We start from the raw sequence: 55,116 nt of genomic DNA, 5'->3' as shown, positions 1-55,116 counted from the left end.
GCCGCCAAGCGCGATTTGGGCATGCAGCGCTCCATTGACAAGATGGGGGATTATGCTCTTCGAATTGTATGACCATCAATGATATTGTGCACGGAAGCCGACTCAAGGGATCGCCGCAGGTCGTTGCGGCGGCAAGTTCCGGGTTCGTCGCGCCGCATAGAAGGAGCCGATATGAAAATCGTCGTAACAGGATCGAGCGGCCTGCTGGGCCGGCACGTCGCCGGGGCGCTGGTGGGAGCCGGGCACGAGGTGCTGGGCATCGACATGGCCCCGCCCAGCAAGGGCGGCTGGCAGCATGTCACGGCAGACCTCACCGACCTCGGCGCCACGATGCAGCTCATCGGCGCTTGCGAGGCGGTGGTGCACATCGCCGCCATCCCCCGACCGACCGGGCGCGCCCCGGCCGAAGTGTTCCGCACCAATCTCGCTGCCGCCTATAATGTGGTGGAGGCCGCGGTGAAGGCCGGCGCCTCGCGCTTCGTCTATGCCTCCTCCTTCAGCGTGCTTGGCTATCCCTTTGGCGAAAATTTCCGCGCCCCGCACTACCTGCCAATCGACCAGAACCATCCCATCGGCGCGCAGGATGCGTATGGCCTGTCTAAATGGCTGGGCGAGGAGGTGGTGGAAGCGGCCGTGCGCCGCGGCGCCTTCTCGGCGGTCAGCCTGCGCATGCCCTGGATCCAGACACCCGAGACCTTCTTCAACGAAGTGGGGCCGCGCCGCGCGCTGGCCGATTCCGCCCGCGACCTGTGGAGCTATCTCGACGCTCGCGATGCCGCCGATGCCTTCCTCAAGGCGCTTTCCTGGGAGGGCGAGGGGCATCTGCGCACCTTCCTCAGCGCCGCCGACAGTTACTCCGAAGAAGAAACCGCGGTGCTGGCCGAGCGCGCATTTTCGGGCGTGCCATTTGCCCAGGCGATCCCCGGCCATGGCTCGGTGTTCGACATCGCCCATGCGCGCGAAACGCTCGGCTTCGAGCCGCGCCATTCCTGGCGCTCGTACAAGAATTCCTGAAGGAGACGAACATGAATCGCTTTGAAAACAAGGTCGTCGTCGTCACCGGCGGCGCAGGCGCCATCGGCGGCGCGGCCGTGCGCCGCTTTCTCGAAGAGGGGGCGCGGGTGGCAGTTGTCGATCGCGACGGCGCCAAGGCCGACGCATTCGCCGCCGAACTGGGCGAGCGCACGCTGGCCGTTGCCGCAGATGTTTCCGACGAGGCCGAGGTCAAGCGCGCGATCGACAAGGTTGTCTCCACCTTCGGCCGCCTCGATGTCATGTTCAACAATGCCGGCATTTCCGGGCAAGTAGCGCCGGTGCACCAGCTTGCCGTGGAAGACTGGGACGCCATCGTGCGCATCAACCTGCGCAGCGTCTTCCTGGTCATGAAGGCTTCGCTCAACGCCATGATCGATGCCAGGATCGAGGGTTCCATCGTCAATATGGGTTCCTCGATGGCGGGCTGGGACGTGCTTTCCGGCGGCGCCGGCTATGCCTCGACCAAGCATGGCGTCGTCGGCCTGACGCGCGTGGCAGCCCTCGACGCCGCGCCCTATGGCATCCGCGTCAATGCGATCTGTCCCGGCGTGATCGAGACGACGCTCGGCGTGCCGGCGGCGGATCGCCAGGCCTATCAGGCCGGCATCCAGCGCTTTGCCAACCGCATTCCGCTGCGCCGCATCGGTCAGCCGGAGGATGTCGCGGCCGCGGTGGCATTCCTTGCCTCTGACGAGGCCCGGCACATCACCGGCGTCGACTGGCTGATCGACGGCGGTCAGACGCTGCAGAGCTGGGCCAACGCTCCCGAGGCGGAAGCCTATCCGCGCCAGCGCTAGTCGAAACGATCAATGCCCTCCGGGCGGCGCAACGCCGTCCCGGGGGATGCGCCTTGAGGACTCTTAGGGGCGCGCGTCCTTGGCCAGCCGCGCCACATGCCCGGCGATCGCCAGGCTCGAGGTCAGGCCGGGGCTTTCGATGCCGAACAGGTTGATGACGCCTGCCGCCCCATGCGCCTCCGGCCCCTGGATCACGAAATCCGCGTTCGGCTCTCCGGGGCCGGACAGTTTCGGGCGAATGCCGCTATAGGTCGGGCTCAGGCTGCCGTCGGCCAGGTCGGGCCAGTATTTTCTTATCTCGCCGTAAAAATGGTCGGCGCGGCGCGGGTCGACCCTGTAGTCCAGCCCCTCCACCCATTCGACATCCGGACCAAAACGGGCCGAGCCGTTGAGGTCGAGCGTCAGGTGCACGCCGAGGCCGCCTGGCTCCGGCACCGGGTAGATCAGGCGCGAAAATGCCGGCCGGCCCGTCACCGAAAAATAGTTGCCCTTGGCGTAGCGCAGCGGCGGCGCGAAGCGGCCGTCAAAACCCTCCAGCGAGCGGGCGATGGCGTTGGCCGAAAGTCCGGCGGCGTTGATGAAGCGCTTTGCCGCAATCTCGAATTCGCCGCCGGCGCTGTCGCGCGTCTGCAGCACGACGCGACCGGCTTCCAGCCGCCCCGAGACGACGCGGGTGTTGAGCGAGAGGAAACAGCCGTGCTCCTCGGCCTCGCCCAGCAGGGCCAGCATCAGCCCGTGGCTGTCAATGATGCCGGTCGAGGGCGACAGCAGCGCCGCGGTGCAGCGCAGCGACGGCTCCAGCGCCTTCGCCTCGGCGGCCGACAGCCGCACCAGATCGTCGACGCCGCAGGCACGCGCCCTGTCGACAATGGCGGCAAGCGTCGCCTCCTGGTTGGCGTGGGTCGCCACGATCAGCTTGCCGCAGCGGCGGTGGGGCACGTTGCGCTCTTGCGCGAAGCGGTAGAGTTTCTCGCGGCCCTCCACGCAAAACTTCGCCTTCAGCGACCCGGGCTGATAATAGAGCCCGGCATGGATCACCTCGGAATTGCGCGAACTGGTCTGCGTGCCGATGGCCTCCTCTGCCTCGATGACGATCGTCTCCAAGCCGAGCCTGGAGACCTCGCGGGCGATGGCCAGTCCGATGACACCGGCACCCGCGATGATGCAGTCGACCTGTTCCATCTCAGTCCGCAGCCCCGTTCTGCCGACGCATGATCACCTGCTCGATGATCATCTTTCCCGCGTCGCCAATGTCCTCGACGATGGCGCGCTCGGCCGCGTCCGGGTCCTTGGCGATGATGGCCTCGAGCACGTGGTAATGATGGTCGATCATGATGCGCCCGCCGGCCTGGTAGGCTTCGGCGATCAGCGGTCCCATCTGCAGCCATAGCCGGTTGAGTATGCCGCGCAGCACCACCATGTCGGCGATTTCGGCCAGCGCGAAATGGAAGACCTGGTTGAGCTCGAGGGCGCGGCTCCAGTCCTTCGCGGCGATGGCACGTTCGTTGCGCTCGATCAGATAGCGCAGCCGGGCGATGTCCTGCGGGCCGGCCTTGAGGGCGCTTTCGCGCGCGGCCAGCCCCTCCAGCTTGATCCTGATCTGCCGGATTTCCTTGTAGCGCTCCATGGTCAGGAGGGGCACGCGCACTTCGCGCGCCGATTTCTGCACCAGCGCCTCGTCCTGGATCAGCCGCAGGATCGCGTCGCGCACCGGGGTCACGCTGGTGCCGAGTGACTGGGCTATGTCCCGTATGGTCAGGCGGGCATCGGGGGCGAAGCGCCCCTTCATCAGCGCCTCCGACATGCGGGCATAGACGCTCTCGCCCAGATTCTCGTGTTCAAGGGTCTGGAAGTTGAAGTTTCCGCTCATCGTTCACGGCATCCCACACAACCGGCCGCGTATCGATAAAGTGCCGCATTGACAACATAATTTCCGAAATACATGATGCATCACACAGCAAATTTTTGGAATTTGCAAGGGTGATTCTCCGCCGCTGCTCGCCGGCGGAGCAGGACCCTCCAGTGCAAGGCCAAGAATGCCGCGCAGTCGCGGTGCTGAAACACAGGAAACCAGTATGGACGCCCAACCCAATTCCCCCGAAGCACGTGATATCCGCTATCACCTCCACGCCTACACCAATATGCGTCGGCACCAGGAAGTCGGCCCGCTCATCATCGAGAAGGGCGACGGCATCTATGTCGAGGACAACACCGGCAAGCGCTACATCGAGGCGATGGCCGGCTTGTGGAGCGTGGCTGTCGGCTTCTCGGAGCCCCGGCTGGTCGAGGCCGCAACGCGGCAGATGAAGCAGCTGCCCTTCTATCACAACTTCACCCACAAGTCGCATTCGGTCGTCATCGACTTGGCCGAGAAGCTGGTGATGATGGCGCCCGTGCCGATGAGCAAGGCCTTCTTCACCAACTCCGGGTCCGAGGCCAACGACACGGCCATGAAGATGATCTGGTATCGCTCCAATGCGCTCGGCCAGCCGCAGCGGAAGAAGATCATCAGCCGCAAGCGCGGCTATCACGGCGTCACCATCGCTTCGGCCAGCCTCACCGGCCTGCCGAACAACCAGCTCTCCTTCGACCTGCCGATCGCCAACGTCCTGCACACCTCCTGCCCGCACTACTGGCGCGAGGCTCTGCCGGGCGAGAGCGAGGACCAGTTCACGACGCGGCTTGCCGACGATCTCGAGAAGCTGATCCTGGCCGAGGGTCCGGAAACCGTCGCCGCCTTCATCGGCGAGCCGGTGATGGGCGCGGGCGGCGTCGTCGTGCCGCCGGCCGGCTATTGGGAAAAGATCCAGGCGGTTCTGGCCAAGTATGACATCCTGCTGGTGGCCGACGAGGTCATCTGCGGCTTCGGCCGCACCGGCGAGATGTTCGGCTCGCAGACCATGGGCATGCGGCCCGACATCATCGTCATGTCGAAGCAGCTGTCCTCGTCCTACCTGCCGATCTCGGCGCTGATGATCAACGATCGCGTGTTCGAGCCGATCGCCGACGAAAGCAACCGCATCGGCACCTTCGGCCACGGCTTCACCGCCGGCGGCCATCCGGTCGCGGCTGCAGTGGCGCTGGAGAACATCCGCCTCATCGAGGAGCGCGACCTGGTCGACAACGCCCGCGAGGTCGGTGCCTACATGCAGCAGCGCCTGCGCGAACTGGCTTCGCACGAGCTGGTCGGCGAAGTGCGCGGCGTCGGTCTCATCGCGGCGATCGAGACGGTGGCCGACAAGGCGACCAAGGCGCCGTGGGGCCAGGTCGGTGCGCTCGGCGCGCTGGTCAACGGTCAGCTGCAGCAGAACGGCGTGATCTCCCGCGCCATGGGCGACTCGATTGCCTTCTGCCCGCCGCTCATCATCACCAAGGCGCAGGTCGACGACATCATCGTCGCGCTCCGCACGTCGCTCGACGCGGCGCTGGCGCAGGTCAAGGCCTGATCCAAAGGCTCCAATGAAGAACCCGGCAAGAAGGAATTCTTGCCGGGTTCTTTCTTTTTGAGCGATTGGAAAGCTGTGCGGTTGGCTGCGGCCCTGCATGGCCAATCGGTTCTGAATAGCAGTCTCTACGGGCGCTCAGGCGAAAGGCGCGGTCAGGCCAGCGCCTGGCGGCGCGAACGCTGCCAGCGCCACAGGTCGCGGCCGAGGATGCCCAGCACGGTCAGCGAGATCAGGATCACCGAAATCGCCGCGATCGCCGGGTCGACATTGTCGCGCATGCCGTTCCACATCTGGCGCGGCAGGGTCACCACGTTGAAGCTGGTGATGAACAGCGTCACCGAGATCTCTTCCCACGACAGGATGAAGGCGAAGAACGCCGCCGAGATGATGCCGAACCTGGCGTTGGGCAGCACCACCAGGAAGATCGACTGCCACAGCGAGGCGCCAAGGCCGCGTGCGGCCATGTCGATGCGCTTGTCGATCTGGCTCAGCGAAACCATGAAGGTGACCAGCGCAAAGGGGGTCGCCACGATGACATGGGCGAGGATAACGCCGCCGATGCTGTCGAAGCCGATCCAGGGCGCGATGTCGATCAGGTTGGTCTCGAAGAAGTAGAGAATGATGGCCGAGACCACCGGCGGCATGACCATGGGCAGGAACACCAGCGCGGCCAGCGCCATGGTGAAGCGGTTGCGCTTATACCAGAGGCCGAGCCCGAACAGGACAGCCAGAACGGTGGAGATCGCCGCGCTCGCCACGGCTATGCCGAGGCTGAGCTTGATGCTGTCCAGCCACACCGGGTTGGTCAGCAGCGCCTCGTAGTGGCGCAGCGACCAGTTGCCCTTCGGCATGGAAAGATAGCGCGCCCCGGTGAAGGACACCGGCACGATGGCCAGCAGCGGCATCAGCAGGAAGATGATCGTCAGATAGACGATGGCTGCGCTGACCCAGCCCGGCTTGTCGGTACCGTTTGCGTTTGCGCTCATCGCCTTACCCCACCAGTTTGTCTATGCGCGAGACCTTGTGCAGCAGCGCGCCCAGCGCTGCCACGATCGCCAGCAGGATCACGCTGATTGCCGCCGCCAGGCCCCAGTTCACGGTCTGGAACAGTTGCAGATAGATGAATTCCGCCACCATCACGCTGCGGCCGCCAGACAGGATCGCCGGTGTGATGAAGAAGCCGAGCGCGAACACGAACACGATGATCGCCGCACCCAGCACGCCGGGCATGGTCATCGGCAGCGTCACCTTCCAGAAGATGCGCATGCGCCCGGCACCCAGGCCGCTTGCCGCCTGCAGAACGCGCGGATCGACCTGCCGCAGCGCCGAGGCCAGCGGGAAGACAGCGAACGGAATGAGGAAATGCGTCATGCCGATGATGCTGCCGAGCTCGTTGCGCACCAGCGCCAGCGGCTCCTTGATCAGGCCGACGCTCATCAGGCTTTCGTTGATGATGCCGTTGTTGCGCAGCAGGATGAGCCAGCCGAAGGCGCGGATCAGCACCGAGATCCAGAACGGGATCAGCACGCAATATTCGATCAGCCGTTGCCGCCGGGGCGGGCCAAACACCCAGTTATAGGCGATGGCGTAGGCCAGCGTCACCGAAACGGCGGTCACGATCACGCAGATGCGCAGCGTGCGGATGAGCACCGCCTGCACGGTCGGGTCGGTGAAGATGCGGATATATTGGCCGAAGCCCGGCTCCGGGTCGGTCACGCTCCACTTCGCCACCATCAGGAACGGCAGCACATAGGCAGCGACCAGAAAAAGCGGCAGGGGAGCCAGCAGGACGGCGTAACGCATCCAGGATCGGGACATGACCAAGGCTCTCCTGACGCTTTTGGATTTTTGGAGGAGCGGCGCTTGCCGCTCCTCCTTGCTGATTGGTTCTTACTTCGAAACCAGGGCCAGGAACTTTTCCAGGGCCGCGGAATAGTTGTCGGCGTACCATTCGGCGTTGAGCGCGACCTGCTTGGCAAGCGCTTCGGCCGAGGCGCAGTTCAGCGCCTTCTTGTCGTCGGCGATCAGCGCGTCGGTCTCGGGGTTGGCCGGGCCGTTGCCCATCTGCTCGAACAGGATGAGCTGGTTTTCCGGCTTCTGGGCCTCGGCGATGAACTTCATCGCGTTGTCCTTGCCGGCCGGGTTGCCCTTGATGACGATCCAGGTGCTCGAATTGACGAAGCCGCCGTCGAAGCCCCACTTGATCTGGCCGCCGGTGTCCTTTTCCAGCAGCATGGCGCGGGTGTTCCAGATGTAGCCCATCGAGGCTTCGCCTTCGAGCAGCAGCTGCTGGCTTTCGGCGCCCGAGCCCCAGAACGAGATGATGTGCGGCTTGAGCGCCTCGATCTTGGCCAGCGCGCGGTCGATGTCGAGCGGGTAGAGCTCTTCCGGCTTCACGCCGTCGGCCAGCAGCGCCGCCTCGAGCATGCCGTTCATCCACTTGTACATGGTGCGCTTGCCCGGGAACTTCTCGACGTCCCAGAAATCGGCCGGCGAGGTCGGGGCCGCGTCGCCGAACTTGGAGGCGTCATAGGCGAGCACGTAGGAGAAGAAGTAGCCCGGCGTGCCGTATTCGAAGTCGAAGCCCTTGCGCAGCTTGGCGCGGTCGACGACGTTGTAGTCGATCGCTTCCAGCGCGCCCTGCTTGCCGAAGTCGATGCTCAGGTTGGCGTCGGCGTCGACAACGTCCCAGATCACCTTCTTGCTGGTGATCTGCGCCTTGATGGCGCCTTCCGTCGGGCCGCTGCCGTCGATGCGAACCGGAATGCCGGTTTCCTTGGTGAAGCCGTCGCCGAAGGCGCGGGCAAAGATCTCGAGTGCGTCGCCGCCCCAGTTGGCCATCACCAGCTGGTCGGCGGCAAAGGCCATCTTGCTGCGCATGGCCAGCGGCACGCTCAGCAGCACCGCGGCGGCCTTCACGAAGCTGCGGCGGTCGATCTCGCCGGCCGCGGCGCGGCGGGTGAGGATTTCAAAGCAGTCGCGCTTGAAATGATCAGACATGATTTTCGTTTTCACTCCCAAAGAACGGTTCAGATATTCTTGTCGTCGCGCAGGATGAAGCCGCTCTCGATCGGCCAGCTCACCGTGGCCTCCTCCCCGAGCGCCAGCTCCGCGGCGGCGGAACGGTCGGGCACCGACAGCTGCAGGTGCTGGCCGGTGGGTAGCGCGATCTGCAGCGTCATGTCGGCGCCGTTATAGGTCTTGTCGGCAATCACGCCGGTCAGGCTGTTGTCGTCCGCGCCGGCGGTTCCGATGCGCAGATGTTCGGGCCGCACGGCCAGCAGCGCGTCGTTCGCGCCGGCGGCATCGGCCGCGGCCGGGGCCGAAAGCGTGGCTTCGCCAAGCCGCCCGGTCGCGCGGCCGTCGACGGCGCGGCAACCGGCAAGCGGCAAGAGGTTGATGCGGCCGAGGAACTCCGCCACGAAGCGGCTGGAGGGCTGCATGTAGATTGAGCGCGGCTCGGCCGCCTGCATGAGCCGGCCGTGATCGAAGATGGCGATGCGGTCGGACAGCGCCAGCGCCTCGCCCTGGTCGTGGGTGACGAAGACGAAGGTGGTGCCGGTCTCGCGGTGCACGCGCTTCATCTCGGCCTGCAGGCCTTCGCGCAGGTTCTTGTCCAGCGCCGAGAACGGCTCGTCGAGAAGCAGCACGCCCGGCTCGAACACCAGCGCCCGCGCCAGCGCCACGCGCTGCTGCTGGCCGCCGGAAAGCTGCCCGGGTTTCTTGTGGGCATGGGCCGAAAGGCCGACGCGCTCGATCATCTCGCCCACGCGGCGCTTGATGTCGGCGGTCGGCACCTTGCGCACCTTGAGCGGGAAGGCCACGTTCTCGACCACCGAAAGATGCGGAAACAGCGCATAGCCCTGGAAGACCATGCCGAAGTTGCGCTTGTCGGCGGGCCGGCCGGTGATGTCGACGCCGTCTTCCTCCAGGCGGCCTCGCGTCGGCTTCAGAAAACCGGCGAGCGCCATGAGAAACGTCGTCTTGCCCGAGCCCGAAGGGCCGAGCAGCGTCAGGAATTCGCCTGCGTCGATGGTCAAGTCTAGGCTGCGCAAGGCTTCGAAATTACCGAAGGACTTGCTGAGGCCGATTGCGTTGAGCTGAGAGGCGCGATGTCGTTGCGGGGCCAAACCCACTCCCCCTATCTATTTTCCGAAAACGATAGGGTGAAAACCGAATTCACCACAATGGAATAATTTACGCAGTTCAGGTGAAGATTATTCATGGTTCCTTGGGCGAAGCAGTTGGCGGCTCTCTGCCAGGCTCGCTTTCAGCCAGGTGCAGAAGGCGTTTACGATGGGCTGTTCGAGCTTGTGGCGCTCGCAGACCAGAAAGTAGGACTCCGGCGATTTGATGGTGCTGTCGAATGGTCTCACCAGGTCGCCGTCGGTCAGCGCCTTGCCGCAGACGATGTCGTCGCCCATCGCCACGCCCTGGCCGGCAATGGCCGCCGCCTGGGCCAGATAGATGTCGGAAAAGACGATGCTGTTTTCCGGCTCCGGCATCGGCAGGCCGTAGGCGCTGAACCATAGCGACCAGTCGTGGAAATCCGTCAGGTGCAGCAGCGTCAGCCGGGTCAGGTCCTCTGGCGTGTGAATGCTGTTGGCATTGAGCAGGGCCGGGCTGCAGATTGGCGTGAACTCCACCTGCGCCAATAGTTCCGACCAATGGTTCGGCCAGCTGCCGGAACCGAAGGCGATGAACACGTCCGAATCGGGGTCGCTCACATCGTCCAGGCGGCGCGGCGTCACCAGCTTCATGCGCACCAGCGGATAGAGGCTGTGGAACTCGCTCAAATGGTTGCACAGCCAGAAGGTGGCGAAGCCCGGCGTGCAGGAAATCGTCAGCCTTCCGTGCAACTGCACGTCGTCGGCGATCTCGGCGGCCTGCGCGATCATGCCCAGCGCGGTGCGCACCTCCTGCGCATAGCGGCGCCCGAACGGCGTCAGCTCGATGCCCTTGCCGTCGCGCTCGGTGAGCTCGAGGCCCAGCTCGCGTTCCAGGAAGCGCAACTGGTGGCTGATGGCGCTCGGCGTGCGGTGCAGCTCCTGCGCGGCCTGCCACAGGCTGCCGTGGCGGGCCACCGCATCGAAGGCCCTCAGCGCGCTCATGGAAGGCAGGTTTCTGGCCGGCCAGGTCATGTGGTGTCCCTCTGATGAAATTCTCTCAACTCAGGCGACAATATATATCACTTTCTGAAAATCCCATTCACCCCATACGATGATTTGCAGTGAGGTGGGCCGCGCCCGTCTCCGGAGGATCAATCGTGCCGGCGCCTTCGCCGGCTAAGCGTGCAAACCGCGCGAAAAAATGACGAGCAGCCGATGACCAGGAATATTGCCGAGGAAACCGCCACGCGCTGGGTCGACGAAAACGCGGCCGAGCTATCCAAGTGGACCAGCGAAATCTGGCACAAGGGCGAAACCGCCTGGCGCGAATACGAGTCCGCTGCCTGGTACGTCCAGCGCCTGCGCGCCGAAGGCTTTGAGGTCGAGGAAGGCTCCGGCGGCATGCCCACGGCCTTCGCGGCATCGTGGACGAACGGCGAGGGCGGCCCGGTCATCGCATCTTACGCCGAATATGACGCCGTGCCGGGCAACTGCCAGGCGGCCAGCACCGTCAAGGAACCGCGCGCAGGCTTGAACGAACATGCCGGCGGCCACACCGACCCGCATTCCGCGCTCGGCATGAGCGCCTTTGGCGGCCTGCTCGCCACCAAGGCGGCCATGCAGGCGAACAACATTCCAGGCACGCTGAAGTTCTTTGGCGAGCCGGCCGAGAAGGTGCGCGGCTCCAAGCCGATCCACGCGGCCAAGGGCTATTATGACGGCCTCGACGCCATGATCAGCTTCCACCCCTGCTACATGCTGCCGCTGTGCAACACGGTGAACTGGGACACGCATTGCGGCGCGGCTTACGCGATGGTCTATCGCTTCGTCTGTGACGAGCCGGAGACCTGGCTGAAGCGCGCCGACGGCCTGCCGATCCCGCAGGCGCACAGCGCCGTGCGCGCGCCGGGCGCCAACGATGCGCTGTTCTACATGTACAACGCCTCCAAGGCGCTGCGCGATTCCATGCTGCCGCATATGGGCGGCTGGTCGATCAGCGAGGCGATCCTGACGGCCGGTCAGGCCACGGCCGACAACCTGCCGGCGCGTCTGGCCGAAATCCAGTACATCATCCGCGTGCCGACCGTTGAGATGGCCGAGCAGGCGACGCTGATCCTCGACCGCAACGCCGAAGCCGCCGCCAAGCTTGCTCACTGCCGTGTCGAAAAGATCTGGGTGTCGAAGTCGCGCCCCGGCCTTGCCAACCACGTCATGGCCGAGCTGGTCTATGGCAAGCTCGCCGCCGTCGGCGCGCCGAAGTGGGGCGAGCGCGCCAAGGAGATCGCCCGCGAGATCCAGGCCAATGTCGGGCTCGAGCCGATGGCCGAGCCCTTCCTGCCGGACTGCGAAAAGCTGATCGAGCCGCAGGAGGCCGAGCGCATCCTGCGCCAGGATCTGCCGCCGTCGCAGATCAACTACACCTCGGACGACTACACCGACATGTGCTGGCACGCGCCCACCGCGCGCCTCTACATCGCCCGCCCGATGCTCACCGGCCCGGCCGGCTTTGCCTATCCGGACTGGGTGATGAACGCGCTGGGCGGCATTCCCGAGACCATCGACCCGATGGTGGTGTGCGCTTCTAAGACCATCGCCCATTCGATGCTCGAGCTGATGCAGAACGCCGAGCTGCGTGCGGCTGCCCGCAAGGAGTTCGAGGAGCGCACCGGCGGCGGCGTCGGCGGCACCAACTGGATCCCGCCGCTCGCCGACTACGAGGCGCCGATCGGCTTGCGCTGGCCCGAATATGTCACCACTGTGCGCGGCCGCGAATGGTGGATTCCGAGCGCCGGCTACTGAGGCCGGCGTCCAAGGTTCTTTTCTGATAGGTAGACTACCGACATGCGCGTTCTCTACGACCACCGCCCGAGCCATTCGGACCGCAGCGCCTACGCGGACCTCGTGCTCGTCAATGGCCGCATCTACACCGGCGACCCGGGCCTGCCCTGGTGCCAGGCGCTGGCGGTGGCGCGCGGGCGCATCGTCGCCCGCGGCGAGCGCGCGGATGTCGAGCACCTGATCGGTGCGACGACCAAGGTGATGGATCTCGGCGGTCGGTTCGCCATGCCGGGCCTCTACGACATGCACACCCATCCGGACCTCGCGCTGGCGCCGCGCTATGCCGAGGATCTCGACATCGGCATCGTCGACCCGACGCCGGACCAGGTGCGCGAGGCGATCCTGGCCTACGCCGCCAAGCACCCGGACCGCGAGTGGATCTACGGCCAGTATTTCGTCCGCTACACATTCCGGCAAGCTGGGCTCGTGCCTGGCAAGGAGTGGCTGGACACGGTGATGCCCGACCGACCGGTCGCGCTGCTCGACCGCATGTGGGGCACCATGATGGTCAACAGCGAGGCGCTTCGCCGCGCCGGCATCACCAATGAAACGCCCGACCCGGCCAATGGCTATCTCGAGCGCGATCCGGTCAGCGGCGAGCCGACGGGCCTGCTGATCGACGGCGCCTATGCGCTGATCCATGCAGCGATGCCGCCCACGCCGGTGCCGGTGCTGCGCGCGGCCTATCGCGACGGCGTGCACTACCAATCCGCGCGCGGCGTGGTGTCGACGAAATATGTTCACGTCTGCGAAAACCGGCTCAACGCGCTGCAATCGCTGGATCAGACAGGCGAACTCACGCTGCGCGTCGAGGCGGCCATCAGTTGGCAGGACGACATCTTCCCGGTGCGTCGCCGCTGGGAACTTCTGGCCGGCGAGCGCCACTACTACCGCTCCGCCCGGCTCAACGCCAACGCCGTAAAATTCCACTTCGACGGCACGGTCGAGCCGCGCTCGTCCTATCTCATCACGCCCTGGGACGGGAACAGCACCTGGAGCGGCAAGCTCAACCTGACGCCCGAGCATCTTGCCGACATGATCTGGGACATGGACCGGCAGGGCATCCGCGTCATTGCCCACTGCACCGGGGATGCTGCGTCCGACACCTTCCTCGATGCGGTCGAGGAAGCGCGCCGGCGTCCGGGCGGGCTCGGCGTGCGCCATCAATGCGCCCACTCGACCATCCTGCATGGCGGCAATCTCAAGCGCTTCCGCGATCTGAACGTCACTGCCGAATTCTCGCCGGTGTCGTGGTACCCGTCGAAATTCGTGTCCGGCGCCCGCTCGGGCTACGGCCCGGAGCGCCTGTCGCGCGCCTACAACATCAAGGGCGTGCTGGAAGCCGGCGGCGTCGCCGTCATCGGCACCGACTGGCCGGTCAGCCCGCTCGACCCGTGGATCGCGCTGGAAACCATGGTCACCCGCGCCAATCCGTGGGGCGAGGGCGAGGGCCGCTTCGGCGATCCGATCTCGCTATCCCAGGCCATCGACGTGATGACCAAGAATGGCGCCTGGTCGATGGGCATCGAGCACGAGGCGGGTTCGCTCGAGGTCGGCAAGTCGGCCGACATCATCGTGCTCGACCGCAACCTGTTCGAGGTCGAGCCGCAGGGCAACATCCACTCCACCAAGGTGGACCTCACCTTCATGCAGGGCCAGCTCGTGCACGACCGGCTGAACGAGAACTCCGAGGCCGTTTGGCTCGGGGAGGCGCCGCAGCTATGGTGATGAAGGGCGCCGCGCCCATCCCGGTCACCGTCATCGGCGGCTTTCTGGGCGCGGGCAAGACAACGCTCGTCAACCACATCCTGAGCGGCGACCATGGGCTCAAGGTCGCCGTGCTGGTCAACGATTTCGGCGCGATCAACATCGACGCCGCGCTGATCACCTCGACCGAGGGCGGCCTCTACAGCCTGTCCAACGGCTGCGTCTGCTGCGGCCTCAACCAGGGTTTTGTCGAGCAGCTGGAAGAGCTTCTGGCCGCCCGCGCCGACATCGACCACATCGTGATTGAGGCGAGCGGCGTGGCCGATCCCGCCCGCATCATGGACACGGTGCGCTATTCGCGCTTTGCCTCGCGCCTGCGCGCGGATGCCATCGTGGTTGTTGTCGACGCCGCCGGCTTCGACGACGCGATTGCCGCTGCGCCCGGCCTTGCCGAAGCGCAGGTCGGCTCGGCCGATCTTTTGATCCTCAACAAGACCGATCTGGTCGACCGCGAACAGCTCGATGCATGGCACACGCGCTGGACTTTTCCGGACACCCGCATCGTGGAAACCACGAATGCGCTTGTGCCTTTCGACATCCTCTTCGCCGGCGAAATTTTGTCGCGCGGGGTCGCCTCGACCTTCGCTGCTGAGCCCGTCCACGAACAGGCGGCGAGCGCGATCTGGCGAAGCGAAGGCGCAGTCGACCTGAAGCGCCTGCAGAAGGTTCTTGCCGGCCTGCCCACGGCGGTCTATCGCGCCAAGGGTTTTTTGCGCGGGAATGATGGCCGCTGCTTCGCCGTGCATCTGGTCGGCACCCGCCTTTCCTTCGAGCAACTGGCAAAAGCGCCGGAAGGCCTCGACGCGGACAATATCCTCGTGCTCATCGGCTTCGGTGAGCGCCCACCCTTTGAATCCATCCTGGCGCAGCTCGACGGCTGCGCCGAACTTGCTGCGCCTGCCGCGAAAGGAACTGCCTGAATGAAGACGGTTGGAACCTATCTGGTCGAACTTCTTGCCGCCTATGGCGTCGACACGGTGTTCGGCATTCCGGGCGTCCACACGGTAGAAATGTATCGCGGCCTGCCCGGCAGCGGCATCCGCCACATCACGCCGCGCCACGAGCAGGGCGCCGGCTTCATGGCCGACGGCTATGCCCGCGCCACCGGCAAGCCGGGCGTGTGCTTCATCATTTCCGGCCCCGGCCTCACCAACATCGCCACCGCCATGGCGCAGGCCTATGGCGACTCGGTGCCCATGCTGGTCATCACCAGCGTCAACGCGCCGGGCCGCATGGGCTCGGGCGAGGGGCATCTGCACGAACTGCCCGACCAGCGCCAGGTGGGCCGCCAGTTCACCGCCTTCAGCCACACCGTGCTTCGCGCCGAAGAGCTGCCGCAGGTGATCGCGCGCGCCTTCGCCGTCTTCGCCTCGGCGCGGCCGCGCCCGGTGCATATCGAACTGCCGATCGACCTGCTTACTCTCGACGCCTCGGCCCTGCCGCCGGCGCAGAAGCGCCCGGCCCCCACGCGCCCGGCGCCGCAACAAGAGGCGATTGCCGAGGCCGCCGCCCTGTGCGCGGCGGCAAAGCGTCCGGTCATCATAGCCGGAGGCGGTGCGGCCGATGCCGGCGCGCCGCTGCTTGCTCTGGCCGAAGCGCTCGACGCGCCCGTGGTCATGACGGTCAACGGCCGCGGCACGCTGCCGGCCGGCCATCCGCTCGGCGTGCCGTGCAGCCCGGCCATGCAGGCCACCACCGCGCTCATCGAGGCCGCCGATCTGGTGATCGCGGCGGGCACCGAGTTCGGCCCCACCGACTTCGATTTCTACGAGACCGGAGGCGCGCGCATTCTCGGCAAGCTGATCCGCATCGATATCGATCCCGAGCAGGCCATGCGCGGCCGCCCGGCCGATCTCGCGCTGATCTCGGACACGAAACTTGCGCTGGAAGCGCTGGTGCCTGCCGTCTCGCCGCGCGCGGCGGGCGACGGTGCCGAGCGCGCCAAGACCGCGCGCGAAGGCGTGCGCGCCGAGCTCAATCCGGTCCTGCGCGCCGGTGCTCACCTCATGGAGGTCGTGCGCGACACGCTGCCCGACGTGGTGATCGCAGGCGATTCGGCCCAGCCGGTCTATGCCGGCTGCATCGATTTTGCCGCCAACAAGCCGCGCTCCTGGTTCTGCTCGGCCACCGGCTACGGCACGCTCGGCTATGCGCTGCCGGCGGCCGCAGGTGCGCTGATCGGCACCGGCCGCCCCACCGTCTGCCTTGCCGGCGACGGCGGCATCCAGTTCACGCTGCCGGAACTCGGCTCGGCTCGCGAGGCGGAACTGCCGCTGATCGTGCTCTTGTGGAACAACAACGGCTATGGCGAGATCAAGGCCTATATGGAGGCGCGCGACATCGAGCCAATCGGCGTCGACATCTACACGCCGGACTTCCTCACCATCGCGCGCGGCTTCGGCTGCGAGGCCGAGAAGCTGGAAGACCCGCGCGACCTGCCGGCGAAGCTGAATGCCGCCGCCCAGCGCAACCGGCCGACCGTGATCGAGATCGACGAAGCCTCCTACGTCGAGTTCGTGACCGCGCAGGACTGAGCCAGGAATAGTCGCCGCAGAAACGCGGCGAGCGTTTCAAATGCAAGAAGGCACCGGGATCGCCCGGGGCCTTGCTATTTCGGCCGGTTCAGAAAGCCGGCTAAACACCGAGCCTCAGGCCTGGAGCGCCGCCTCCGCCTTGACAAAGCCGCGCTCGTTCATCCACTCCGCTGCCGTCTTGATGCCGCCCAGCGGAAACACATGCAGCTGCTGGATAAGACTGTCCGGTCTTGCCGCCTTGTGCTGCGAAAGCTCTGCGACGACCTCCGTCGGCTCATAGGGCAGCAGCAGCTTGGTGATGTCGCGGGCGCGCTTCTGCAGCACCTGCAGCGAAGGTCCGACGCCGCAGGACAGCGCATATTTGATCAGGGTCTGGAGCTTGGCCGGCCCCGCTATGCCGACATGGATCGGCAGCGTCACGCCGGCATCGCGGATGCGTTCGGCCCAGCTGATGACGGATTTCGCATCGAAGGCGAACTGCGTGGTGATGGCCACCTCGGCATCCGTGCGGCTGGCAAAATCCTGTTTCCACAGCAGCGCCTCGTCCACATTGGCCGTGGAGCCGTCCGGGTCGATGTCGCGGTTGCCTTCCGGGTGGCCCGCCACATGCAGATGGGTGAAGCCGTAGCGGTCGAACAGCCCGGTTTCCATCAGCTGGATCGAGCTTTCGAAGTCGCCTGCGGGCACGGCAATGCCCCCGCCCAGCAGCAGGGCCTGGCTTACATTCGCTTCGTTGCGATACCGCGACAGCCAGTCCGCCAGCACGTCGCGGCTGGGAATGGAGCGTGCGGGGAAATGCGGCATCACCGGAAAGCCTTCCTCGCTGATCCGCCTTGCGGTGGCCACCATGTCCTCGATCGGCGTGCCGTCGATATGGGCGATGTAGACGCGGGTTCCGGCCGGCAGCAAGGCGCGAAAGTCATCGACCTTGGCGGCCGTGCGCGGCATCACCTCGATCGACCAGCCCTGCATCAGTTCAGAAGGTGCCGGCCTTGCCGCCTTTTGGCCCTGTCCGACGGCAAAATTCAGGAATCCCAATTTTTCCTCCACGCAATTCCAAGAATGTATACATAGATGGATGGCGATTGGCGAGGTCAAGCCGTAAACGTGATGCAAAGCGGGAATTTATCAAATTTTGACAGTTGCCTTGCCATCGAGGCTGCTCAATAATGCATACATGAATGTCCGGGTGGAGGGGCGTTCGCCGCGGGCGGCAAGGCCAGGGGAGGGAGGATGGCATGACGACATATCGGACGAAGCCGGACTTCGCGGCGGGGGTGCGGCCATGACCGAGCCCTGTTACGACGTCGCCCATCTCGGCCATGTCGAGCTCTACACCGACAGGTTCGACGAGAGCCTGGATTTCTTCACCCGCGTCTACGGGCTGACCGCCAGCCTGATCGAGGATGGCTGCGCCTATCTGCGCGCCTTCGACGACTACGAGTTTCACACTCTCAAGCTGGTCCGGCACCACACCACCGGCGTCGGCCATGTCGCGTACCGCGCCGCGTCGCCCGAGGCGCTGGAGCGGCGGGTGAAAGTGATCGAGGCGATGGGCTGCGGCCTCGGCTGGGTCGAGGGCGATGCCGGCCATGGCCGCGCCTTCCGCTTCACCGATCCGGACGGCCATATCTTCGAGCTTTACTACGACACCAGGGTCTATGAGGCGCCGCCGGAGGAGCGCCCGGCGCTCAAGAACATCGCCCAGCGCTACCATGGCCGCGGCGCGAGCCCGCGCCGGCTCGACCATCTCAATCTTCTGGCGACCGATGTGTCGGCCATCCGCGATTTCATGACCGAGGCGCTGGGCAGCCGCGTCACCGAGCAGATCCTTCTCGACAACGGGCGGCTCGGCGGCTGCTGGTTCACGGTCAACAACAAGAGCTACGACATCGCCTATTCCGAGGACCACACCGGCGCGCGCGGCAGGTTCCATCACCTCACCTATGCGGTGGACCAGCGCGAGGACATCCTGCGGGCTGCCGACATCTTCCTGGAAAACGGCGTCCATATCGAAACCGGGCCGCACAAGCACGCCATCCAGGGAACCTTCTTCCTCTATGTCTGGGAGCCTGCGGGCAACCGCGTGGAGCTGGCCAATGCCGGCGCCCGGCTGATCCTGCGGCCGGATTGGCCCACCGTCACCTGGACGGAGAGCGAGCGCAAGAAGGGCCAGGCCTGGGGCCTGAAGACGATCGAGACATTCCATACCCATGGCACGCCCCCTGTGGGCAGAAAGGACTGACTTCATGGCAAAGACGGCACTCGTCATCTCGGCACACTCTGCAGACTTCGTGTGGCGCTGCGGCGGGGCCATCGCCCTTCACGCCGAGAAGGGCTACGACGTCACGGTCATCTGCCTGTCCTATGGCGAGCGCGGCGAAAGCGCGAAGCTGTGGAAGCAGCCCGACATGACGCTGGAAAAGGTGAAGGCGGCGCGGCGCATCGAGGCCGAGAACGCCGCCAATGCGCTCGGCGTGCACGACATCCAGTTCTTCGACCTTGGCGATTACCCGCTTGAGGTCGACCGCGAGGCGAAATACCGGATCGTGGACGTGATCCGCAAGGTGCAGCCCGAGTTCATGCTGAGCCATTCCAAGTGGGACCCGTACAATACCGACCACATGTATGCCACGCAGGTGGCGCTCGAGGCGCGCATGATCGCGCAAGCCTGGGGCCACAATCCGGGCGAGAAGGTTCTGGGCGCGCCGCAGCTCTATCTCTTCGAGCCGCACCAGACCGAGCAGATGGAATGGAAGCCCGACGTCTTCCTCGACATCTCGCCGGTGTGGGAAAAGAAATGGGCCGCCATCCAGTGCATGGAGGGGCAGGAGCATCTCTGGCATTACTACAAGAATGTGGCCGAGAACCGCGCAAACCATTTCATGCGCAATTCCGGCGGGCAGTCCGGCGGCCGCAAGGCCACCCAAGCGGAGGGCTTCCAGTCCGTCTTCCCGCGCACCGTGGATGAGCTCTGATGGGCGTCGTCGTTCAGAACATCGCGCGGGCCGAGCAGTCCGTCATCGACCGCCTTGCCGCCTGCGGCGTGGCGACCGTGCATGAGGCGCAGGGGCGCAAGGGCCTGCTCGCCAGCTACATGCGGCCGATCTATTCCGGCGCCCGGCTCGCCGCAAGTGCTGTCACCATCTCCTCGCCTCCCGGCGACAACTGGATGCTGCACGTGGCCATCGAGCAGCTGAAGCCGGGGGACGTGCTGGTGCTTGCGCCCACAAGCCCCTGCGAGGACGGCTATTTCGGCGACCTGCTCGCCACCTCGGCGCAGGCGCGCGGCTGCCGCGGCCTTATCATCGACGCCGGCGTGCGCGACATCGCCGACCTCACGGCGATGAAGTTCCCGGTCTGGTCCAAGGCGATCTTCGCGCAGGGCACGGTCAAGGAAACGCTGGGCTCGGTCAATATTCCGGTCGTCTGTGCCGGCGCGCTCATCCAACCCGGCGACGTCATCGTGGCCGACGACGACGGTGTCTGCGTGGTGCGCCGGGAGGAGGCGGAAGAGGTCGCGGCCAAGGCGGAGGCGCGCATGGCGGCCGAGGCAGCCAAGCGCAAGCGCCTCGCCGCCGGAGAACTCGGCCTGGACATCTACGACATGCGTGGGCGGCTCGCCGAAAAGGGCCTGAAATATGTCTGAGGCACGCGCCGACGACGGCATCCCCTGCATGTGGATGCGTGGCGGCACCTCCAAGGGCGGCTATTTCCTGGCGCAGGACCTGCCGGCCGACCGCGACGCCTTCCTGCTGCGCGCCATGGGCTCGCCGGATGCGCGCCAGATCGACGGCATGGGCGGCGCCAATCCGCTGACCTCCAAGGTCGCGGTGGTGAAGCGTTCCGCGCGCGAGGGCGTGGACGTCGACTATCTCTTCCTGCAGGTCTTCGTTGACAAGGCCCTGGTGAGCGACGGCCAGAACTGCGGCAACATCCTCGCCGGCGTCGGGCCTTTCGCCATCGAGCGCGGTCTGGTGCCGGCGCGTGACGGCCAGACCGAAGTGCGCATCTTCATGGAGAACACCGGCCAGGTCGCGATTGCGCGCGTCGATACGCCGGGCAACCGGGTGCGCTATGCCGGCGATGCGCGCATCGACGGCGTTCCGGGCACGGCCGCCCCCGTTCCCATAACCTTTGCCGACACGGCCGGTTCAAGCTGCGGTGCGCTGCTGCCCACCGGCAACGCGGTCGATGTGGTCGAGGGCGTGGAATGCACGCTGATCGACAACGGCATGCCCTGCGTCATCGTGCGCGCCGCCGATCTCGGCATCGCCGGAACCGAAACGCCGCAGGAACTGGAGGCCAACCAGCCGCTGCGCGAAAGGCTCGAAGCCATCCGGCTCAAGGCCGGGCCGATGATGAACCTTGGCGACGTGGCGCAGAAATCCGTGCCCAAGATGACGCTGGTTTCGGCGCCGCGCGCCGGCGGTGCGACTTCCACGCGCACCTTCATTCCCCATCGCTGCCACGACGCCATCGGCGTGCTCGGCGCCGTCAGCGTGGCCACCGCATGCCTCTTGTCCGAAGGGCCGGCGGCAGCACTGGCCGTCGTGCCAGAGGGCGAGGAAAAGCTCGTCTCGGTCGAGCATCCAACCGGCGAGATGAGCGTGGTCGTCACCCTGCAGGGCGGTGCCGTGGTCAATGCGGCGGTGCTGCGCACGGCGCGCAAGCTGTTCGACGGCCGCATATTCGCATGACAGCTTAGCCGCGGGCGGTTTGCTCGCCTGCCGCCATCCATAAAACAGACATCCTCAATTGTCGGAGACGAGGGCATGAAGATCGCATTCCTGGGCTATGGCGAGGCCGCGCGCGCCTTTCACGAGGGACTGAGCCGGCCGGGCCTGAGCTTCGTCGCCTATGACATATTGCTGGAGCGCGGCGACGAGCCCATGCATTCGGCGATGCTCCAGCGTGGCGCGGAAGTCGCCGACCTTGCCGCGCTGGGCGAGGTGGACTGGATTTTCAGCGCCGTCACCGCCGACCAGAGTTTTCTGGCCGTGAAGCCGCTGCTGCCGCATCTGAGGCAGGGGCAGTTGCTGATCGACATCAATTCCGTCTCGCCGGATCGCAAGCGCGAGACGGCGGCGGCCGTGGAGGCCACGGGCGCGATCTATCTCGACATGGCGGTGATGGCGCCGGTGCATCCGCGCGGGCACGCCACGCCGGTGCTGCTGGCCGGCCCGGAAGCGGAGCGTCTTCTGCCGGAACTCTCGACGCTGGGCTTCTCCGCCTCCATCGCCGGCGCCGAGCCGGGCGCGGCCACCGCGATCAAGATGGTGCGTTCGCTGTTCGTGAAGGGGCTGGAGGCGATCACGGTCGAGACGCTGCTTGCCGCCCGCGCCTCCGGCTGTTTCGAGGAAATCGTCGCCTCGCTGTCGGCATCCTTCCCCGGGCTCGACTGGCCGCATTTCGCCGAATACCAGATGGAGCGCACGACCCGGCACGGCAAACGCCGCGCCGCCGAAATGCGCGAGAGTGCTGCAACGCTCGATGCGCTGGGCCTGAGGGGCGGGCTCGCCAGCGAGATCGCCGAGGTGCAGGAACGCATGGGTGCCTGCGGTGTGGGGCCCGATGCCAGCCTCGGCGATACGGTCGCGCGAGCGCTGGAGATGAGGCTGGGATAGTTCGGCCCTTCGCTCTCCTTGGTGGAAAGAGAGAGCCGCCGCGTCTGCTCGGGCAGGCCAATCGTATAGGGCGCAACCTACCCCCACCCCTGTCCCCTCCCCACAAGGGGGAGGGGGACGATTTCCCCGCTATAGCCTCCCACGCGGCGAAGATTGGTGCTGGATGGGCGCACAGCAAGTTCCCCTCCCCCTTGTGGGGAGGGGCTAGGGGTGGGGGTCATTTCAGATGCAGTTGCCCGTCTCGGCAGGATGCGAGTGGGTGAGCGGACATCTGCGATATCCCTGCCTGAGAAAGAGGGACGGCGCCTATTCCCGCGCCGTCATGGGCTCGCCGATGCGGTGGGCCTGGAACGTATCGGGCAGCGGCGTCAGCTCGATGCGCTCGACGATGCCGGCGAGGGTGAACGGGTCGCCTTCGGCAAAGGCGCGCGCCTTTTCCAGGCTCTCGGCTTCCAATATGCCGAAATTGCCGATCGAGCCGCCCTGTTCGTCCAGCAGCGCCGAGCCGATCAGCACCGCCGCCAGCCCTTCGCCGCCGGATTGCACCCAGGCGCGGTGGGCAGGCCGGTGCGTGTCGCGGGCTTGGTCCTGCCCGTCCCGGTGCAGGCATCGCATCAGAAAGAACATGCGCTTCACTCCGCGTTTTCCAGAACCACCATGCCCGCGCCCGTCATCGAGGCGGGGGCGTGGTAATGCTTGTGCACCTGCCTGACCTGCGGGTTCATGGCTGCCCGCATCACCAGCCACATGATGAGCTCCGCCCCTTCCGAGCCGAACTGCTCGACATAGTCCTCGCGGCTCATGCCACGATAGTGCTCCGGGTTGGTGGCGATGCCGTCCAGCCAGGCGCGGTCGGCTTCCTGGTTGATGAAGCCCGCCCGCGCGCCCTGCAGCTGGTGCGAAAGGCCGCCGGTGCCGAGGATCACGACACGCTCGTCGCCCGGCCAGGACTCGATCGCCTCACGCAGCACCTCGCCCATCTCCCAGCAGCGCTGCGGCGTGGGTATCGGATACTGGATGGTGTTCACCCAGATCGGCAGCACCTTGACCGGCCATTTTTCCGGCCGGCCGAAAAACAGTTCCATCGGCACCTGCATGCCGTGGTCCACCTCGATCTCGCGGCAGACCAGCGGGTCGAAATGGCGCTCCACCAGCCTGTCGACGAAGTGCCACGAAAAATCGACGGCGCCTTCGAAAGGCGGCACGGCGCGTGGGCCCCAGCCTTCGTCCACCGGGTAGTAGGTTTCGGCCACGCCCACCGCAAATGTCGGTACGCGGTCGAGGAAGAAGGTGTTGCCGTGGTCGTTGAACACCACCACGGCAATATCGGGCCGTGCCTCGCGCATCCACGCCTTGCCGGCTTCATAGCCGTCGAAGAAGGGCTTCCAGTCGGCCGTATCGCGCAGGCCCTTGTCCAGTGCCGCGCCGATCGATGGAACGTGGCTCGTTCCCACTCCGCCGATGATCCTAGCCATTGCGCTTCTTCCCCAGCCGTTCGTACAGAAAATCGTCATGCGTCATGCCGGCCTGCGCGGCGCCGATCTGGGTGATCGGGGTCGGGTCGACGGCCGAGATCTTGAGGATGAAAAAGAGGTTTCCGCCAAGCCGCACCATCTCGCGCCAGTCGCGCGCCATCACTGCGGCCTTTTCCTCGGCGGTCAGGCCGAAGCGGTCGAGAAAGGCTTCCTCGTCGGCCTTGAAGGTGGCGCGGTTCTCGGGCTTGCCCAGCGCCATCGCCATCTTGTTCATCCTGTAGCCCCGGATCGACCCCTCACGGTCGAAAAGCGGGGTTTCGGCTATGGCCGTTTGTTCAGGCATCGGTCCCTCCAAATCTGCGCGCGAGCCATGCGGTGATTGCCGCGGTCACTTCGCGCGGTCGCTCCACCGGCGCGAAATGGCCGGCATTGTCGATAATGGCGAGTTCGGCGTCGGGCGCCGCGTCGGCGATTTCCTGGTGCTGGGCGATCGGGCTCCAGCCGTCCTGCCGCGCCGCAACCAGCAGGATCGGGCAGGTGAGGTCGGCAAGATAGGCGCTCGCATCGGGTCGGCCGAGCAGCGCGCGGATCTGGCGCTCATGCACCTGCGGGCCGGCGCGCAGCACCATGGCCTTCAGTCGCTCGACAAGGGCTGTATCCTCCGCCCGGGCCGGGTCCAGCATCGGCGGAAGCCACTGGTCGGCCATCCGGCCGATGTCGCTGTGGCCGAGTGCGATCATTGCTTCCCGCTTGATCTCCTCGCCTTCCCGCTTGGGGTGGTGCCCCGTATTGGCCAGCACCAGCCCGCGGACCCTTTGCGGCTCCAGCCGGGCCATTTCCATCGCCACCCGTCCGCCCATGGAATGGCCGACGGCGATGATGGGGCCCTGCGTCTCGTCCAGCGCGCGTTCCGCCATGGAGGTGATGGAGCTGTCGCGGGTCACGTCGGCATGGTGCACCGGCATGCGGGCCGACACCGCTTCGGCCAGGGGCTGCCAGACGATGTCGTCCGAAACCAGTCCCGGAATGAGTACCAAGCTTGTCACAATCGCTGCCCTCCCTGGGTCACCCAAAGCCAATGTATACATTTTTGTCAATGGCGATGTACACATGAAGGGCCGATCGGGGTGGAGCGGGGCCGCGTAATGGCTAGTTTGGCAGGAATCATGAATACATTTGTGCTGCGAACGTTGGCTAGCCGCTTCCACCCCATCTTCGCGCGAGCTGTCTGAAGTGCTAAGCGTGACTGCAGAAAGAGGTGCCCGAAATGAAACCCAGTGAAGTTGCCACGCATGGCCGCCGAGCGGTCATCGAACTGCGCGAGAAAATCATCAACGGCGAACTGCCGGGAGGAACGCGTCTGTTCGAAGTGTCGCTGGCCGAGGCGCTCGATATTTCCCGCACGCCGGTGCGCGAAGCGCTGTCGCGCCTCGCGGAAGAGGGGCTGCTTGATCGGCTGCCCAATGGCGGCTTCGTGGTGCGCCTTTTCGGCTATGCCGATGTGGTCGATTCGATCGAGCTGCGCGGGGTGATGGAAGGCACCGCGGCGCGGCTGGCTGCCGAGCGCGGCGTGGCGCCCGAGGCGCTGGCGCGCATAACCGAGATCGTCGCCAGCCTGGACGCCTGTTTCGGCCCCGGGCTGGACGAGGTGGATTTCGACGCCTATTCAGACCTCAACGAGGCCTTCCATCACGAGCTTGCGGGGCTGGCCGGCAGCGAGGTCATCCGGCGCGAGGTCGAACGGGCCGGCTCGCTGCCTTTCGCCTCGCCTTCGGCCTTCCTGCCCAACCGGACCGAGATCGCCGCCTTCCGCCGCTCGCTCCGCTTCGCGCAGGAGCAGCACCGCGAGCTGGTCAACGCCATCGTGGCCCGCGAAGGCGCGCGCGCCGAATGGATCGCGCGCGAGCACGCCCGCACCGCTCGCCACAATCTTGAATACATCTTCAGCCAGGACCCCGAACTGCTGCCGAAGATTCCCGGCCTCGGCCTGATCCATCGCTGAAGCGCCCTATCTATTTGTTTGAGCATGATCTTTTTGGGATCATGTGCCAGCGGCGGTCCCTGCGGACCGCCGTTTTGCGTTCCGCGCCGCGCCTTGTCTGCGCAAAGAGGCTTGCATTCTCCCACGCGATCAGCCCTAATGTATACATCATTTTCTGCGCCCTGGAGGAGAGTCCATGACAAAATCTAGCCTTAGCAACATTTTAGCCGAGAATCCGAACCCCGTTCAGCTGCTGCGCAGCTCGCGTCTTGGCATGTATGTATACCCCGTCGTGGCACCGGAGTTCAGCAACTGGCGCACCGAGCAGGCCGCGTGGCGCAATTCCGCCGTGCTGTTCGACCAGACCCATCACATGGATGAACTGATCGTCGAGGGCCCGGATGCGGAGAAGTTCCTCGCCTATCACGGCATCAATTCCTTCGGGAATTTCGATCTCAGCCGCGCCAAGCATTTCGTGCCGGTCACGCCGAACGGCCATGTCATCGGCGACCACATCATCTTCCGCGAGCGCGAGGACAAATTCATCCTTGTCGGCCGCGCGCCGACCTCCAACTGGCTGATGTTCTGCGCCGCCTACGGCAAGTGGAATGTCCGCCTCAAATACGACCCGCGCTCGCCCTCGCGGCCGGAAGGCGAACGGGTTCTGCGCACCCACTACCGCTATCAGATCCAGGGCCCCGACGCCCCCAGGATCTTCGAGAAGATGAATGGCGGCCCGATCCCCGAGATCAAGTTCTTCCATGTCGACTGGATCAAGATCGGCTCGAAGAAGGTGCGGGCGCTGCGCCACGGCATGTCGGGCGCGCCGGGCCTGGAAATCTGGGGCCCCTATGAGGACAAGAACTACATCCTGTCCTGCATCCTCGAGGCGGCCAAGGACGCCGGCGTCGATCTCGTCCGCTGCGGCAGCCGCGCCTATTCCACCAACACGCTGGAATCGGGCTGGATTCCGTCTCCGCTGCCGGGCATCTACACCGGTGACGGCATGCTCAAGGACTATCGCGACTGGCTCGGCGCCGATTCCTATGAGGCGACCGGTTCCATCGGCGGCAGCTTCGTCTCCGACAACATCGAGGACTACTACGTCAACCCGTTCGAGCTCGGCTACGACTTCTACATCGGCTGGAAGAAGGACGACTTCGTCGGCAAGGCTGCGCTCGAGAAGATGAAGGGCCAGAAGAACCGCAAGAAGGTCACCTTCGAGTGGAATGCCGAGGATGTCGTCGAGGTCATCGCCTCGGCCTTCCGTCCGGGCGAGGAACACTTCAAGTGGATCGACTTCCCTCAGCCCAACTATGCCTCCTCCAGCGCCGACATGGTGCTGCGCGACGGCAAGATGGTCGGCATGTCGATGTTCAACGGCTATTCCTACAACGAGCGCTGCATGCTCTCGCTCGGCGTTGTCGATGCCGATGTCCAGGAAGGCGACGTGCTGACGCTGATCTGGGGCGAGCCGGATGGCGGTTCCGCCAAGACCTCGACCGAGCGGCCGCACAAGCAGGCGGAAATCCGCGTGCGCGTGTCGCCCACGCCCTATGCGCGCGAGGCCCGCGAAAACTACGCCGACAGCTGGCGCACGAAGAAGGGCTGATCACGCTGTCGTAGGCTCGACATCGCCTCGCCGGGTCCCTCTTGGAACTGGCGAGGCGATGCAGTTTTCACAGTGATCGCTCAATCCGCCCGTCAGAATTCATAGGGCTCGGCGCGGCTGCCCACGAACAGCGGCGCGGCAGCGTCGAAAACCTCCTGTGGTAGCATCCGCAGCGCGTCGCGCTCATAGGGCAGGTGGGTCAGGTGCGTGGCAACGATCGCGCCAACTGCGCGCGCTTGCGCGGCATCGCGCTGGCGCTTCACGGGTTCGCGGCCGGGTTGTCTCGAAACCCACAGCTTGTGTGCAGCAAAGACACGCGGGTCGCTGGTGACGATTCTGAGGGGCCCTCCACGTTCGTCGATGGCGATTGCCTCGGAGTGAGGCGCGCTTTCACGCCAGCCCAGTCCTTCGATCGCGACGGAAGAAAGATCGTCGACATCTTGTCCGACCCGCAGCATCTCCTCGGACCAGGGCGGGTTTCGCTGTGGCCGGATCAGATCGACGAGATAACCGTCGCGGTTGACCGCGCGGAATTCCTGGGCAGTTCGCTCAAAGCTTGCGTCGACCTTCTTCAGTAGACCGATCAGCGTCAGGTCCGCCACATCCTCGGAAGCCACCATACGCAGCGCCTGTCGCGCATCCAGCAGCAGGTCGATGTCCTGCGTTGCCGTGATCCCGGGATCGACAAGCACGCCGGCTGCCGCCTCGTAGGCATAGATCGCATTTGTGCCGACAATGCGGATGCCGTTGCCCAGCAGCCCGGCCTCGCCGAGTGCGCGGATGATGCGAGCGGCTATCATAGGAACTCGGCCGAGCCCCAGAACACGATTGATGGCGGCCTGGCGCGCCATGGTTTCGCGCATGACTTGCAGGCCTGCGCGCGCCTCGGCACGCCCAGCCTCCCAGGTATGTTTGGTTTTTTCCGTCTCTGGGCTTCTGCGGCCGAGCGAGGTCTGCCGGCGTATGCCTGAGGAATCGTAGTAGCTGCGGGCGAGGTATTCCTCGCCCTTTGCCTTCTGCCAAACCATGGAGCCACGATAGCTCCTCAGTCTCTCCGTGGCGCGGCGAAGCGCTTCGAAGCGCTGGTCGGAATTGACCTTTTCACGGCGCTGGTCGTTGTTGAGTTCCTGGAAATCCATAGTTTCAACACTTCGTCGCTGATCGACGTCAAACTGTTGAAACAAGTATGCGCAACGAAACGGAAGGTTTCAACAGTTTGCCGCCTTATTCGGAGAAACTGTTGAAACCGGGTCCTAGCCTTTCCCCCTCACACGCTCAGATGCGCGTCGAGCGTCTCGGGCGAGGCGAGCAGGGCGGCGGAACTGTCGCGATAGGTAACCGCGCCGCGCTCCAGCACGATCACGTCGTCCGTCAGCGGCAGCACCTTGCGCGCCTTTTGCTCCACGATGATGGCCGACATGCCTTCCTCGGTGACGATGCGGCGCAGCGCGGCCAGAAGCTCGTCGACGATGATCGGGGCAAGTCCTTCCAGCGGCTCGTCCAGAAGCAGGATTTTCGGGTTGAGCATCAGCGCGCGGGCCACCGCCAGCATCTGCTGCTCGCCGCCCGAAAGCTGGTTGCCGAGATTGCGCCGCCGCTCCTTCAGCCGCGGGAACATGCCGTAGACGCGATCCAGGTTCCACACGCCGGGGCGGGCGGTGGCGGTCAGGTTTTCCTCCACCGTCAGCGAGCGGAAGATATTGCGCTCCTGCGGCACCCAGCCGATGCCCAGCGGCGCGCGCTGCTCGGCGCGCAGGCGGGTGATGTCTCGTCCGGCGAGACGGATCGTGCCGGAATGGTGGGTGGTCACGCCGGCGATCGTGTCCAGCAGCGTGGTCTTGCCGGCGCCGTTGCGGCCGAGCAGGGCCAGAGACCTGCCCTCCTTCAGCGTCAGGTCCACCCTGGCCAGCACGCGCGCCTCGCCATAGCCGGCAACCAGCCGTTCGATGCTGAGAAGCTCGGCCATCAGGCATCCTCCCCCAGATAGATTGCCTTCACCTGCGGGTCCTTCGAGATTTCGGCGACCGTGCCTTCGGCAAACAGCGCACCGGCGGCCAGCACCGAGATCCGGTCGGCAAAGGAGAAGACCAGGTCCATGTCGTGCTCGATCAGCACCACGGTGACGTCGGAGGGCAGTTCGCGCACGATCGAAAGCACTTCATGGCGCTCCTCTTCCGGCACGCCGGCGGCGGGCTCGTCGAGCAGCAGCACCTTGGGCCGCGTGGCGACGGCCAGCGCGATCTCCAGCAGGCGCTGCTTGCCATAGGGCAGCAGGGTCGTGGCCGTGCCCATGGCGTCGGCAAGGCGGAACCGCTCCAGCAGCGCGGCCGCTTCCTCTGCCGCGGCCCTGTCGCGCGACAGCGGCCGCCAGGCGGCGCCGCTGTTGCCTTCGCGCTGGCCGATCGCCAGCATCATCGATTCCAGCGGCGTGAAATCGCCGAACAGCTGGTTGATCTGGAAGGTGCGCGAAAGCCCACGCCCGACGCGGGCGTGCGCGGGCAGGCGGGTGATGTCCTCGCCGCCAAGCACCACCTGGCCGGCCGAAGGATCCAGCGCGCCGGTCAGAAGGTTGATCAGCGTGGTCTTGCCCGCGCCGTTGGGGCCGATCAGCGCGTGGCGCGCGCCCTGCCTGACGCGTAGCGACACGTCGTTGGTGGCGACGAAGCCGCCGAAACGCCTGACGAGGTTGCGGGTTTCGAGCGCGAAAGTCATCGGCTTTCCTCCGCGATTGCCTGCGTCTTGGCGCGCCGGCTGCGCGTCATGCCGGGCAGGAGGCCCTGCCAGCGCGTGACGCGCTCGCGCCCCACCAGCACGATGACGATCAGGATCAGGCCGATCCAGAACATCCAGTATTGCGGCGTGATCACCGAAAGCCAGTCGCGCAGCAGCGTGAAGATGACCGCGCCGAACACGCCGCCATAGAGATAGCCGGTACCGCCGATGACGAGCACGAGCAGCACATCGGCCGAGCGGTGGAAGGCGAGCACGTCCGGCGAGACGAAGCTGGTGGTCTGGGTCAGCAGCGCGCCTGCGATGCCGGCATAGACGGCGGCGATGGTGTAGATGGCGACGATCTGGCGCGTGGGCGAAATGCCCAGCATGGATGCGCGCACCGTGTTGCGCTTGATCGCCTTCAGCGAGAGGCCAAAGGGCGAGTTGACGATGCGGCGGGCGATGAAGGTCAGCACCATCAGCACCGCCAGCGCATAGATGTAGCCGGTGCGGCCCCACAGGTCGAATTCGAAAATGCCGAGGATGGGAGTGATCATCACGCCCGAAAGCCCATCGGCGCCGCCGGTCAGCCAGCCGGCCTGGTTGGCCACTTCGGCCAGAAGCATGGCCACGCCGAACGTGGTCATCAGGCGGGTGAGGTCGGAGCCGCGCAGCACCAAAAAGCTGGTGGCAAAGCCGAACACGCCGCTCACCAGCCCTGCGGCGAGCAGGCCGGTCACCGGCTCGGTGACATAGTGGCGTGCAAGCAGGCCCGCCGTATAGGCGCCAAGCCCGAAGAAGGCCGCATGGCCCAGCGAGACGATGCCGGCATAGCCGAGGACCAGGTCCAGCGAGACCGCGAACAGCGCCAGAATGGCGATCTCGGTCAGGATCAGCATCTTGGACGGCAGGAGGAAGATCATGGCTACGGCCACGAGCCACAGCGCAATTTCCCAAAGCTGCCAGCGGCCGCTGCGCTTCAGCAGCGAGACGGCGTTGTCGGTTGCGGAAGTCATCGGCCGCCCTCCCGTGCAAACAGCCCGTGCGGCCGGAAGATCAGCACCAGGACCATCACGGCGTAGATGATGAAGGCGCCAAGCTGCGGCACGTAATATTTGCCGGCGACATCGGCGATGCCCAGCAGCAATGCGGCCACGAAAGGGCCGGTGATGGAGGACGTGCCGCCCACGGTAACGACGATCATGAAGTAGATGAGGAATTTCAGGGGAAAGTTGGGGTCGAGGCCGAGCAGGTCGGTGCCGAGCGCGCCGCCGAGCCCGGCGAGGCCGGAGCCGAGAGCAAAGGTCAGGGCGAAGATCATCGATATGTTGATGCCCAGGCCGCGCGCCACGCGCCCGTCATCCACCGCCGCGCGCAACTGGCTGCCGAAGCGGGTGCGGGTGAGGACGAGTTGAAGCACCACTGTCAGCACCGCGCAGAGCAGGATGATGAACAGCCGGTACCGCCCGATGCTGATGCCGAGGAAATCGAAGCGGCCGCGCAGTTCGGCCGGCAGGTTGATGAGTTGCTGCTGGCCGCCCATGAAATAGTCGATGGCCGCGATCGACATGAAGACGAGCCCGATCGAGAACAGAACCTGGTCGAGATGCGAGGCCTTGTAGAGATGCCGGTAGAGCGTCCGTTCCAGCACCACCCCGACCAATGCGGTCACGAGAAAAGCCGCCGGCAGGCACCAGTAGAAGGAGATGCCGTAGCGGTTCATCATGATGACGGTGGTGTAGCCGCCCGCCATGGCAAAGGCGCCATGCGCCAGGTTGACGAAGTTCATCAGGCCCAGCGTGATCGACAGGCCGCAGGCAAGGACGAAGAGAAGCATCCCATAGGCGATGCCGTCGAACAGGATTGTCAGCATGGTCGCTCGCTGTTGCGCGCGGGCCAGAAGTTGTCCGGCCCGCGCCTGTGCACCTAGTTGGCGACGTTCGGGTCGCGGATCTTCTCATAGGTGGCGAACTCGACATTGTAGAGCTCGCCATCCACCTGCTTGACCTCGCGGATATAGATGTCTTGGACAATATCGCGCGTTGCCGGGTCGATGGAGATCGGGCCGCGCGGGCTGGTCCATTCCATGCCCTTCATGGCCTCCACCAGCTTGCCGCCGTCGGTGTCGCCGCCGGTCTTTTCCAGCGCGGCATAGGCCAGGTGCATGGCGTCGTAGCCGCCGACCGACATGAAGTTGGGCCGCATGTTGTTGTTGGCCTTGCGCACTTCTTCCACGTAGGCCTTGTTTTCCGGGCTGTCATGCGCGGCCGAATAGAAGTGGCCGGTGATGACGCCCAGCGCCGGCTCGCCGATGCCGTTCAGCAGGTCGTCGTCGGTCACGTCGCCGGTGGCGATAAGCTTGATGCCGGCTTCGGCCAGGCCGCGATCGGCGAACTGCTTCATGAACAGCGAGCCCACGCCTGAAGGCACGAAGACGAAGATCGCGTCAGGCTTGGCATCGCGCACGCGCTGCAGGAAAGGCGCGAAATCCGGGTTCTGGAGCGGCACGCGTACCGCCTCGACGATTTCGCCGCCTTCCTTCTTGAACTGGTCGGTGAAGCCCTTCTCGATATCGTGGCCCGGGCCGTAGTCCGACACCAGGGTAACCACGCGCTTGAGGCCGTTTTCCACCGCCCAGGTTGCCATCGGCACCGGCGACTGCGGCCCGGCCATCGAGGTGCGGACGAAATAGTCCGACTGCTGCATGATGCTGGAGGTCGTCGCCGAGGTGATGAGGGCAGGGACCTTCGCCTGGTTGAGCACCGGCGCCACGGCCATGGCGAGCGGCGTCAGGCCGAAGCCCATCAGCATGGAAACGCCGTCGTTCACCACCAGCTCCTGCGCGATTCGGCGGGTCTGGTCGGCGGTGCCGGCGTCGTCGCGCAGAACGATCTCGACCTTCTTGCCCGCGGCCTCTTCGCCATGCAGGGCCATGTATGCACGAACGCCGGCCTCGACCTGGCGTCCCGTCGAGGCAAAGGGCCCCGTCATTGGCAGGACAAGCCCAATCTTCACCACGTCCTGCGCGAAGGCGGGCGTGGCGGCAAGCAGCGACAGCGCCGTGCCGGCAATGAACAGTCTTCTGGTAATCATGTATACTCCTCCCTTTGATGCGCCCCGCCTCGTCCTCCCGGGAAAGGCCTAGCAACTAGGCCATTTTCGTCGCTCCCCTGACGAAAAGGCGGCAAGCGTGCAAACCGAACATCCGTCGTGATGTATACATATATATCGCGCTCGCACAAGCGAGCTTCGACAATCGGAAGGGGAAGAGTGAAAATCGCATCCTCTTTGCGAACCGGCGGCGAAGCCGTTTCGCACGGGGCAGCTTCGGCCCCGTCGGGGAGCGATGTCGAAGCCATGCAAGCCCTGGGCGTCACGGGGTCCGAATCGCCTTGCCGGGCTGCGGACGAAGTTCACACCGTAGCAGCCGCGCCAGCCGCTGCCACGCGCACAAGGGTACGGCCTGACAGTCGTCCTCTCCGCATCCCTCTTCGGGCGCGCGATGGTTTGGGGTATGATGGGGCGTTTTTCGCCGACTGTCATAAGGAGCGACGCAATGGGCCTTCGTATCAATGATATCGCGCCGGACTTCACCGCCGAAACCACCAAGGGCACGATCCATTTCCACGAATGGATCGACGATGGCTACGCGGTGCTGTTCTCGCATCCGAAGAACTTCACGCCTGTCTGCACCACGGAACTCGGCGCGATGGCCGGCCTCGCTGACGAGTTCGCGAAGCGCAATGCCAAGATCCTCGGCATTTCGGTCGATCCGGTCGAGAGCCACCACAAGTGGAAGGACGATATCCGCACCGCGACCGGCTTCGCGGTCGACTATCCGCTGATCGGCGACCGCGACCTGAAGGTCGCCAAGCTCTATGACATGCTGCCGGCGGAGGCAGGCGACACTTCGGAAGGGCGCACGCCGGCCGACAACGCCACGGTGCGGTCGGTCTTCATCATCGGCCCCGACAAGCGGATCAAGCTGGTGCTGACCTATCCGATGACCACGGGACGCAATTTCGCCGAGATCCTGCGGGCGCTCGATTCCATCCAGCTCACCGCCAAGCATCAGGTGGCGACGCCGGCCGACTGGAAGCCGGGCGAGGATGTGATCATCACCGCCGCCGTATCCGACGACGAGGCAATCAAGCGCTTCGGCGCCTTCGACCGGATCCTGCCCTATCTGCGCAAGACCAAGCAGCCTCAGCTCTGAAAGCGCGCGACCTCGCCTCGCCGCGAGGTCGCAGCCGATGCCTATTGGTGAAAGTCGCGGCTGGCCTTTGCCGTGGCCAGCGCCTTTCCATGTCCGTCCAGCGCCTTGACCGTGAAGACATAGGAATGCGAACCCGAGGGCGGGCAGGGGCCCTTGTATCTGAACGCCCCGTAGGGCAGCGACGACTGCCCCTTATAGGCAACCCTGCCGCCGCCATGGTGGAAGCCGGGCGCGTTGCGGTCGGTCATCTGGAAGTCCAGGCTGGCCGTGCCCTCCGGCACGCCTGAGAGCTTGAACGGGGGGGAGTTGGCGTCGAAGCACTTTTTCGTCGGGCCCCAGTCGAAATTGACGCGCATCTCCGCGTGGGCGGCTGCGGTCAGCCCGGCAAGGATCGAGCATGCCAGCATCAGGCGCATGGTTTCGGCTCCTTTCTTCTGCTCCGCCGGCGCAGAGAGCCGCGCAACGGCCTTGAGCGGAGAAATAGGGCGCATGTGCCCGGCGCGGCAGACTGGAACGCGCGTGAAAAGGAGGCTGGTTAGAGTTTTTGGGCCGGTCTGCAGATGGCGGGCTTGCAGGGCGGGGAGGGCGGCGGCACAGGCTGCGCCCTCCCTTAGCCTGTCAGGCCCTGGCCTCGCCGGCGGCAGGGGTGACCATGGCGGAGACGATGCGCTGCAGGTCCACGGTGCCGATCTGCGCGCCGCTCTGGTCGACGATCGAAAGCTGCTGTTGTCCGGCCGTGGCCAGCAGTGTGGCGGCTTCGTCCAGCGTCGCATCGGCGGAAGTCTGGATAGGCGCCAGCGGCGTTTCGCCATTGGCAGGCTGCATGATCGCGTTGACCTTGATCACACGCCCGCGGTTCACTTCCTTCACGAAGTTGGCGATGTAGCCGTCGGCAGGCTGCAGCACGATGTCCTGGGCGGTGCCCTGCTGGATCACCTCGCCGTCGCGCAGGATCGCCACCCGGTCGCCCAGGCGCAGCGCCTCGTCGAGATCGTGGGTGATGAAGACGATGGTCTTCTTGATCTCTTTTTGCAGATCGAGAAGCACCGTCTGCATGTCCATGCGGATGAGGGGGTCGAGCGCGGAAAAAGCCTCGTCCATCAACAGGATCGGCGCATCGTTGGTCAGCGCGCGGGCCAGCCCCACGCGCTGCTGCATGCCGCCCGAAAGCTGGTTGGGGTACTTCTTCTCAAAGCCCTTCAGCCCAACGCGCTCGATCCAGCGCATGGCCTGCTCCACCTGCCTGGCGCGCGGCACGCCCTGGATCTCCAGCCCGTAGACGGTGTTTTCCAGCACGTTGCGGTGCGGCAGCAGGGCGAATTTCTGGAACACCATCGCCGTCTTGTGGCGACGGAATTCCTGCAGTTCGCGCGGGTTCATCTTCACCACGTCGGCGCCGCCGACGATCACTTCGCCGGAGGTCGGGTCGATCAGCCGGTTGATGTGGCGGATCAGCGTCGACTTGCCCGAGCCCGAAAGGCCCATGATGACGAAGATGCCGCCGCCGGGCATCTCGATGTTGATGTTCTTCAGGCCGAGCACGTGGCCGTGCTTCTGGTTCAGCTCGGCCTTGCTCATGCCCTGCTTGACGAGATCGACATAGGCCGCGGCGTTGTGGCCGAAGATCTTGTACAGGTTGCGGATGCTGATGCCGCTGCCTTGTTGCGCCTCAGCCATGGACCACCTCCAGGTGCCTTTGCAGCCGCTTGCCATAGGCCTGGCTGACGCGGTCGAAGATGATGGCGATGCCCACGATGGCCATGCCGTTGAAGATGCCGAGCGTGAAGTACTGGTTGGCGATGGCCTTCAGCACCGGCTGGCCCAGCCCCTGCACGCCGATCATGGATGCGATCACCACCATGGCCAGCGCCATCATGATGGTCTGGTTGATGCCGGCCATGATGGTCGGCAGCGCCAGCGGCAGCTGCACGTTCTTGAGCTTCTGCCAGCTCGACGAGCCGAAGGCGTCGGCGGCTTCCAGCACGTCGCGGTCGACCTGGCGGATGCCGAGATTGGTCAGGCGTATCATGGGCGGAATGGCGTAGATGACGACGGCGATCAGCCCCGGCACCTTGCCGATGCCCAGCAGCATCACCACGGGAATGAGATAGACGAAGCTCGGCATGGTCTGCATCACGTCGAGGATCGGGCTTATCCAGCTCTGCAGGCGGTCCGAGCGCGACATGGCGATGCCAATGGGAATGCCCAGCACGATCGACAGCACGGTGCAGACGAAGATCATCGAAATGGTCTTCATCGTGTCGTCCCACATGTCGAAGAAGCCGATGATCAGCAGCGTGACGACCGCGCCGGCAACGATCTTCCAGCTGCGGGTGGCGATCCAGGCGATCGCGGCAATGAGCAGCAGGATGATCGGCCACGGCGTCAGGGTCATGAACCGCTCGGACTGGATCAGGAAATACTGCAGCGGCTGGAAGAAAGCCTCGATCCCGCCGCCATAGGCGCGGGTGAAAGCGCGGAAGCTCTCGTCGATGCTCTTCTTCAGAAGGCGCAGCGTATCATCGTTCAAATGCGGAAATCTTGTCAGCCAATCCATCGATTCCCCTTTCCCGCCAGGCGGCTCGTGTTTTCTTGTTGGGCGCGGGCAAAACGCGTCGGCGGCGCGCAACTGAGCGCGCCGCCGCGGTTGTTCCGGCCGGTTACTGAACCGAAGCCTTCACCTTCTCTGCGACCTCGGGCGAGACCCACTTGGCCCAGATGTCTTCGTTGTTCTTGAGGAAGTACTTCGCGCCTTCCTCGCCGGTGGCCTGGTTGTCGCCCATCCAGGCGAGCAGCTTGTTGACGGTGTCGTTCGACCAGCTGCGGGCCTTGAGGTAGTCCATGACCGGGCCGGCGCGCTCGGCGAAGCTGGTGGTCACCAGGGTCTGCACGCGATCCTTGGGCCATTCGTTGCGCTTCGGATCCGGGCAGTCGGCCACGGTGTTGCAGCGCTTCCACTCTTCGGCATCGAAGGGCACGCCATATTCCAGCTTGACCATGTCGTACTTGCCGAGCAGCGCGGTCGGCGCCCAGTAGTAGCCCATCCAGCCTTCCTGGCGCTCATAGGCCTTGGCGACCGAGCCGTCGAGGCCGGCAGCCGATCCGGTGTCGATCAGCAGGAAGCCGGCATTCTCGGCCTCATAGGCCTTGAAGAGCTGGGTGGTCACCAGCGTGCCGCCCCAACCCTGGGGTCCGTTGAAGACGGCGCCCTTAGACGAGTCTTCCGGCGCCGGGAACAGTTCCGGGTGCTTCAGCGCATCGTCGATGGTCTTGATGTCGGGATGGGCGTCGGCGAGATACTTGGGTATCCACCAGCCCTGCACGGCGCCATCGGAAAGGGCGTCGACGGTGGAAATCAGCTTGTTTTCGGCAATGCCGCGCTCGACGACCTCCGGCAGCAGGTCGATCCAGCCTTCGGGAGCGATATCGGGCTGGCCCTTCTCGGTCATCGAAGTGAAGGTCGGAACCGTGTCGCCAACGACGAGCTCGGCGTCGCAGCCATAGCCGGCATTGAGAATGAGCTTGTCGATATTGGCAAGCACTTCGGCCGACTGCCAGTTCATGTTGGCAATAGTCACCGAGCCGCATTCGGCAGCGTTCGCGGTTCCGCTGAATGCCATCAGGCCGAGGGCCAGCGCGGTGGACGCAAGAAGTCTGTTCATACTCTCTCCCCAAATTGCGGTGTCTGCAAACAGGAGTGACGGACGACACCGCATCCACCGCCGCTCCCGAAACGCGGCCTGCGCCAGGCGCCGGCCACATCCCAAATCCTCAAGCCGACACAATCGCACAGGCACCTCCCTTGCGACTTGCATCGACCGCTCCTCACTGAACCCGCGACATTGCGACGGCAGCGCTTTCGGCTGCGTCTAGCCCGGCTCGGACGGCTTCCACGAAGCCGCCGTCGATCATCCCCTTCAACCCCGCCGCTGTGGTGCCCTGATAGTCCAGGAACACGCGCACGGTCTCCTCGGGGCAAATATTCTGGCCTGCAAGCAGCTGGCTGGCTCCCGTAATGACGGCCTCCACCGCCCTTTTTGCGACGTCCTCCGGCAGTCCCCGTTCCAGCGCATGGCCCAGCATCGCGTGGGCGAGCAGGGCGGGAAAGGCTGGGCCGGAGCCCGACAGGCCGGTCAGATAGTCGATTTCGGCCTCGCAAGACAACTCGTCGGCCATGCCGCAGGTCTCGAAAAGCTGCTGCACGAGCTTCCTTTCCGCGGCGCTCACCGCATGGGAGGCAAACCAGGGCGTATAGGAGCGGCGGATCTCCGCTCCCGCATTGGGCATTGCCCTGACGATTCGGTCGGCGCCGGTGGTCGATGCAAGCGTGGCCATGGAAACGCCGGCCATCACCGAAATCAGCAGCTTGCCCGCCGCGTCGATCTCGACAGCCCGAAACTGCTCCGGCCTGACCGAAAGGATGACCATGTCGGCGCGCGCCGCGAGTTCCCGGTTGTCGGCAATGATTTCGACCTTGGACCAGCCGGCGAGGCCTCCGGCATTCGGCGCGCGGCTCGAGAGGATCAGTCGGGAGGGGTGCGTGGAGCCGGTATCCAGCATGGCGAGGGCCATCGAGCGCCCAAGCCACCCGGTGCCGCCAATGATGCCGATGGTGGGGTGGCTCATTGCGCCGCGCCCCCGCTCGCTTCCTGCGCCTGGACGAAGCCGTGTCTGGCGCAGAAGCGCACCATCTCGCTTGGCGTCGGCATCTGCCCGGTGAAAATCTCCACATATTTGGGGATACGCGCCATGCGGGTGGCCAGCGTCTCCTCGGTCTTCATCGAGATATAGCCGATCTGGGTCAGGTAGATCGTGCGGGCCCGCACGTCGGCGGCAAAGGGTTCGAAACCGAAGCGCACGAACATCGCCTGCAGGGCCTGCAGCCGCGCGGTGTCGGCGGCGTCGATCTCCCTGGCCACGTCGGCAGACTGCTGCGCCCAGCTGCGGACCGCGAATTCGAAGCGCGAATCGAACAGCTGCTGGTCTAGCCAGCAGTCGAACACGTTGAGGATCGCTTCGGCGATGCTTTCGGCGTAGCTTTCCGTGCGCTTGACGAGATTGCCGGTGTTCTTGTCGCGCCACAGGTCCACGAGCGCTGCGAGCAGCGCCTCCCGGTCGGCGAAGAACCAGTAGAAGCTGGTGCGCGAAAGCTTCAGCCGCTTCGACAGCGGCAGCACGCGCACCGCGTCCACGCCGGCCTCCACCAAGCTTTCATAGGCTGCTTCGAGCCACCCCTCGCGTGACCCGCGCCATCCCGTTTCGCCAAGCTTCTCCTGCTCCATGCGCCGACCATAAGCGGCGGCAGGCGGCGATGCAACCGGAATGTACGGCAGTGTCGACAAAATAGACACCCATGTACATTCCTTCTGGACAGTCATGTACATTTCTTCTAGCGTAAGCTTCGGCACTTTTGTCCTCGGAGCATGATGGATGTCGAACGACCCGCTTCTGCAGCCATATCGGCTGAAGCATCTCACCCTGAAAAACCGGATCATGACCACCTCGCACGAGCCTGCCTATCCGGAGGACGGCATGCCCAAGGCGCGCTACCGCGCCTATCACGCCGAGCGGGCCAAGGCCGGCATCGCGCTGACCATGACCGCTGGTTCGGCCTCGGTCGCGCGCGACAGCCCGCCGGTTTTCAACAACGTGCTTGCCTACAAGGACGAGGTGGTGCCGTGGATGAAGGACGTGGTCGACGCCTGCCATGAGCATGGCGCGGCGGTGATGATCCAGCTCACCCATCTCGGCCGGCGCACCCGCTGGGACAAGGCCGACTGGCTGCCCGTGGTCTCGCCCTCGCACCGGCGTGAGGCCGCGCACCGAGCCTTTCCCAAGAAGCTCGAGGAATGGGACATCGAGCGCATCATAAAGGACTATGCCGACGCCGCCGAGCGCATGAAGGCGGCCGGCCTCGACGGCATCGAGCTGCAGGCCTACGGCCATCTGATGGACCAGTTCTGGTCGCCGCTCACCAACGACCTCGACGGCCCCTATGGCGGCTCGCTCGACAACCGCCTGCGCTTCACCTTCGACGTGCTGGCCGCCGTGCGCGAGCGCGTCGGGCCGGAATTCATCGTCGGCGTCCGCTACACCGCCGACGAGGATCTCGAGGGCGGCCTGACGCGTGAAGACGGTCTGGAGATTTCCCGCCGCTTCAAGTCGTCCGGCATGGTCGACTTCCTCAACATCATCCGTGGCCACATCGACACCGATGCCGGCCTCACCGACGTCATTCCCATCCAGGGCATGCCCAGCGCGCCGCATCTCGACTTCGCCGGCGAGGTGCGCACTGAGACCGGCATGCCCACCTTCCACGCCGCGCGCATCCCCGACGTGGCGACGGCGCGCCACGCCATCGCCTCGGGCAAGCTCGACATGGTCGGCATGACGCGGGCGCACATGACCGACCCGCACATCGTGCGCAAGATCATGGAAGGCCGCGAGGACGACATTCGCCCTTGCGTGGGCGCCAATTACTGCCTCGACCGCATCTATCAGGGCGGCTCGGCCTATTGCATCCACAATCCCGCCACCGGCCGCGAGCTGACCATGCCGCACGACATTCCGGCCGCCGAGGTCAGGCGCAAGGTGGTGATCGTCGGGGCGGGCCCGGCCGGGCTGGAGGCCGCGCGCGTCTCGGCCGAACGCGGCCACGAGGTGGTGGTGTTCGAGGCTTCCCCGCACCATGGCGGCCAGGTGCGGCTCACCGCCCGCACCCAGCGCCGGCAGGAGATGATCGGCATCGTCGACTGGCGCATGGCACAGTGCACGGCCAAGGGCGTCACCTTCCGCTTCAGCACATGGGCCGAGGCCGACGACGTTCTGGCCGAAAAGCCGGACGTGGTCATCATCGCCACCGGCGGCTATCCGCATACCGAGGTTCTTTCGGAGGGCAACGATCTCGTCGTCTCCACCTGGGACATCCTCTCCGGCGACGTGAAGCCGGGCTCGAACGTGCTGCTGTTCGACGATGCGGGCGACAATGCCGCGCTGCAGGCCGCCGAGGTGATCGCCAGGTCCGGCGCAAAGCTGGAGGTCATGACCCCCGACCGCGCCTTCGCGCCCGAGGTCATGGCGATGAACCTTGTGCCCTATATGCGCAGCCTGCAGAAGCTCGACGTCACCTTCACCGTCACTTTCCGCCTCGACAAGGTCGTCAGGGACGGCAACGAGCTGGTCGCCTCCATCGGCAGCGATTATGGCGGCGTGGACAAGGAGCGCCGGGTGGATCAGGTCGTGGTCAATCACGGCACCATCCCCATGGACGACCTCTATTTCGCGCTGAAGCCGCAATCGAGCAACCGCGGCGCGGTCGACTACAAGCGCCTCATCGCCGGCGAACCGCAGCAGGTGGCGGGCGAGGGGTTCCAGCTCTTCCGCATCGGCGACGCGGTCTCGGCACGCAACACGCATGCGGCGATCTATGATGCGCTGAGGCTGGCCAAGGATATTTGACTCCCAAGACGGGTCGGGCAGCCTTTGGCGCCCGGCCCGCCGCAGCCTGCTCAGCCGCGTGCCGACGGCGCTTCCGCAACCGGCCGGGCCGCCTTGCCCAGACTTCTCACATCGGCTTTCCGGCCTCCGCCGCCGGCAAGCCGCATCGCGTTTGCCACCACCACCAGCGATGAAGCGGACATGGCGATGGCCGCGACCAGCGGCGTGACATGGCCCAGCACCGCCACGGGTATGGCCAAGGCGTTGTAGGCTGCGGCAAATGCAAAATTCTGGCGCACCAGCGAGCCCGCCTTGCGCGAAACCGCGATCGCCTCCGGCACCGCCGTCAGGCTCTCATGCAGGAACACGAAGTCGGCCGCGTTGCGGCCTATGTCGGCGGCGGTGGCCGGGGCCATGGAAACATCGGCCGCCGCCAGTGCCGGTGCGTCGTTGAGGCCGTCGCCGACCATCAGCACCTTGCGCCCCGCCTGGCGCAATTGCTCGATGCGGGCGACCTTCTGTGACGGCAGAAGGCCGGCCTCGAACCGCTCGATGGCCAGCGCCTCCGCCATTGCCGCGACCGCGCCGCGCCGGTCGCCCGAAAGGATTTCCAGTTGCAGCCCCTGCCGCCGCAGGCCGGAAATCGCCGTCTGCGCCCCCTTGCGCAGGCTGTCGCGGAACAGGAAACGGGCGATCGCAGTTCCGTCGCGAGAAAGCACCGAGGCGCTGTCCGCGTCGCCCCGGCTTTCGTTGCCACCCGTCGCCCAGTCTTCCCGGCCGAGGCGATAGATGTTTTCTCCCATGGTGCCTTCCAGCCCGAGGCCGGGAAGTTCGCGGATCGTGTCGAAGGCCCGCGCCTCCAGCCGCCTTGCCTGCGCGCCGGCAAGTATGGCGACCGCGAAAGGGTGCCGTGAATTGGCGGCGAGGCCGGCCGCGGCTGCAAGCGCATCGGGCTCCAGCGCTTCGGCCCCTGTCAGCCGCGGCTTGCCGGCGGTCAGGGTTCCGGTCTTGTCGAACACGACTACGTCGGCCCGCTCCAGCCGCTCCAGCGCCGCGCCATCCTTGACCATGATGCCGCCTTCGTAGAGGCGCCGCGCGGCCATGACCTGCACGATGGGCACGGCCAGCCCCAGCGCGCAGGGGCAGGTGATGATCAGCACCGCAATGGCGATGGTGGCGGCGGAATGCCAGTCGCCGCCCGCCGCCAGCCGCACCGCAAAGGTCGCCAGCGCAATCGTGTGCACCACCGGCGCATAGAGCGCAGCCGCGCGGTCGGCCAGGCGGCGATAGCGGGCGCGGCCGCCTTCGGCCGCCTCCATCAGGCGTATCATCTCGGCCAGGAAGGAGTTTTGCGCGCTTGCCGTGGCCGTCACCGCCAGCGGGCCGGTTAGGTTGAGCAGCCCCGCCTGCACCGCCATGCCGCGCTCGAAACGGCGCGGCGCGGCTTCACCGGTCACCAGAGAGCAGTCGAGTTCGGAACGGCCTTCCTTGACGATGCCGTCCAGAGGAACCCTGTCGCCCGGCGCCACCAGCACCGTTTGGCCGGGCTCAATGTTTTCCACCGGCAGGTAATGCTGCGCGCCGTCGCCGGCCAGAATGGTCGCGCCGCGCGGCGCAAGGCGAGCCAGCCCCGCCACGGCCGAGCGCGCCCTCTCGCGCATGACATGGTCGAGCGTGCGGCCCACAAGCAGGAAGAACAGCAACGTTGTAGCCGCGTCGAAATAGGCGTAGCGGGCGTCTTGGATCGTGTCGTAAAGGCTGAGGCCGAAGGCCAGGATGACGCCGACCGAGATCGGAACGTCCATGTTGGTGCGCCCGCGCCGCAGCGCCGACCATGCCGAGGCATAGAACACCCGCCCCGAATAGATGATCGCCGGCAGCGCCAGCCCGGCGGAAATCCAGTGGAAGAAATGCCGCGTGGCTTCGTCGGCGCCCGCCCACACCGAAACCGAATAGAGCATGATGTTCATTGCCGAAAAACCGGCGACGGCCAGCGCCCTGACGAGGCGGCCAAGCTCGGGGTCCTTCGCGCCGGCCTCCGCCCCGAAGGGAAAGGCCTCGTAGCCCATGGCGCCCAGCGTGCCGATCAGGTCGGGCGGGCGGCCCTCCTTCGGCGTCCAGTCCACCGTCAGGCGCCGCGTGGAAAGGTTGACGCGGGCGCGTGCCACGCCGGGCAGTCCGCGCGCCGCTTTCTCGACCCTCGCGATGCAGGCCGCGCAATGCACTCCGGGCACCGAAAGTTCGCTCTGCCAGGTGCCGCCGCCGAGGTCGCGGCTGGCGAGCAGCAGTTCCTCCGCGCCTGCGGCCGCGCTGCCGGCTTGCACGGCCGGTGTCGCCTTCACGTCGGGGGCGTGGCAGCTCATCCCGGCTTCCCGCGCGTTCACAGTCAACGAATGGCCTTGTAGGCGTGCCAGGTGGCGTGCCCCAGAAGCGGAAACACCACGATCAGCCCCATCATGGCAGGCAGCAGCGCTACAACCGTCAGCACCAGCACGATCGTGCCCCATACGATCATCACCGGCAGGTTGTTCCACACCAGCGAGATGCTCGTGCCCATGGCGGTGAAGGCGTCCGTGCGCTCGTTGAGCAGCATCGGCACCGAAAAGGCGCTGATGGCGAAGGAAAAGGCCGCGAACAAGCCGCCAACCACCGTGCCGGTCACCAGCATCGCCCAGCCGATGCCGGTGGTGAACAGCATCGGCGCAATGTGGTCGATCCCGGGGAAGGGGCGCAAGCCGAAGAACAGCGCATAGATGATGACGGCCGCCCGCATCCAGAGCAGCATCAGCCCGCACATGATGACCCCGGTGAACAGCACCTGAGCGCCGGATTTGGGACGCACGAAGAGCATGTTGCGCAGCGACACGGGTTCGCCCGCCTCGAGCCTGCGGCTTTTCTCGTAGAGGCCGATCGCGATCAGCGGGCCCACCACCATGAAGCCGGCCAGCGCGGGAAACAGTATGTAGTCGAGCTCCAGGGAGAATAGCCCGGCCACGATCAGCGCCGAGACCGCGAACACCGCCAGGCCATAGGCCAGGCTTGCGCCTGCATCGGGGATGAGATCCCGCCAGCCGGCGTGCAGCCAGCCGAAGGCGGCCGTGGCCGGCAGGCCCTTGTTGCGCGTCGGTGGCGTTGCGGCCACTTGCCCATGGGCCAGATCAGCAGTTCCCATAGCGATGGTCCTTTCCGTCTGCTCCTTTGCCCTTCATGTCGCCGGCCTCAGCATGCCGGGCTCGCCGCTCGGTAGGCCGAACCGGGCTTCCCGGAACCGGCCTGCTTCGAATGCGGCACGCAGTCCGGCTGCGATTTCACCGCGACATAGACAAGGTGCGCATTCGCAGCCAACAGCGCCGCGGCGCCGGCGGCAACCAGCAGCAGGGTCACGCGCCGTGCCCGCCCTCGCGGCATCGGGGCCGTCGCGGCGGTCACGACCGTTGCTCCGGCAGCGACAGCACATAGAGCGTCAGGATCTTGCGCTGCGCGTCCGACAGCCGGTCCTGCCAGCTTGGCATGTGCCCCTGGCGGCCGCCATAGACAGAGGCGGTGATGGATTGGCGGTCGCCGCCATAGATCCACACCGGGTCCGTCAGGTTGGGTGCGCCCATGTCGTGATTGCCCTTGGCGTCGCCGCCGTGGCAGGCGACGCAATTGGCCTGGAACACCTCCTTGCCGCGCGCCACTTTTTCGGGCGTGATCCCGATATTGTCGGTCGACCCGCCGAGCGAGCGTACATAGGCGACGACATCGTCGATCTGACCCACATTGAGCACCCCGTCGCGGCCGAAGGCCGGCATCTGCGAGGTCCGGGTCTCCGCATTGGCGGAATTGATGCCCGCAGTCAGGGTCTGGTAGATCGTCTGCGGGTCGCCGCCCCACAGCCAGGCCGCGGCCTTGAGGTTGGGAAAGCCCTTGCCGCCGGTGCCGTTAATGCCGTGGCACACCGCGCAGTTGTCGCCGAACAGGGTCTTGCCGGTCTCGTGCACGATCTGCATCAGGGCGGGGTTGGCCTGGATGGCGGCGAAGTCATCGCTTGCGATCTGCTTCATCCAGCCCTCCCGTTGGGCTGCGGCGTGTTCGAGCTGGGTCTGCACGACGTGTTTCTGGTCGATGCCCAGCAGCCCCTTGGTGTAGGTGCTCCCCAGCGGCCAGGAGGGCATGAGGATCCAGTAGACGATGGAAAAGATCGTCGTCACCACCAGGAAGAAGATCACCACCCGCGGAACCGGCGTGTTGAGCTCGGTTATGCCGTTCCAGTCATGACCCGTGGTCATGCGGCCGGTGACAGGATCGCGCTCGCCTACTTCTTCCATGGCTCGTCGTCCTCGTCGAGTATGCTCTTCTTCGCGTCGTCGAAGCGCTTCTTGTTTGAGGGCCAGAAGACATAGACAAGCACGCCGACCGCCATGATGATGAAATAGATCAGCCCCCAGCTCGTGACGAAGGAGACGACGGAATCGTGGTCGAAGCTCATTGCCCCACCTCCGTCGCCTGCGCACCCTCCTGCTTGTAGGCGGCGTCGGTCAGGCGCCCCAGTATCTGCAGATACGCCACCACCGCGTCCATTTCGGTGAGGCCGCCAGGATTGCCGTCGAAGGTGCGTATCTGGGTTGCCTCGCCATAGCGCTGGGAAACGCCGGCGGCCAGGCTGCTGTCGGGCGCTGCCTGGCCGCGTGCGTCGTTTGGCGCATTGGCGATCATCTCGTCGGTATAGGGCACGCCCACGTCGCGCAGGGCGGCAAGATGCAGGCCGAGGTCGTCCACATAGAGCGTGTTGCTCGCCAGCCAGCCATATTTCGGCATCACCGATTGCGGCACCACGTTGCGCGGGTTGATAAGATGCGCCACGTGCCACTCGTCGGAATATTTGTCGCCAACGCGCGCAAGGTCGGGGCCGGTGCGCTTGGAACCCCACAGCATCGGGTGGTCGTATTGCGACTCCACGGCCAGCGAATAGGGGCCGTAGCGCTCCACCTCATCGCGCAGGGTGCGGATCATCTGGCTGTGGCAGGCGTAGCAGCCTTCGCGGATGTAGATGTTGCGCCCGGCCACTTCCAGCGGCGTGTAGACGCGCATGTCGGGCGCCTTCTCCACGGTTCCCTTGATGGTGAACAGCGGCGCGATCTCGATGAGGCCGCCGATGCTGGCGACCACCACGATGGCCAGCACGAAGCCCATCGTGCTGCGTTCGAGCTTGCGGTGGAAGAATTCGGGCATCTCGCTACTCCGCCGGCCTGGCCGCGAAGGTAGGAACCGGCAAGTCCGGTTCCGCCGCCTCGGCTTGCCTGGGCGCCGTGCGTATGGTCATCCAGACATTGTATGCCCCCACCACCGCCCCGATCAGGAACAGCAGGCCGCCGACGGTTCGGGCGATGTAGTAGGGGTGCATGGCCTCCACCGACTCGATGAAGGAGTAGGTCAGGGTGCCGCTTTCATTGTAGGTCCGCCACATCAGCCCCTGGATGATGCCGGAGTTCCACATGGCAAAGACGTAGATGATGGTGCCGGCCAGCGCGAACCAGAAATGCACCTCCACCAGCCGTGCCGAATACATGTGCTCGCGCTTCCACATCCACGGCACCAGGCTGTAGATCGCGCCGAAGGTGATCATCGCCACCCAGCCGAGCGCGCCGGCATGCACATGGGCGACGGTCCAGTCCGTGTAGTGCGACAGCGAATTCACCGGGCGGATCGCCATGAACGACCCCTCGAAGGTGGAGAGCCCGTAGAACACCGCGGCCACCATCATGAAGCGCAGCGTCGCGTCGGTGCGGACCTTGTCCCAGGCGCCGTTCAGCGTGGCCAGTGCATTGCCCGCCGAGGCCCAGGAAGGCACCAGCAGGATCACCGAGAAGGTCATGCCCAGCGACTGCACCCATTGCGGCAGGGCGGTGTAGTGCAGGTGGTGCGGGCCCGCCCACATGTAGATGAAGGTGATGCCCCAGAAGCTGATGATGGACAGCCGGTAGGAGAAGATCGGCCGGCCGGCGCGCTTGGGCAGGTAGTAGTAGAGCATGCCCAGGAAGCCGGCGGTGAGGAAGAAGGCCACCGCGTTGTGGCCGTACCACCACTGCGTCATCGCATCCTGTACGCCTGAGAAGGCCGAATAGCTCTTGGCATGCGCGAGCGACACCGGGACCGCAATGTTGTTGAACACATGCAGTATCGCCACCACCAGGATGAAGGCCATGTAATACCAGTTGGCCACATAGATGTGCGGCTCCTTGCGCCGCGCCAGCGTGCGCACATAGATCGCCAGATAGGTCACCCACACGATCACCAGCCAGATGTCGGCATACCATTCCGGCTCGGCATATTCCTTCGACTGGGTCACCCCCATCAGGTAGCCGGTCACCGCGATGATGCAGAACAGATTGTAGCCGAACAGCACGAACCAGGGGCTGACCTGGCCGGGCAGCCGCGCGCGCGAGGTGCGCTGCAGCACGTGCAGCGAGGTGGCGATCAGCGCATTGCCGCCGAAGCCGAAGATCACGCCCGTGGTGTGCGCCGGGCGCAGCCGGCCGAAGCTTGCCCAGCCAGCGTCGAAAGTCAGGTCGGGCCAGGCCAGCAGGGCGGCCACCCAGACGCCCAGGAACATGCCCACCACGGCCCAGGCCATGGTCAGCACGATGCCGACCTTTATCGGGTCGTCATAATAGTGGGACAGGCGTTCCGGGGAGGGTTCGGGTTCGTAGTAGCCGGAAAGCACCACGAAGATCATCCCCACGCTGGCCAGCAAGGCGATCGCGCCATGCACGCCGATCGGGTCGCTTCGGCCTGTGGCCGCCAGCGCCAGCCCGACAATGGCGACTGCCGCCAGGAGATACAGGCATAACCGACGTTCTGCGACTGTGAGCTGGGCGACCATGGACTTGCTACCCTCCTCCTGTGAAGCAAAAGGTCAGTCAGCCGAAGTAATAACGTTATCCTTTCCGGGACGGATGTCCAGAAGCCGTGCGAGTATATCGATGTTTGCTGTCAGGTCGGCGAGGCTGTATTTGTCGAAGACGGCCAGATAGGCGTCCAGCGCTTCGCGCACCACGTCCTTCAGCCGGCAGGCGGGTGTAATGACACAGTGCCCGCCGTCGGTCTTCAGGCATTCCACCAGCGCGAAATCGTCCTCCATCCGCCGTACCAGGCGGCCGAGGTTGATCCTTTCCGGCGGGCAGGCCAGCGCAATGCCGCCGGTGCGGCCGCGGGTGGTTTCCACCAGGCCCATGTTCTTCAGGTTCAGCGCCACCTTGAGCAGGTGGTTGCGCGACAGCCCGTAGGCGTCGGCCACGTCGCTCACCGTGCAGGCGTCGCCGGAACGGGTCGCCAGATAGATCAGCATGCGCAGGGCATAGTCGGTGTGCTGCGTCATGCGCATGTTGCGCTCACTCTCCCTCGCCGTTCGCGGCGGCGGCTGCGGGCGACGTTGTGCCCAGCGCGCGCGGCAGGTGGAAGAACATGGCAAGCTGCAGGCTCCGGGCGATCCGCTCGGCGCGATCGACGAACACCGCTGCCACCTCAGGCTCGCAAAGCTCGCGCGCGGTCTCGCGGAAATGGCCGAGCCAGATCGCGAAGTCTTCTTCCTTCACCATCTTCAGCTTGAGATGCGCCGGTACAGGGCGGCCGTGATAGGTGCCGGTCTTCAGGATCACCGAGCACCAGAAGTCGGTCATCTTTTCCAGATGCGGCTCCCAGTCGTCGGCGATTACCCGCTCGAAGATCGGGCCGAGGCGGGTATCGCGCCGCACCTTGACGTAGAAGGCGCGCACCAGGCGCCCGATGAAGTCGCGGTCCACCTGCGGGTGCGAGAGGGGAGTTTCTGCGACCGGACGAACGCTTTCGACAAAGGCCATGTCGTGCCCCTAAAGTGGTAAATCAGATGCCACTTTATCGGCGTGAGGTCTGCCGCGCAAGCAGCGGAAATGTCGCAGGCCTTACCGCGGGAATTGCGCCGTCGTCGCTTCAGCCGGCTGCCAGCCTGTGCGCACCGCCAAAGCCGGCGAGGAAAGAGGTGAGATTGTCGGAAAGCGCGTCGCACAGATAGCCGCCTTCCTGCACGATCACCGTGGGCAGGCCGAGCCCGGCGACCGCTTCGGCAATGCGCGCGAAGCCCTGCGTCGTCACCGAAAGCCCGCCGAACGGGTCGCCCTCGAAGGCGTCGAGGCCCAGCGCCACCACCAGCGCCTCGGGAGCGAAGGCGCGGATGCGCTGCAGGCCCTTGTCCAGCGCCGCCAGAAACTCCGCGTCGGCGGATTTGCGCGCCAGGGGCAGGTTGAGGTTGTAGCCGAGACCCGGGCCTTCTCCGCGCTCGTCCGCATGCCCCCAGAAGAAGGGATAGAAGCGCACCGGGTCGGCATGGATCGACACCGTCAGCACATCGGGCCGGGCATAGAAGATGCCTTGCGTGCCGTTGCCGTGGTGCAGGTCCACGTCGAGGATCGCCACCCGCGCCGCGGTCTTGCGCAGGCGCTGGGCGGCAACCGCCGAATTGTTGATGAAGCAGAAGCCGCCGGCGACATCGGCAAAAGCGTGGTGGCCGGGCGGGCGGCACAGCGCATAGGCCGCCGGCTCGCCCGAAAGAACGGCCTCTGCCGCTTCCACCGCGCTCCATGCGCTCCACAGCGAGCTTTCCCAGGTCTCGGCCGAGATCGGGCAGGAGGTGTCGGCCATGTGGTAGCCGGCCTGGCCGACGGCAGATGCCGGATAGCTGCCGCCGCGCGCGATGGGATGGATGTTGGGAATGACCTCTTCCGAGGCCTCGGCAATGCGCTGCCAGCGCGCATGGATGTGCTCGAGGAAATCCAGATATTCGGGCGTGTGCACGGCGGCGATCGGGCCCAGCCCATGCTCGCGCGGCCGCACGATCTCGCAGCCTGCCGCGCGCGCCCCGGCAAGCAGGCGCTCCACGCGCTCCGGCTGTTCCGGGTTGGGTTTCGGCGCCCCGCTGGAAAGAAAGCCCTTGGGATCGTGGCGCTTCTGTTCGTCGGCGTAGAAGGCTTTCATGGGAACTCCTCGTTCAATTTCCGTCATTGCGCGCCAGCGCCAGAAACGCCTCGCCATAGGCGCCGTGCTCGCGGTCGCTGTCGAGCCAGCCAATGCCGAGCCTTTCGTAAAAGCCTTGCGCGGAAACGTTGTCGACATCGACGGCCAGCCGCAGATAGACGCCCCCGCGCTGGCGCGACCAGCCCGCCGTGGCGCGCAGCAGCTTTTCGCCTACCTTCTTGCCGCGGAACCGCTCGTCGACATAGAGGTCCTGCACATAGACGCCGGGCCGCCCGAGCCAGGTCGAGAAGATCGGGAAGAACAGGCAGAGCCCCGCAAACGTGCCGTCCACTTCCGCAATCAGGCTCCGGAACGCCGCGTCCGGCCCGAAGCCGAAGCGCCGGAAATCGTCGGCCGTGCTGGCGATCTTTTGCTCGAGGCCGGTGAAGCGCCCGAGTTGCAGGATCGCCTCGTGCATCGCCTCCGCGTCGGCAGGCTCGCCCGGCCTGATGGTGATTTTGCGGGGAGGGGTCATGGCAATTCCTTGAGGGCGTGTTGCGAAACACCCCCCTCTGGCCTGCCGGCCATCTCCCCCACAAGGGCTGGAAAATTGGGCTGGAAATTACCCCCACCCCTAACCCCTCCCCACAAGGGGGAGGGGAACCTTGTTGCGCGGCTGCTCAGCATCGGCCGTCACCGTCCTGGATGGCAATGGCGACGACATCGTCCCCCTCCCCCTTGTGGGGAGGGGGCAGGGGTGGGGGTGAAAAGCAAATCGAGCTCATCAAAACGCCACCCGGTCGCCGCCCTTCAGCTCCAGCATCTCGCGCGCTTCGGCGGGCGTGGCGACTTCCAGCGACAGCGCCTCCAGCACCTTTCTAATGCGGCGCACCTGGTCGGCGTTGGAGCGTGCAAGCTGGCCGCGCCCGTCATAGAGGCTGTCCTCCAACCCGACGCGGACATTGCCGCCCATGGCGGCGGCCATGGTTATCATCGGCATCTGGTGGCGGCCGGCGGCCAGCACCGAAAAGCTGTAGCCGTCGCCGAACAGCTTGTCGGCAATGCGCTTCATGTGGGTCAGGTTGTCGGGGTCGGCGCCGATGCCCCCCAGCACGCCGAACACGAACTGGATGAACAGGTGCCCGCTCACCAGGCCGCGGTCGCGCAAATGCGCCAGCGAATAAAGGTGGCCGACATCGTAGCACTCGAACTCGAAGCGCGTGCCGCAGCCGCGCCCCAGCCGTTCGAGAATGTGTTCCATGTCGGCGAAGGTGTTCTTGAACAGCGTGCTGCGCGTGGCCTCCAGCAGCTTCGGCTCCCACTCGTGCTGCCATTCAGTCGGCTTGTCTAGGGCAGGGAACAGAGCGAAATTCATCGAGCCCATGTTGAGCGAGCACATTTCCGGCTCGGCGCGCAGCGAAATGGCGAGGCGATCATCCAGCGTCATCAGCGAGGAGCCGCCGGTGGAGATGTTCACCACCGCGTCGGTCGCCTGCTTGATGCGCGGCAGGAACTGCATGAACACGTCCGCATCGGCCGTTGGCCGGCCGTCCTTCGGGTCGCGCGCATGCAGGTGCAGGATGGAGGCGCCGGCCTCCGCCGCCGCGATCGCCTCGGCAGCGATCTGGTCGGGCGTGATGGGCAGATAGGGCGACATGGTCGGCGTGTGGACTGAGCCGGTGACCGCGCAGGTGATGATGACCTTGCGGCGCGTCGATCTGGTGGAAGCCATTTTCTGTTCTCAGCCGTTGACGGGAAGATCGAGTTCGGCGGCAAGCGCTTCCAGCGAATCCGCCAGAATGTCGACCATCTCGCCCACCTGCGCGGCATCGATGATCAGCGGCGGCGCCAGTATGAAGTTGTCGCCCTCGATGCCGTCGCCGCGGATGCGCCGCGAATAGACGATCATGCCGCGCTGGTAGGCGTGGTCGAGAAGCCTCTGGTTGGCGTTCAGCGCCTTCGGCAAGGGCGCGAAGGTTTCGGGGTCGGCCACCAGGTCGGCGCCGATCAGCAGCCCCTTGCCGCGCACGCCGGCAACGAAGGGAAAGCGCTGCGCCAGCCCTTCCAGCTCCTGCTTCAGAAGCTCGCCCATGGCGGCGGCGTTTTCCACGCAGCCGAGACGCTCCATCTCTTCCAGCACCGCCAGGCCGGCAGCGCAGGACAGCGGGTTGCCAGCATAGGTGTAGCCGTGCTGGAAGCCGCCCATGTCGAGCACCGGCTTCACCAGCCGCCGCGAAGCGGCCATCGCGCCGAGCGGCGCATAGCCCGAGCCGATGCCCTTCGACATCGTGACGATGTCCGGCCGGCATTGCCAGTGGTCGCCGCCGAGATACCTGCCGGTGCGGCCCGCACCCGTCATCACCTCGTCATGGATCAGCAGGATACCGTATTTGTCGCAGATTTCGCGGATGCGCTTGAAATAGCTGTCCGGCGGCACCAGTGCGGCGGTCGCCGCGCCGCCTATGGGCTCCATGATGAAGGCGAGCACCGTTTCGGGCCCCTCGGCCAGGATCCTCTCTTCCAGCATGTCGGCATAGCGCAGGCCGCGCTCTTCCATCGAAAGGTTGTCGCGGTCGCGATAGGCGGTAGGCGCCGGCACGGTCGGCATGTCGCGAATCTGCGGCGCAAAGGTTTCGGTCAGCGCCAGGTCGCCCGTCACCGCCAGCGCGCCCACAGTGCCGCCGTGGTAGGAGGGAAACCGCGCTACGACCTTCCAGCGCTTGGGCTGGCCGGTGGCGACCGCCCATTGCCGCGCAAGCTTGATGGCCGATTCCACCGCTTCGGAACCGCCGGAAACGAAGAAGATGCGGTCGAGGTCGCCCGGCATCTTCTGCGCCATGCGCAGGGCCAGTTCCTCGGCGGCCTCGTTCTCGAAATGCAGGCGGTAGGCGAAGGTCACCCGCTCCATCTGCCGCTTCATGGCGTCGAGGACGTTGCGGTTGCCATGGCCGACATTGACCACCATGGCGCCGCTGGCGCCGTCGATCATGCGCCGGCCCTGGCTGTCCCACAGGTAGATGCCTTCGGCGCGGTCGACCAGCGGTCGGCGCAGCCGCGTCATGTAGAACAGGTTCGAGGCCGGTCGCTCGGCTTCCGCAGCATAGGCAAAGGGCAGGCTGGCAGCCTCAGGCATTGGATGTCCTATCAACTGGTTGGTCGGAATTGGCGGGCAGGGCGGTGCGGCAAGGCGGCGGCCCGTCCCCCGCCGCAGGGGCGTTCGCGCCGCGCAGGGTCATGCTCGTTCCGCAATTGCGCGTCGCACGCTCCACCGCCGCCTCGCCTCGTTGCCCCCAGCATTGCGGATGCGCGGCCGGCACGCATCCGCAGGCAGGATTGCCTTTGTCGGGTCATTGCGCAAATAGATAATGGAAATAGGGAGCATAGATTTTGGGAATGACCTCGCCGCGGTCGCAAAAGCTGGTCTGGGAGCTGGACTGGAACCTGCTGCGCACCTTCGTCGTGATTGCCGAGGTCAAGAGCATCACCCGCGCGGCCGAGCGTCTCAACCTCAAGCAGCCCACCGTCAGCAATGCCCTGCGCCGGCTGGAAGAACGCATCGGCCAAAGGCTGGTGGAGCGCGCAGCCAACCGCTTCGAGCTTACCGAGGTCGGCCGCCTGGTCTACGAGCAGGGCATAGAGGCGTTCGGCGCCATCTCGCAGCTGCCCGTTCTGGTGCGCGGCGCCGGCGAGGACGTCACCGGCCATGTCGCCATCGCGGTCGCCAGCCACATCGTCTCGCCGCTGTTCGACCGCGCGCTGGCCGAGTTCCGGCTCAACTATCCGCGCGCCAGCATCGCCATCACGGTTGCCCCAAGCGCGGAGGTGGCCAGGCAGGTGCGCGAGCGGCGCGCCTCCTTCGGCCTGTGCCTGGTCAGCGAGCGCGACCCCGCGCTCGACTACACCATGGTCTATCGCGAGTTCTTCGGCTTCTTCTGCGGGCCCGGCCACCGGCTCTACGGCCGCACCGGCCTGGCGTTGCCCGACCTCAAGGGCGAGCCTTCGGTTTCCTTCCACACCGACCACATCGCCGACGCGCTGCGGCCGGTGGCGCTGCTGCGCAGTGAAGCCATGCTGGACGCCAGCGTGGTCGGCGTCTCGTCCAGCCTGGAGGAGGTGCGGCGCATGATCGTCGCCGGGCTGGGCATCGGCCCGCTGCCGGTGCATGTGGCGCGCCGCGACGTGGCCGACGGGCTGCTGTGGCGGCTGCCGCCTTACGAGACGCCGCCGGCCATCGACATCTTCCTGCTCGTCAACCCTGAAAAGACGACGAACCGCGCCGAAGCAGCACTGCTCTCCGGCCTGCAGAAGCTGATAGCCGATACACCGCTGGAAGAGCGCACCTACGACCGTTGAGCTGCGCCTGCAGTCGATGGCTCTCTGAAGTCGCGGACCGCTTCAAAGTCGCAGTTCAAGATAGAACGCACCCGGCTACAGCCGATGTGGCGGCCATGTTGAAATGTCCGCCGACGAGCAAAATAGAAATGTCACTTTGACCCGCCACACGGCACGACGACCAGCCCCGATCTGACCGGCTGGTCCGGGTTGCAAGGCAGATCGGGG

The 55,116-nt window shown here is 65.5% G+C and carries 54 protein-coding genes; 17 read left to right on the top strand and 37 right to left on the bottom strand.

All coding sequences use genetic code 11. From position 1 onward, the window contains the following. Positions 1-171: 171 nt before the first annotated feature. Both ABLE86_RS16125 and ABLE86_RS16120 read left to right on the top strand, forming a co-directional pair. A complete protein-coding gene (locus ABLE86_RS16125) occupies positions 172-1,014 on the top strand; it encodes an NAD(P)-dependent oxidoreductase (protein ID WP_348779985.1) in 843 nt (280 codons plus the stop codon). Between the two features lie 11 nt (positions 1,015-1,025). Continuing rightward, the gene (locus ABLE86_RS16120; protein WP_348779984.1) at positions 1,026-1,832 is read left to right on the top strand and encodes an SDR family NAD(P)-dependent oxidoreductase; all 807 of its coding nucleotides are present in this window, start codon (positions 1,026-1,028) and stop codon (positions 1,830-1,832) included. Between the two features lie 63 nt (positions 1,833-1,895). Here the strand turns inward: ABLE86_RS16120 and ABLE86_RS16115 are convergent, their stop codons facing one another. Together ABLE86_RS16115 and ABLE86_RS16110 are read right to left on the bottom strand one after the other, a co-directional pair. Next, positions 1,896-3,014 carry an NAD(P)/FAD-dependent oxidoreductase gene (locus tag ABLE86_RS16115; RefSeq protein ID WP_348779983.1) on the bottom strand — a complete coding sequence of 373 codons (1,119 nt, stop codon included), beginning with the start codon at positions 3,012-3,014 and terminating at the stop codon, positions 1,896-1,898. A gap of 1 nt (position 3,015) precedes the next feature. Continuing rightward, a complete protein-coding gene (locus ABLE86_RS16110; RefSeq protein ID WP_348779982.1) occupies positions 3,016-3,702 on the bottom strand; it encodes a GntR family transcriptional regulator in 687 nt (228 codons plus the stop codon). 205 nt (positions 3,703-3,907) lie between these two features. Here ABLE86_RS16110 and ABLE86_RS16105 point away from each other — a divergent pair, with 205 nt between their 5' ends. Further along, positions 3,908-5,278, top strand: coding sequence for an aspartate aminotransferase family protein (locus ABLE86_RS16105; protein ID WP_348779981.1), 1,371 nt, complete (start codon positions 3,908-3,910; stop codon positions 5,276-5,278). Between the two features lie 152 nt (positions 5,279-5,430). Here ABLE86_RS16105 and ABLE86_RS16100 read toward each other — a convergent pair whose 3' ends face one another. The 5 genes from ABLE86_RS16100 to ABLE86_RS16080 form a co-directional block, all read right to left on the bottom strand. Further along, positions 5,431-6,264 (bottom strand): ABC transporter permease, encoded by an 834-nt coding sequence (locus ABLE86_RS16100; RefSeq protein WP_348779980.1) that lies wholly within the window; start codon positions 6,262-6,264, stop codon positions 5,431-5,433. A 4-nt stretch (positions 6,265-6,268) separates the two neighbouring features. Then, entirely contained in the window at positions 6,269-7,096 is an 828-nt protein-coding gene (locus ABLE86_RS16095) for an ABC transporter permease (RefSeq protein ID WP_348779979.1), read from the bottom strand. A gap of 72 nt (positions 7,097-7,168) precedes the next feature. Next, complete coding sequence (locus ABLE86_RS16090) at positions 7,169-8,278, bottom strand: ABC transporter substrate-binding protein (RefSeq protein WP_348779978.1); 1,110 nt, start codon at positions 8,276-8,278, stop codon at positions 7,169-7,171. 29 nt (positions 8,279-8,307) lie between these two features. Beyond that, positions 8,308-9,333, bottom strand: a complete 1,026-nt coding sequence (locus ABLE86_RS16085; protein ID WP_348780176.1) for an ABC transporter ATP-binding protein — start codon at positions 9,331-9,333, stop codon at positions 8,308-8,310. Between the two features lie 162 nt (positions 9,334-9,495). Further along, a complete protein-coding gene (locus ABLE86_RS16080) occupies positions 9,496-10,419 on the bottom strand; it encodes a LysR substrate-binding domain-containing protein (RefSeq protein ID WP_348779977.1) in 924 nt (307 codons plus the stop codon). Between the two features lie 183 nt (positions 10,420-10,602). Between ABLE86_RS16080 and ABLE86_RS16075 the strand changes: the two genes are divergently transcribed. From ABLE86_RS16075 to ABLE86_RS16060, 4 genes are read left to right on the top strand one after another with little or no spacing between them, the layout of a single operon-like run. Then, a complete protein-coding gene (locus ABLE86_RS16075) occupies positions 10,603-12,186 on the top strand; it encodes an amidohydrolase (protein ID WP_348779976.1) in 1,584 nt (527 codons plus the stop codon). 42 nt (positions 12,187-12,228) lie between these two features. Further along, positions 12,229-13,953: an amidohydrolase gene (locus ABLE86_RS16070; protein WP_348779975.1), complete on the top strand. Its 1,725-nt coding sequence runs from the start codon at positions 12,229-12,231 to the stop codon at positions 13,951-13,953. Continuing rightward, positions 13,947-14,912: a CobW family GTP-binding protein gene (locus ABLE86_RS16065; protein WP_348779974.1), complete on the top strand. Its 966-nt coding sequence runs from the start codon at positions 13,947-13,949 to the stop codon at positions 14,910-14,912. The genes ABLE86_RS16070 and ABLE86_RS16065 overlap by 7 nt, the downstream gene beginning before the upstream one ends. Further along, a complete protein-coding gene (locus ABLE86_RS16060) occupies positions 14,913-16,526 on the top strand; it encodes a 5-guanidino-2-oxopentanoate decarboxylase (protein WP_348779973.1) in 1,614 nt (537 codons plus the stop codon). 114 nt (positions 16,527-16,640) lie between these two features. On the opposite strand, the gene ABLE86_RS16055 is transcribed toward ABLE86_RS16060, so the two are convergent. Continuing rightward, positions 16,641-17,564 carry a methylenetetrahydrofolate reductase gene (locus ABLE86_RS16055; RefSeq protein ID WP_348779972.1) on the bottom strand — a complete coding sequence of 308 codons (924 nt, stop codon included), beginning with the start codon at positions 17,562-17,564 and terminating at the stop codon, positions 16,641-16,643. Between the two features lie 247 nt (positions 17,565-17,811). Between ABLE86_RS16055 and ABLE86_RS16050 the strand changes: the two genes are divergently transcribed. The 5 genes from ABLE86_RS16050 to ABLE86_RS16030 all read left to right on the top strand — a co-directional run bounded on the left by ABLE86_RS16050 (position 17,812) and on the right by ABLE86_RS16030 (position 22,153). Next, positions 17,812-18,771: a VOC family protein gene (locus ABLE86_RS16050; RefSeq protein WP_348779971.1), complete on the top strand. Its 960-nt coding sequence runs from the start codon at positions 17,812-17,814 to the stop codon at positions 18,769-18,771. Between the two features lie 4 nt (positions 18,772-18,775). After that, the gene (locus ABLE86_RS16045; protein ID WP_348779970.1) at positions 18,776-19,504 is read left to right on the top strand and encodes a PIG-L deacetylase family protein; all 729 of its coding nucleotides are present in this window, start codon (positions 18,776-18,778) and stop codon (positions 19,502-19,504) included. Next, positions 19,504-20,175, top strand: a complete 672-nt coding sequence (locus ABLE86_RS16040) for a 4-carboxy-4-hydroxy-2-oxoadipate aldolase/oxaloacetate decarboxylase (RefSeq protein WP_348779969.1) — start codon at positions 19,504-19,506, stop codon at positions 20,173-20,175. The genes ABLE86_RS16045 and ABLE86_RS16040 overlap by 1 nt, the downstream gene beginning before the upstream one ends. Then, positions 20,168-21,226, top strand: a complete 1,059-nt coding sequence (locus ABLE86_RS16035) for a 4-oxalomesaconate tautomerase (protein WP_348779968.1) — start codon at positions 20,168-20,170, stop codon at positions 21,224-21,226. Before ABLE86_RS16040 ends, ABLE86_RS16035 begins: the two co-directional genes overlap by 8 nt. A gap of 75 nt (positions 21,227-21,301) precedes the next feature. Next, complete coding sequence (locus ABLE86_RS16030; protein WP_348779967.1) at positions 21,302-22,153, top strand: DUF1932 domain-containing protein; 852 nt, start codon at positions 21,302-21,304, stop codon at positions 22,151-22,153. A gap of 306 nt (positions 22,154-22,459) precedes the next feature. Here the strand turns inward: ABLE86_RS16030 and ABLE86_RS16025 are convergent, their stop codons facing one another. The 4 genes from ABLE86_RS16025 to ABLE86_RS16010 are packed head-to-tail and all read right to left on the bottom strand — an operon-like array spanning position 22,460 to position 24,674. Next, positions 22,460-22,780, bottom strand: a complete 321-nt coding sequence (locus ABLE86_RS16025; RefSeq protein WP_348779966.1) for a YciI family protein — start codon at positions 22,778-22,780, stop codon at positions 22,460-22,462. Positions 22,781-22,785: 5 nt separating this feature from the next. Continuing rightward, entirely contained in the window at positions 22,786-23,628 is an 843-nt protein-coding gene (locus ABLE86_RS16020) for a class III extradiol dioxygenase family protein (RefSeq protein ID WP_348779965.1), read from the bottom strand. Continuing rightward, positions 23,621-23,971, bottom strand: coding sequence for an extradiol ring-cleavage dioxygenase (locus tag ABLE86_RS16015; protein ID WP_348779964.1), 351 nt, complete (start codon positions 23,969-23,971; stop codon positions 23,621-23,623). The genes ABLE86_RS16020 and ABLE86_RS16015 overlap by 8 nt, the downstream gene beginning before the upstream one ends. Then, the gene (locus ABLE86_RS16010) at positions 23,964-24,674 is read right to left on the bottom strand and encodes an alpha/beta hydrolase (RefSeq protein ID WP_348779963.1); all 711 of its coding nucleotides are present in this window, start codon (positions 24,672-24,674) and stop codon (positions 23,964-23,966) included. The genes ABLE86_RS16015 and ABLE86_RS16010 overlap by 8 nt, the downstream gene beginning before the upstream one ends. A 221-nt stretch (positions 24,675-24,895) precedes the next feature. On the opposite strand from ABLE86_RS16010, the gene ABLE86_RS16005 reads away from it, so the two are divergent. Together ABLE86_RS16005 and ABLE86_RS16000 are read left to right on the top strand one after the other, a co-directional pair. Continuing rightward, positions 24,896-25,630, top strand: coding sequence for a GntR family transcriptional regulator (locus ABLE86_RS16005; RefSeq protein ID WP_348779962.1), 735 nt, complete (start codon positions 24,896-24,898; stop codon positions 25,628-25,630). A gap of 175 nt (positions 25,631-25,805) precedes the next feature. Further along, complete coding sequence (locus ABLE86_RS16000) at positions 25,806-27,221, top strand: aminomethyltransferase family protein (protein WP_348779961.1); 1,416 nt, start codon at positions 25,806-25,808, stop codon at positions 27,219-27,221. A 92-nt stretch (positions 27,222-27,313) separates the two neighbouring features. On the opposite strand, the gene ABLE86_RS15995 is transcribed toward ABLE86_RS16000, so the two are convergent. From ABLE86_RS15995 to ABLE86_RS15970, 6 genes are all read right to left on the bottom strand, one after another. Then, on the bottom strand, positions 27,314-28,360 hold the full coding sequence (locus tag ABLE86_RS15995; RefSeq protein ID WP_348779960.1) for a nucleotidyltransferase domain-containing protein: 1,047 nt from the start codon (positions 28,358-28,360) through the stop codon (positions 27,314-27,316). Between the two features lie 128 nt (positions 28,361-28,488). Next, positions 28,489-29,187 (bottom strand): ABC transporter ATP-binding protein, encoded by a 699-nt coding sequence (locus tag ABLE86_RS15990; RefSeq protein WP_348779959.1) that lies wholly within the window; start codon positions 29,185-29,187, stop codon positions 28,489-28,491. Continuing rightward, entirely contained in the window at positions 29,187-29,933 is a 747-nt protein-coding gene (locus ABLE86_RS15985; protein WP_348779958.1) for an ABC transporter ATP-binding protein, read from the bottom strand. The genes ABLE86_RS15990 and ABLE86_RS15985 overlap by 1 nt, the downstream gene beginning before the upstream one ends. Beyond that, positions 29,930-30,949: a branched-chain amino acid ABC transporter permease gene (locus ABLE86_RS15980; protein WP_348779957.1), complete on the bottom strand. Its 1,020-nt coding sequence runs from the start codon at positions 30,947-30,949 to the stop codon at positions 29,930-29,932. The genes ABLE86_RS15985 and ABLE86_RS15980 overlap by 4 nt, the downstream gene beginning before the upstream one ends. After that, positions 30,946-31,806 carry a branched-chain amino acid ABC transporter permease gene (locus ABLE86_RS15975; protein WP_348779956.1) on the bottom strand — a complete coding sequence of 287 codons (861 nt, stop codon included), beginning with the start codon at positions 31,804-31,806 and terminating at the stop codon, positions 30,946-30,948. The genes ABLE86_RS15980 and ABLE86_RS15975 overlap by 4 nt, the downstream gene beginning before the upstream one ends. Positions 31,807-31,859: 53 nt before the next feature. Continuing rightward, positions 31,860-33,026: an ABC transporter substrate-binding protein gene (locus ABLE86_RS15970; RefSeq protein ID WP_348779955.1), complete on the bottom strand. Its 1,167-nt coding sequence runs from the start codon at positions 33,024-33,026 to the stop codon at positions 31,860-31,862. A gap of 463 nt (positions 33,027-33,489) precedes the next feature. Between ABLE86_RS15970 and ABLE86_RS15965 the strand changes: the two genes are divergently transcribed. Continuing rightward, a complete protein-coding gene (locus tag ABLE86_RS15965; RefSeq protein WP_348779954.1) occupies positions 33,490-34,149 on the top strand; it encodes a peroxiredoxin in 660 nt (219 codons plus the stop codon). A 41-nt stretch (positions 34,150-34,190) separates the two neighbouring features. Here ABLE86_RS15965 and ABLE86_RS15960 read toward each other — a convergent pair whose 3' ends face one another. From ABLE86_RS15960 to ABLE86_RS15935, 6 genes are all read right to left on the bottom strand, one after another. Continuing rightward, positions 34,191-34,565, bottom strand: a complete 375-nt coding sequence (locus ABLE86_RS15960) for a YbhB/YbcL family Raf kinase inhibitor-like protein (protein ID WP_348779953.1) — start codon at positions 34,563-34,565, stop codon at positions 34,191-34,193. Between the two features lie 202 nt (positions 34,566-34,767). Then, positions 34,768-35,826, bottom strand: coding sequence for a glycine betaine/L-proline ABC transporter ATP-binding protein (locus ABLE86_RS15955; protein WP_348779952.1), 1,059 nt, complete (start codon positions 35,824-35,826; stop codon positions 34,768-34,770). Further along, complete coding sequence (locus ABLE86_RS15950; RefSeq protein WP_348779951.1) at positions 35,819-36,706, bottom strand: proline/glycine betaine ABC transporter permease; 888 nt, start codon at positions 36,704-36,706, stop codon at positions 35,819-35,821. Before ABLE86_RS15950 ends, ABLE86_RS15955 begins: the two co-directional genes overlap by 8 nt. A 103-nt stretch (positions 36,707-36,809) precedes the next feature. Next, the gene (locus ABLE86_RS15945; RefSeq protein WP_348779950.1) at positions 36,810-37,811 is read right to left on the bottom strand and encodes an ABC transporter substrate-binding protein; all 1,002 of its coding nucleotides are present in this window, start codon (positions 37,809-37,811) and stop codon (positions 36,810-36,812) included. A 163-nt stretch (positions 37,812-37,974) separates the two neighbouring features. Beyond that, positions 37,975-38,775 carry a pyrroline-5-carboxylate reductase dimerization domain-containing protein gene (locus ABLE86_RS15940; RefSeq protein WP_348779949.1) on the bottom strand — a complete coding sequence of 267 codons (801 nt, stop codon included), beginning with the start codon at positions 38,773-38,775 and terminating at the stop codon, positions 37,975-37,977. After that, on the bottom strand, positions 38,772-39,431 hold the full coding sequence (locus tag ABLE86_RS15935) for a TetR/AcrR family transcriptional regulator (RefSeq protein ID WP_348780175.1): 660 nt from the start codon (positions 39,429-39,431) through the stop codon (positions 38,772-38,774). Before ABLE86_RS15935 ends, ABLE86_RS15940 begins: the two co-directional genes overlap by 4 nt. A 148-nt stretch (positions 39,432-39,579) precedes the next feature. Here ABLE86_RS15935 and ABLE86_RS15930 point away from each other — a divergent pair, with 148 nt between their 5' ends. Continuing rightward, positions 39,580-41,607 (top strand): NADH:flavin oxidoreductase, encoded by a 2,028-nt coding sequence (locus tag ABLE86_RS15930; RefSeq protein WP_348779948.1) that lies wholly within the window; start codon positions 39,580-39,582, stop codon positions 41,605-41,607. Positions 41,608-41,657: 50 nt separating this feature from the next. On the opposite strand, the gene ABLE86_RS15925 is transcribed toward ABLE86_RS15930, so the two are convergent. The 13 genes from ABLE86_RS15925 to ABLE86_RS15865 form a co-directional block, all read right to left on the bottom strand. Next, complete coding sequence (locus ABLE86_RS15925; RefSeq protein ID WP_348779947.1) at positions 41,658-43,949, bottom strand: heavy metal translocating P-type ATPase; 2,292 nt, start codon at positions 43,947-43,949, stop codon at positions 41,658-41,660. A 23-nt stretch (positions 43,950-43,972) separates the two neighbouring features. Further along, the gene (locus tag ABLE86_RS15920) at positions 43,973-44,758 is read right to left on the bottom strand and encodes a DUF2189 domain-containing protein (protein WP_348779946.1); all 786 of its coding nucleotides are present in this window, start codon (positions 44,756-44,758) and stop codon (positions 43,973-43,975) included. 47 nt (positions 44,759-44,805) lie between these two features. After that, on the bottom strand, positions 44,806-44,970 hold the full coding sequence (locus ABLE86_RS15915) for a hypothetical protein (protein WP_348779945.1): 165 nt from the start codon (positions 44,968-44,970) through the stop codon (positions 44,806-44,808). A 41-nt stretch (positions 44,971-45,011) separates the two neighbouring features. Continuing rightward, positions 45,012-45,896, bottom strand: a complete 885-nt coding sequence (gene ccoP / locus ABLE86_RS15910; protein WP_348779944.1) for a cytochrome-c oxidase, cbb3-type subunit III — start codon at positions 45,894-45,896, stop codon at positions 45,012-45,014. Next, positions 45,884-46,057, bottom strand: coding sequence for a cbb3-type cytochrome c oxidase subunit 3 (locus tag ABLE86_RS15905; RefSeq protein ID WP_348779943.1), 174 nt, complete (start codon positions 46,055-46,057; stop codon positions 45,884-45,886). The genes ccoP and ABLE86_RS15905 overlap by 13 nt, the downstream gene beginning before the upstream one ends. After that, complete coding sequence (ccoO, locus tag ABLE86_RS15900; RefSeq protein ID WP_348779942.1) at positions 46,054-46,800, bottom strand: cytochrome-c oxidase, cbb3-type subunit II; 747 nt, start codon at positions 46,798-46,800, stop codon at positions 46,054-46,056. Before ccoO ends, ABLE86_RS15905 begins: the two co-directional genes overlap by 4 nt. Before the next feature lie 4 nt (positions 46,801-46,804). Next, positions 46,805-48,451: a cytochrome-c oxidase, cbb3-type subunit I gene (gene ccoN, locus ABLE86_RS15895; protein WP_348779941.1), complete on the bottom strand. Its 1,647-nt coding sequence runs from the start codon at positions 48,449-48,451 to the stop codon at positions 46,805-46,807. Between the two features lie 33 nt (positions 48,452-48,484). Then, positions 48,485-48,952 carry an Rrf2 family transcriptional regulator gene (locus ABLE86_RS15890; RefSeq protein WP_348779940.1) on the bottom strand — a complete coding sequence of 156 codons (468 nt, stop codon included), beginning with the start codon at positions 48,950-48,952 and terminating at the stop codon, positions 48,485-48,487. 7 nt (positions 48,953-48,959) lie between these two features. Continuing rightward, positions 48,960-49,427 (bottom strand): group III truncated hemoglobin, encoded by a 468-nt coding sequence (locus tag ABLE86_RS15885; RefSeq protein WP_348779939.1) that lies wholly within the window; start codon positions 49,425-49,427, stop codon positions 48,960-48,962. A 109-nt stretch (positions 49,428-49,536) separates the two neighbouring features. After that, positions 49,537-50,577, bottom strand: a complete 1,041-nt coding sequence (locus tag ABLE86_RS15880; protein ID WP_348779938.1) for a histone deacetylase family protein — start codon at positions 50,575-50,577, stop codon at positions 49,537-49,539. A 13-nt stretch (positions 50,578-50,590) separates the two neighbouring features. Beyond that, on the bottom strand, positions 50,591-51,091 hold the full coding sequence (locus ABLE86_RS15875; RefSeq protein ID WP_348779937.1) for a GNAT family N-acetyltransferase: 501 nt from the start codon (positions 51,089-51,091) through the stop codon (positions 50,591-50,593). A 249-nt stretch (positions 51,092-51,340) separates the two neighbouring features. After that, a complete protein-coding gene (locus ABLE86_RS15870) occupies positions 51,341-52,288 on the bottom strand; it encodes a 3-keto-5-aminohexanoate cleavage protein (RefSeq protein ID WP_348779936.1) in 948 nt (315 codons plus the stop codon). Between the two features lie 9 nt (positions 52,289-52,297). Next, entirely contained in the window at positions 52,298-53,689 is a 1,392-nt protein-coding gene (locus ABLE86_RS15865; RefSeq protein ID WP_348779935.1) for an aspartate aminotransferase family protein, read from the bottom strand. A 260-nt stretch (positions 53,690-53,949) separates the two neighbouring features. Between ABLE86_RS15865 and ABLE86_RS15860 the strand changes: the two genes are divergently transcribed. Next, the gene (locus ABLE86_RS15860) at positions 53,950-54,909 is read left to right on the top strand and encodes a LysR family transcriptional regulator (RefSeq protein WP_348779934.1); all 960 of its coding nucleotides are present in this window, start codon (positions 53,950-53,952) and stop codon (positions 54,907-54,909) included. Positions 54,910-55,116 lie beyond the last annotated feature (207 nt).

The sequence above is a fragment of the Mesorhizobium sp. KR2-14 genome, assembly GCF_040049255.1.
Classification (GTDB): Bacteria; Pseudomonadota; Alphaproteobacteria; order Rhizobiales; family Rhizobiaceae; genus Pseudaminobacter.
Note: the sequence above shows the minus strand (reverse complement) of the source record. Positions and strands in the feature narration are given on the sequence as shown.

What these genes read in the sequence shown, in the direction of transcription:
- ABLE86_RS16125 (WP_348779985.1), top strand. Translation starts at nt 172, where the DNA reads ATGAAAATCGTCGTAACAGGATCGAGCGGCCTGCTGGGCCGGCACGTC.
- ABLE86_RS16120 (WP_348779984.1), top strand. Translation starts at nt 1,026, where the DNA reads ATGAATCGCTTTGAAAACAAGGTCGTCGTCGTCACCGGCGGCGCAGGC.
- ABLE86_RS16115 (WP_348779983.1), bottom strand. Translation starts at nt 3,014, where the DNA reads ATGGAACAGGTCGACTGCATCATCGCGGGTGCCGGTGTCATCGGACTG.
- ABLE86_RS16110 (WP_348779982.1), bottom strand. Translation starts at nt 3,702, where the DNA reads ATGAGCGGAAACTTCAACTTCCAGACCCTTGAACACGAGAATCTGGGC.
- ABLE86_RS16105 (WP_348779981.1), top strand. Translation starts at nt 3,908, where the DNA reads ATGGACGCCCAACCCAATTCCCCCGAAGCACGTGATATCCGCTATCAC.
- ABLE86_RS16100 (WP_348779980.1), bottom strand. Translation starts at nt 6,264, where the DNA reads ATGAGCGCAAACGCAAACGGTACCGACAAGCCGGGCTGGGTCAGCGCA.
- ABLE86_RS16095 (WP_348779979.1), bottom strand. Translation starts at nt 7,096, where the DNA reads ATGTCCCGATCCTGGATGCGTTACGCCGTCCTGCTGGCTCCCCTGCCG.
- ABLE86_RS16090 (WP_348779978.1), bottom strand. Translation starts at nt 8,278, where the DNA reads ATGTCTGATCATTTCAAGCGCGACTGCTTTGAAATCCTCACCCGCCGC.
- ABLE86_RS16080 (WP_348779977.1), bottom strand. Translation starts at nt 10,419, where the DNA reads ATGACCTGGCCGGCCAGAAACCTGCCTTCCATGAGCGCGCTGAGGGCC.
- ABLE86_RS16075 (WP_348779976.1), top strand. Translation starts at nt 10,603, where the DNA reads ATGACCAGGAATATTGCCGAGGAAACCGCCACGCGCTGGGTCGACGAA.
- ABLE86_RS16070 (WP_348779975.1), top strand. Translation starts at nt 12,229, where the DNA reads ATGCGCGTTCTCTACGACCACCGCCCGAGCCATTCGGACCGCAGCGCC.
- ABLE86_RS16065 (WP_348779974.1), top strand. Translation starts at nt 13,947, where the DNA reads ATGGTGATGAAGGGCGCCGCGCCCATCCCGGTCACCGTCATCGGCGGC.
- ABLE86_RS16060 (WP_348779973.1), top strand. Translation starts at nt 14,913, where the DNA reads ATGAAGACGGTTGGAACCTATCTGGTCGAACTTCTTGCCGCCTATGGC.
- ABLE86_RS16050 (WP_348779971.1), top strand. Translation starts at nt 17,812, where the DNA reads ATGACCGAGCCCTGTTACGACGTCGCCCATCTCGGCCATGTCGAGCTC.
- ABLE86_RS16045 (WP_348779970.1), top strand. Translation starts at nt 18,776, where the DNA reads ATGGCAAAGACGGCACTCGTCATCTCGGCACACTCTGCAGACTTCGTG.
- ABLE86_RS16040 (WP_348779969.1), top strand. Translation starts at nt 19,504, where the DNA reads ATGGGCGTCGTCGTTCAGAACATCGCGCGGGCCGAGCAGTCCGTCATC.
- ABLE86_RS16035 (WP_348779968.1), top strand. Translation starts at nt 20,168, where the DNA reads ATGTCTGAGGCACGCGCCGACGACGGCATCCCCTGCATGTGGATGCGT.
- ABLE86_RS16030 (WP_348779967.1), top strand. Translation starts at nt 21,302, where the DNA reads ATGAAGATCGCATTCCTGGGCTATGGCGAGGCCGCGCGCGCCTTTCAC.
- ABLE86_RS16025 (WP_348779966.1), bottom strand. Translation starts at nt 22,780, where the DNA reads ATGTTCTTTCTGATGCGATGCCTGCACCGGGACGGGCAGGACCAAGCC.
- ABLE86_RS16020 (WP_348779965.1), bottom strand. Translation starts at nt 23,628, where the DNA reads ATGGCTAGGATCATCGGCGGAGTGGGAACGAGCCACGTTCCATCGATC.
- ABLE86_RS16015 (WP_348779964.1), bottom strand. Translation starts at nt 23,971, where the DNA reads ATGCCTGAACAAACGGCCATAGCCGAAACCCCGCTTTTCGACCGTGAG.
- ABLE86_RS16005 (WP_348779962.1), top strand. Translation starts at nt 24,896, where the DNA reads ATGAAACCCAGTGAAGTTGCCACGCATGGCCGCCGAGCGGTCATCGAA.
- ABLE86_RS16000 (WP_348779961.1), top strand. Translation starts at nt 25,806, where the DNA reads ATGACAAAATCTAGCCTTAGCAACATTTTAGCCGAGAATCCGAACCCC.
- ABLE86_RS15995 (WP_348779960.1), bottom strand. Translation starts at nt 28,360, where the DNA reads ATGGATTTCCAGGAACTCAACAACGACCAGCGCCGTGAAAAGGTCAAT.
- ABLE86_RS15990 (WP_348779959.1), bottom strand. Translation starts at nt 29,187, where the DNA reads ATGGCCGAGCTTCTCAGCATCGAACGGCTGGTTGCCGGCTATGGCGAG.
- ABLE86_RS15985 (WP_348779958.1), bottom strand. Translation starts at nt 29,933, where the DNA reads ATGACTTTCGCGCTCGAAACCCGCAACCTCGTCAGGCGTTTCGGCGGC.
- ABLE86_RS15980 (WP_348779957.1), bottom strand. Translation starts at nt 30,949, where the DNA reads ATGACTTCCGCAACCGACAACGCCGTCTCGCTGCTGAAGCGCAGCGGC.
- ABLE86_RS15975 (WP_348779956.1), bottom strand. Translation starts at nt 31,806, where the DNA reads ATGCTGACAATCCTGTTCGACGGCATCGCCTATGGGATGCTTCTCTTC.
- ABLE86_RS15970 (WP_348779955.1), bottom strand. Translation starts at nt 33,026, where the DNA reads ATGATTACCAGAAGACTGTTCATTGCCGGCACGGCGCTGTCGCTGCTT.
- ABLE86_RS15965 (WP_348779954.1), top strand. Translation starts at nt 33,490, where the DNA reads ATGGGCCTTCGTATCAATGATATCGCGCCGGACTTCACCGCCGAAACC.
- ABLE86_RS15960 (WP_348779953.1), bottom strand. Translation starts at nt 34,565, where the DNA reads ATGCGCCTGATGCTGGCATGCTCGATCCTTGCCGGGCTGACCGCAGCC.
- ABLE86_RS15955 (WP_348779952.1), bottom strand. Translation starts at nt 35,826, where the DNA reads ATGGCTGAGGCGCAACAAGGCAGCGGCATCAGCATCCGCAACCTGTAC.
- ABLE86_RS15950 (WP_348779951.1), bottom strand. Translation starts at nt 36,706, where the DNA reads ATGGATTGGCTGACAAGATTTCCGCATTTGAACGATGATACGCTGCGC.
- ABLE86_RS15945 (WP_348779950.1), bottom strand. Translation starts at nt 37,811, where the DNA reads ATGAACAGACTTCTTGCGTCCACCGCGCTGGCCCTCGGCCTGATGGCA.
- ABLE86_RS15940 (WP_348779949.1), bottom strand. Translation starts at nt 38,775, where the DNA reads ATGAGCCACCCCACCATCGGCATCATTGGCGGCACCGGGTGGCTTGGG.
- ABLE86_RS15935 (WP_348780175.1), bottom strand. Translation starts at nt 39,431, where the DNA reads ATGGAGCAGGAGAAGCTTGGCGAAACGGGATGGCGCGGGTCACGCGAG.
- ABLE86_RS15930 (WP_348779948.1), top strand. Translation starts at nt 39,580, where the DNA reads ATGTCGAACGACCCGCTTCTGCAGCCATATCGGCTGAAGCATCTCACC.
- ABLE86_RS15925 (WP_348779947.1), bottom strand. Translation starts at nt 43,949, where the DNA reads ATGAGCTGCCACGCCCCCGACGTGAAGGCGACACCGGCCGTGCAAGCC.
- ABLE86_RS15920 (WP_348779946.1), bottom strand. Translation starts at nt 44,758, where the DNA reads ATGGGAACTGCTGATCTGGCCCATGGGCAAGTGGCCGCAACGCCACCG.
- ccoP (WP_348779944.1), bottom strand. Translation starts at nt 45,896, where the DNA reads ATGGAAGAAGTAGGCGAGCGCGATCCTGTCACCGGCCGCATGACCACG.
- ABLE86_RS15905 (WP_348779943.1), bottom strand. Translation starts at nt 46,057, where the DNA reads ATGAGCTTCGACCACGATTCCGTCGTCTCCTTCGTCACGAGCTGGGGG.
- ccoO (WP_348779942.1), bottom strand. Translation starts at nt 46,800, where the DNA reads ATGCCCGAATTCTTCCACCGCAAGCTCGAACGCAGCACGATGGGCTTC.
- ccoN (WP_348779941.1), bottom strand. Translation starts at nt 48,451, where the DNA reads ATGGTCGCCCAGCTCACAGTCGCAGAACGTCGGTTATGCCTGTATCTC.
- ABLE86_RS15890 (WP_348779940.1), bottom strand. Translation starts at nt 48,952, where the DNA reads ATGCGCATGACGCAGCACACCGACTATGCCCTGCGCATGCTGATCTAT.
- ABLE86_RS15885 (WP_348779939.1), bottom strand. Translation starts at nt 49,427, where the DNA reads ATGGCCTTTGTCGAAAGCGTTCGTCCGGTCGCAGAAACTCCCCTCTCG.
- ABLE86_RS15880 (WP_348779938.1), bottom strand. Translation starts at nt 50,577, where the DNA reads ATGAAAGCCTTCTACGCCGACGAACAGAAGCGCCACGATCCCAAGGGC.
- ABLE86_RS15875 (WP_348779937.1), bottom strand. Translation starts at nt 51,091, where the DNA reads ATGACCCCTCCCCGCAAAATCACCATCAGGCCGGGCGAGCCTGCCGAC.
- ABLE86_RS15870 (WP_348779936.1), bottom strand. Translation starts at nt 52,288, where the DNA reads ATGGCTTCCACCAGATCGACGCGCCGCAAGGTCATCATCACCTGCGCG.
- ABLE86_RS15865 (WP_348779935.1), bottom strand. Translation starts at nt 53,689, where the DNA reads ATGCCTGAGGCTGCCAGCCTGCCCTTTGCCTATGCTGCGGAAGCCGAG.
- ABLE86_RS15860 (WP_348779934.1), top strand. Translation starts at nt 53,950, where the DNA reads ATGACCTCGCCGCGGTCGCAAAAGCTGGTCTGGGAGCTGGACTGGAAC.